Source organism: Prevotella melaninogenica (genome assembly GCF_003609775.1).
GTDB classification, from domain to species: Bacteria; Bacteroidota; Bacteroidia; order Bacteroidales; family Bacteroidaceae; genus Prevotella; species Prevotella melaninogenica_A.
On the sequence record NZ_AP018049.1, the window covers coordinates 1,557,128 to 1,614,798 of the forward strand.

At 42.1% G+C, this 57,671-nt stretch carries 44 protein-coding genes and 3 tRNA genes (1 of these 47 cut by a window edge); 11 read left to right on the forward strand and 36 right to left on the reverse strand.

Features of this window, described 5'->3' with window-relative positions; translation table 11 throughout:
* From PMEL_RS06295 to prmC, 13 genes are all read right to left on the reverse strand, one after another.
* Positions 1 to 676, reverse strand: the 5' portion of a protein-coding gene (locus PMEL_RS06295) for a SusF/SusE family outer membrane protein (protein WP_120174459.1). It extends 563 nt beyond the left edge of the window; only the first 676 of its 1,239 coding nucleotides appear in the window; it begins with the start codon at positions 674 to 676; the stop codon falls past the left edge of the window.
* Between the two features lie 28 nt (positions 677 to 704).
* Positions 705 to 2,444, reverse strand: coding sequence for a RagB/SusD family nutrient uptake outer membrane protein (locus tag PMEL_RS06300; RefSeq protein ID WP_120174460.1), 1,740 nt, complete (start codon positions 2,442 to 2,444; stop codon positions 705 to 707).
* A gap of 34 nt (positions 2,445 to 2,478) precedes the next feature.
* Positions 2,479 to 5,466, reverse strand: coding sequence for a SusC/RagA family TonB-linked outer membrane protein (locus PMEL_RS06305; RefSeq protein WP_120174461.1), 2,988 nt, complete (start codon positions 5,464 to 5,466; stop codon positions 2,479 to 2,481).
* Between the two features lie 955 nt (positions 5,467 to 6,421).
* Positions 6,422 to 7,135 carry a DUF4919 domain-containing protein gene (locus tag PMEL_RS06310; protein WP_120174462.1) on the reverse strand — a complete coding sequence of 238 codons (714 nt, stop codon included), beginning with the start codon at positions 7,133 to 7,135 and terminating at the stop codon, positions 6,422 to 6,424.
* Between the two features lie 56 nt (positions 7,136 to 7,191).
* A complete protein-coding gene (locus PMEL_RS06315; protein WP_120174463.1) occupies positions 7,192 to 8,733 on the reverse strand; it encodes a YifB family Mg chelatase-like AAA ATPase in 1,542 nt (513 codons plus the stop codon).
* An 11-nt stretch (positions 8,734 to 8,744) separates the two neighbouring features.
* A complete protein-coding gene (locus PMEL_RS06320) occupies positions 8,745 to 9,740 on the reverse strand; it encodes a TlpA disulfide reductase family protein (RefSeq protein WP_120174464.1) in 996 nt (331 codons plus the stop codon).
* Positions 9,741 to 9,756: 16 nt separating this feature from the next.
* Positions 9,757 to 9,842, reverse strand: a tRNA-Leu gene (locus PMEL_RS06325).
* A 115-nt stretch (positions 9,843 to 9,957) separates the two neighbouring features.
* Positions 9,958 to 10,542 (reverse strand): hypothetical protein, encoded by a 585-nt coding sequence (locus PMEL_RS06330; protein WP_120174465.1) that lies wholly within the window; start codon positions 10,540 to 10,542, stop codon positions 9,958 to 9,960.
* A gap of 64 nt (positions 10,543 to 10,606) precedes the next feature.
* Positions 10,607 to 11,056, reverse strand: coding sequence for an SRPBCC family protein (locus PMEL_RS06335; protein WP_120174466.1), 450 nt, complete (start codon positions 11,054 to 11,056; stop codon positions 10,607 to 10,609).
* Positions 11,057 to 11,231: 175 nt separating this feature from the next.
* Positions 11,232 to 11,864: an orotate phosphoribosyltransferase gene (gene pyrE, locus PMEL_RS06340; protein ID WP_120174467.1), complete on the reverse strand. Its 633-nt coding sequence runs from the start codon at positions 11,862 to 11,864 to the stop codon at positions 11,232 to 11,234.
* A gap of 384 nt (positions 11,865 to 12,248) precedes the next feature.
* Positions 12,249 to 12,956, reverse strand: coding sequence for a ComF family protein (locus PMEL_RS06345; RefSeq protein ID WP_120174468.1), 708 nt, complete (start codon positions 12,954 to 12,956; stop codon positions 12,249 to 12,251).
* The gene (locus PMEL_RS06350; RefSeq protein ID WP_120174469.1) at positions 12,940 to 13,458 is read right to left on the reverse strand and encodes a regulatory protein RecX; all 519 of its coding nucleotides are present in this window, start codon (positions 13,456 to 13,458) and stop codon (positions 12,940 to 12,942) included. Before PMEL_RS06350 ends, PMEL_RS06345 begins: the two co-directional genes overlap by 17 nt.
* On the reverse strand, positions 13,455 to 14,318 hold the full coding sequence (prmC, locus tag PMEL_RS06355; protein ID WP_120174470.1) for a peptide chain release factor N(5)-glutamine methyltransferase: 864 nt from the start codon (positions 14,316 to 14,318) through the stop codon (positions 13,455 to 13,457). Before prmC ends, PMEL_RS06350 begins: the two co-directional genes overlap by 4 nt.
* Positions 14,319 to 14,345: 27 nt before the next feature.
* Between prmC and ribD the strand changes: the two genes are divergently transcribed.
* The gene (ribD, locus tag PMEL_RS06360) at positions 14,346 to 15,464 is read left to right on the forward strand and encodes a bifunctional diaminohydroxyphosphoribosylaminopyrimidine deaminase/5-amino-6-(5-phosphoribosylamino)uracil reductase RibD (RefSeq protein WP_120174471.1); all 1,119 of its coding nucleotides are present in this window, start codon (positions 14,346 to 14,348) and stop codon (positions 15,462 to 15,464) included.
* Positions 15,465 to 15,630: 166 nt separating this feature from the next.
* Here the strand turns inward: ribD and PMEL_RS06365 are convergent, their stop codons facing one another.
* The 4 genes from PMEL_RS06365 to PMEL_RS06380 form a co-directional block, all read right to left on the reverse strand.
* A complete protein-coding gene (locus tag PMEL_RS06365; RefSeq protein ID WP_120174472.1) occupies positions 15,631 to 16,920 on the reverse strand; it encodes a serine dehydratase subunit alpha family protein in 1,290 nt (429 codons plus the stop codon).
* 75 nt (positions 16,921 to 16,995) lie between these two features.
* On the reverse strand, positions 16,996 to 17,409 hold the full coding sequence (locus PMEL_RS06370; RefSeq protein WP_120174473.1) for a hypothetical protein: 414 nt from the start codon (positions 17,407 to 17,409) through the stop codon (positions 16,996 to 16,998).
* Between the two features lie 155 nt (positions 17,410 to 17,564).
* Entirely contained in the window at positions 17,565 to 19,535 is a 1,971-nt protein-coding gene (locus PMEL_RS06375) for an AAA domain-containing protein (protein ID WP_120174474.1), read from the reverse strand.
* 174 nt (positions 19,536 to 19,709) lie between these two features.
* Positions 19,710 to 20,465, reverse strand: a complete 756-nt coding sequence (locus PMEL_RS06380) for an FG-GAP repeat protein (RefSeq protein ID WP_172586759.1) — start codon at positions 20,463 to 20,465, stop codon at positions 19,710 to 19,712.
* Positions 20,466 to 20,713: 248 nt separating this feature from the next.
* On the opposite strand from PMEL_RS06380, the gene PMEL_RS06385 reads away from it, so the two are divergent.
* From PMEL_RS06385 to PMEL_RS06395, 3 genes are all read left to right on the forward strand, one after another.
* Positions 20,714 to 22,156 (forward strand): C69 family dipeptidase, encoded by a 1,443-nt coding sequence (locus PMEL_RS06385; protein ID WP_120174476.1) that lies wholly within the window; start codon positions 20,714 to 20,716, stop codon positions 22,154 to 22,156.
* Positions 22,157 to 22,380: 224 nt separating this feature from the next.
* A tRNA-Arg gene (locus PMEL_RS06390) sits at positions 22,381 to 22,452 on the forward strand.
* A 154-nt stretch (positions 22,453 to 22,606) separates the two neighbouring features.
* Positions 22,607 to 23,410, forward strand: a complete 804-nt coding sequence (locus tag PMEL_RS06395) for an ADP-ribosylglycohydrolase family protein (protein ID WP_120174477.1) — start codon at positions 22,607 to 22,609, stop codon at positions 23,408 to 23,410.
* Between the two features lie 162 nt (positions 23,411 to 23,572).
* On the opposite strand, the gene PMEL_RS06400 is transcribed toward PMEL_RS06395, so the two are convergent.
* A complete protein-coding gene (locus PMEL_RS06400) occupies positions 23,573 to 24,562 on the reverse strand; it encodes a patatin-like phospholipase family protein (protein WP_120174478.1) in 990 nt (329 codons plus the stop codon).
* A 246-nt stretch (positions 24,563 to 24,808) separates the two neighbouring features.
* On the opposite strand from PMEL_RS06400, the gene PMEL_RS06405 reads away from it, so the two are divergent.
* Positions 24,809 to 26,524, forward strand: a complete 1,716-nt coding sequence (locus PMEL_RS06405; protein WP_120174479.1) for a pseudouridine synthase — start codon at positions 24,809 to 24,811, stop codon at positions 26,522 to 26,524.
* 228 nt (positions 26,525 to 26,752) lie between these two features.
* The gene (gene metG / locus PMEL_RS06410) at positions 26,753 to 28,816 is read left to right on the forward strand and encodes a methionine--tRNA ligase (RefSeq protein WP_120174480.1); all 2,064 of its coding nucleotides are present in this window, start codon (positions 26,753 to 26,755) and stop codon (positions 28,814 to 28,816) included.
* Between the two features lie 657 nt (positions 28,817 to 29,473).
* Here the strand turns inward: metG and PMEL_RS06415 are convergent.
* The 9 genes from PMEL_RS06415 to PMEL_RS06455 all read right to left on the reverse strand — a co-directional run bounded on the left by PMEL_RS06415 (position 29,474) and on the right by PMEL_RS06455 (position 42,627).
* The gene (locus tag PMEL_RS06415; protein WP_120174481.1) at positions 29,474 to 30,274 is read right to left on the reverse strand and encodes a hypothetical protein; all 801 of its coding nucleotides are present in this window, start codon (positions 30,272 to 30,274) and stop codon (positions 29,474 to 29,476) included.
* Positions 30,275 to 30,642: 368 nt separating this feature from the next.
* Positions 30,643 to 32,637, reverse strand: a complete 1,995-nt coding sequence (locus PMEL_RS06420; RefSeq protein ID WP_120174482.1) for a helix-hairpin-helix domain-containing protein — start codon at positions 32,635 to 32,637, stop codon at positions 30,643 to 30,645.
* 195 nt (positions 32,638 to 32,832) lie between these two features.
* On the reverse strand, positions 32,833 to 33,378 hold the full coding sequence (locus PMEL_RS06425; protein ID WP_120174483.1) for a hypothetical protein: 546 nt from the start codon (positions 33,376 to 33,378) through the stop codon (positions 32,833 to 32,835).
* Positions 33,379 to 33,459: 81 nt separating this feature from the next.
* A complete protein-coding gene (locus PMEL_RS06430) occupies positions 33,460 to 34,170 on the reverse strand; it encodes an ABC transporter ATP-binding protein (protein ID WP_120174484.1) in 711 nt (236 codons plus the stop codon).
* A 15-nt stretch (positions 34,171 to 34,185) separates the two neighbouring features.
* The gene (locus tag PMEL_RS06435) at positions 34,186 to 35,850 is read right to left on the reverse strand and encodes a putative transporter (protein WP_120174485.1); all 1,665 of its coding nucleotides are present in this window, start codon (positions 35,848 to 35,850) and stop codon (positions 34,186 to 34,188) included.
* 9 nt (positions 35,851 to 35,859) lie between these two features.
* A complete protein-coding gene (locus PMEL_RS06440) occupies positions 35,860 to 36,678 on the reverse strand; it encodes a pyridoxamine kinase (RefSeq protein ID WP_120174486.1) in 819 nt (272 codons plus the stop codon).
* Positions 36,679 to 37,239: 561 nt separating this feature from the next.
* Positions 37,240 to 40,260 (reverse strand): protein translocase subunit SecDF, encoded by a 3,021-nt coding sequence (secDF, locus tag PMEL_RS06445; RefSeq protein ID WP_120174487.1) that lies wholly within the window; start codon positions 40,258 to 40,260, stop codon positions 37,240 to 37,242.
* A 105-nt stretch (positions 40,261 to 40,365) separates the two neighbouring features.
* On the reverse strand, positions 40,366 to 41,466 hold the full coding sequence (locus PMEL_RS06450; protein WP_120174488.1) for an endonuclease/exonuclease/phosphatase family protein: 1,101 nt from the start codon (positions 41,464 to 41,466) through the stop codon (positions 40,366 to 40,368).
* Positions 41,467 to 41,670: 204 nt separating this feature from the next.
* Positions 41,671 to 42,627 carry a rhomboid family intramembrane serine protease gene (locus PMEL_RS06455; RefSeq protein WP_120174489.1) on the reverse strand — a complete coding sequence of 319 codons (957 nt, stop codon included), beginning with the start codon at positions 42,625 to 42,627 and terminating at the stop codon, positions 41,671 to 41,673.
* Between the two features lie 217 nt (positions 42,628 to 42,844).
* Here PMEL_RS06455 and PMEL_RS06465 point away from each other — a divergent pair, with 217 nt between their 5' ends.
* A complete protein-coding gene (locus PMEL_RS06465) occupies positions 42,845 to 43,120 on the forward strand; it encodes an HU family DNA-binding protein (RefSeq protein WP_036921216.1) in 276 nt (91 codons plus the stop codon).
* A 478-nt stretch (positions 43,121 to 43,598) separates the two neighbouring features.
* Here PMEL_RS06465 and PMEL_RS06470 read toward each other — a convergent pair whose 3' ends face one another.
* Positions 43,599 to 45,662, reverse strand: a complete 2,064-nt coding sequence (locus tag PMEL_RS06470) for a hypothetical protein (RefSeq protein ID WP_120174490.1) — start codon at positions 45,660 to 45,662, stop codon at positions 43,599 to 43,601.
* Between the two features lie 188 nt (positions 45,663 to 45,850).
* Positions 45,851 to 46,627, reverse strand: coding sequence for a helix-turn-helix domain-containing protein (locus PMEL_RS06475; RefSeq protein WP_120174491.1), 777 nt, complete (start codon positions 46,625 to 46,627; stop codon positions 45,851 to 45,853).
* Between the two features lie 212 nt (positions 46,628 to 46,839).
* Between PMEL_RS06475 and PMEL_RS06480 the strand changes: the two genes are divergently transcribed.
* The 4 genes from PMEL_RS06480 (at position 46,840) to PMEL_RS06495 (ending at position 50,695) form a co-directional block, all read left to right on the forward strand.
* Positions 46,840 to 46,910, forward strand: a tRNA-Gln gene (locus PMEL_RS06480).
* Positions 46,911 to 46,983: 73 nt separating this feature from the next.
* Positions 46,984 to 48,213: a glycoside hydrolase family 27 protein gene (locus PMEL_RS06485; protein WP_120174492.1), complete on the forward strand. Its 1,230-nt coding sequence runs from the start codon at positions 46,984 to 46,986 to the stop codon at positions 48,211 to 48,213.
* 496 nt (positions 48,214 to 48,709) lie between these two features.
* Positions 48,710 to 49,645, forward strand: a complete 936-nt coding sequence (locus PMEL_RS06490) for an AEC family transporter (RefSeq protein ID WP_120174493.1) — start codon at positions 48,710 to 48,712, stop codon at positions 49,643 to 49,645.
* Between the two features lie 99 nt (positions 49,646 to 49,744).
* Positions 49,745 to 50,695: an alpha-hydroxy-acid oxidizing protein gene (locus tag PMEL_RS06495; RefSeq protein WP_120174494.1), complete on the forward strand. Its 951-nt coding sequence runs from the start codon at positions 49,745 to 49,747 to the stop codon at positions 50,693 to 50,695.
* A 64-nt stretch (positions 50,696 to 50,759) separates the two neighbouring features.
* Here the strand turns inward: PMEL_RS06495 and PMEL_RS06500 are convergent, their stop codons facing one another.
* From PMEL_RS06500 to metK, 7 genes are all read right to left on the reverse strand, one after another.
* Complete coding sequence (locus PMEL_RS06500) at positions 50,760 to 52,010, reverse strand: clostripain-related cysteine peptidase (RefSeq protein ID WP_120174495.1); 1,251 nt, start codon at positions 52,008 to 52,010, stop codon at positions 50,760 to 50,762.
* A gap of 128 nt (positions 52,011 to 52,138) precedes the next feature.
* Positions 52,139 to 53,437 (reverse strand): tyrosine--tRNA ligase, encoded by a 1,299-nt coding sequence (tyrS, locus tag PMEL_RS06505; RefSeq protein ID WP_120174496.1) that lies wholly within the window; start codon positions 53,435 to 53,437, stop codon positions 52,139 to 52,141.
* Positions 53,438 to 53,533: 96 nt separating this feature from the next.
* Positions 53,534 to 53,833 (reverse strand): membrane protein insertion efficiency factor YidD, encoded by a 300-nt coding sequence (yidD, locus tag PMEL_RS06510; RefSeq protein ID WP_120174658.1) that lies wholly within the window; start codon positions 53,831 to 53,833, stop codon positions 53,534 to 53,536.
* Positions 53,833 to 54,258 (reverse strand): ribonuclease P protein component, encoded by a 426-nt coding sequence (gene rnpA, locus PMEL_RS06515; protein WP_120174497.1) that lies wholly within the window; start codon positions 54,256 to 54,258, stop codon positions 53,833 to 53,835. The genes yidD and rnpA overlap by 1 nt, the downstream gene beginning before the upstream one ends.
* 84 nt (positions 54,259 to 54,342) lie before the next feature.
* A complete protein-coding gene (locus PMEL_RS06520) occupies positions 54,343 to 55,098 on the reverse strand; it encodes a uroporphyrinogen-III synthase (RefSeq protein ID WP_120174498.1) in 756 nt (251 codons plus the stop codon).
* Between the two features lie 6 nt (positions 55,099 to 55,104).
* Positions 55,105 to 56,037, reverse strand: coding sequence for a DUF4271 domain-containing protein (locus tag PMEL_RS06525; protein ID WP_120174499.1), 933 nt, complete (start codon positions 56,035 to 56,037; stop codon positions 55,105 to 55,107).
* A gap of 6 nt (positions 56,038 to 56,043) precedes the next feature.
* On the reverse strand, positions 56,044 to 57,336 hold the full coding sequence (gene metK / locus PMEL_RS06530; RefSeq protein WP_120174500.1) for a methionine adenosyltransferase: 1,293 nt from the start codon (positions 57,334 to 57,336) through the stop codon (positions 56,044 to 56,046).
* Positions 57,337 to 57,671: the final 335 nt, after the last annotated feature.

Sequence of the window (57,671 nt, forward strand, 5' to 3'; positions counted from 1 at the left end):
ATCCATCTGATTTATCAAATGACAACTTGAACTCACCTAAGTTTAAATGCCCCTCATAAGTAAACTGTAATGGATTAGAAGAGGTCTTAGCAAACTTAGCAGAACCGTCCTGTACCTTTGCTTTCAAGCCATCAATATCCCAACCGTATGGCGTTGCATTACCGATGAATGACAACCATTCAGATTCGATTGGAACGATTGGACCTGCTGGTTCTTCACCTTCATAAATAACAGTAAGCTTACGTGTGCGGAGGTCGACAGCGAAGGTATAGATACCTGCCTTTGTTACCTTCCACTTATTATCAGCACCACCTTTACGAATATCAATCGCATCACTGGCTACACCTTTATCGTTGATTTCAGTATTAGCAGCAGGAGCATAAACGAATGTAGCACCCCAATCACCCTTAGAAAGAGGTAACTTAATCTCTCCAGTCTTTAGTTTACCATGATAAGTAAAGAGATATTTATTCTCTGTATCACGTGTCATCTCGTATGGCTCACCGATGTTCCATCCAGCAGGAGTAGCATCGCCCACCATATAAAGATGATCAACCTTCAATGGAAGTTCTTCTGTTATGACCACAATATCCTTATCATCGTTGCATGATTGGAATGAGGCTGGCGCAAGAAGCGCCAACATCAGATACATTCCATATTTCATTAACTTTTTCATTTCTATAATAGCTTTTAGTCGTTAAACATCATTCGTAACCTAAGTTCTGCCTCATTCCTTTGTGGGCACCAATGATTTCTGGGTGGAATGGAAATATCTCGGTGTGCTTATCAGCATCTGTTTCCTTGTCCCACCATGCATCTTGGAACTTGCCAAAGCGAATCAAGTCAACACGACGGCGACCTTCTGCGAAGAACTCACGGCCCCATTCTGCCAACATCTCTTTCATATCGAGACTTGCAGAACCCTCTGGAGCATAGAGAACTGTTGACCAGTCAGATGATGGATAGTTCCGCTTACGAACCGTATTCAGCAGTTTTGCTGCCGTTGTGACATCACCACTACGGAGCTTACACTCGGCAAGGCTATAGATAATCTCTGGCAAACGAATCTCGCAATAGTCTGCTTCAAGCTGCTGAGCCTTCTCGTTATCAGAATAGAGTGGATATTTAGCAAACATCCAACCAGAGTTGTCATCACCATGCTTGATACTGCTCTCGCTTGTTGACAACCACTTACTACCATCTGTTGCGCCAAAGACACCTACTGCATCGCGGATATCAAGTGCATAAGTTCCGTGGTGATCCTTTAGATACTGCTGGTTACCATCAGCATCAGTGTACTTAATTTTACCATAGATGAACATACCTTCACGACGACCATTACCAAGATTGGTATACATCTTCAAGCGAACATCAGAAGGATACTTCTTGAACTGTGCGATAGGCATACCCAACTCGAAAGTATATTTCTCACCCTTAGGGTTATAACTTGGTGAAGCAGAGTACTTAATATTATGTGAACCCTCCTTGCTCTTTGTATCATTAAGCCACTCATTTGCCTTAGAAGGAACTGACCACCAGTACAAATCGCCCGTATAGTGCCAGTGAGTTTCGCCCGAAGAACCTGGGAATGCGAAGATAACTTCATCACAAGTCTCATTATCCCAGTCGAAGGCAGCATCCCAACGATCGGCAACAGCGTATGTTCCATACATACCATCAACGATTGCCTGAGCATACTTCTCGGCATCAGCAAAGCGGTCTTCACCTACATAAACCTTAGCATTCATATACAGACGAACCAACAATGCAGCTGCACCAGCCTGTGTCCACTGTCCTTGCAGCTTCTGATTACCACCCAAAGAAGTCTTCTTTGTCAACAGAGGAAGCGCTTCTTTTAAGTCTTTCTCTATGAAATCAAAGATTTCCTTAGGCTGAACCTGCCCTGTAGAGTTCTTTGATTGATCGTAGAAACTTGTAGATAAATAAACGTTACGGAAAGCATCTAAGAGGCGAAGATAGAACCAAGCACGCAATACATGATTCTGTGCTTTCAAGTTATTAAACTCTTCCTCTGAGAAGCCAAACTTTGAAGCTGTGAGGTTATTAAGGTCTTCAATTACCTTATTAGCCTGCCCAATGCCCTGATAACAGCCATTGAACTCAGACTGTGCTTCACCAGTCTTATTGTCCCACTTGTGCTGATGAAGCTTAGCCCAGCGTCCACCATCATCCCACCAGTCTTCACGAGTAGGGGTAATCAGCTGATCGGCTGTCTCTTCATTCAGTACCTGACGGCTCTGAATACTCCAGAATCCATGCTCAAACGGACGAAGTACCGCACGAATAACATCATCCTTAGTATTGTAATAGTTATTTGAAGCAACCTGATCGTACAGTGTTTCTGTTAAGTCTGTACAGCTGGAAGTTGTCATCAATGCTGCTGGCATCATTAGCAAAGCAGCATATTTATATATCTTATTCATTGTTCTTTCAATGTCTAAAAAGTTTTCTTATTATTTAGAAGTCAACCTGCAGACCCAGCATAAACTGTCGAGTTGATGGGTAGTAAGAGCGAGAACCTGTTGCACCTGGCTCAAGACCATTCACCTGATAGGTTGATGGGTCAATTCCAGAGAACTTAGTAATCGTGAAGAGGTTGGTTGCTGTCAAGTTGATACGAATCGCATCAATGTACTTCTTGTTCAGATTCAGTGTGTAACCGAGGCTGAAAGAAGACAGTTTCAGATAGTCACCAGGCTCAAGGAAGTAGTCGCTAACAATTGGATTCTGTGTTACTGCGAGGTTCTTGCTATATGCCTTATCCATTACATTGCCTTGGAAGTTCTTGATTCCATAGTAGAAGTCATGAATATTAAAGATATCGAAGCCAAGTGCTGTTTGGAAAAACAGTGTTGCATCAAAGTTCTTATAACGGAAACTGTGAGTCATTGAACCCGTGAACTTTGGCAAGCCATTACCCACATACTGACGATCTTCATCGGTTGCGTTATCTGCCAAGATTTTATCACCATCCTTATCGTAAACAATCCAACGGCCCTGTGGGTCAATACCAGCATACTTCCACATATAGAAGTTACCAACACGCTTACCCTCTTCAAGGCGCTGCAAATAATGGAATGGATAAGGATCCTGCGTACCTACACGATCTTCATAGCTTCTTCCTTCATACTGATCGTTGCTGAAGCTCACGAACTTATTACCCATCGTTGAGCCAACCACATTCACAGTATAAGAGAAGTCCTTTGTCTTGATAGCATTCCATGTAATATCAAACTCAAAACCATAGTTACGCATTGTACCTACGTTTACGAATGTTGTTGTAAACAAGTAAGGAGGAACTGGTACTGCATAATCACCCAAAAGGTCTTGCTGCTTACGGCTGTAATAGTTAAATGAACCATAGAGATTACCATTAAACAATGCCCAGTCAAGTCCGATATTCCAGTTCTTACCCTTCTCCCAGTGGAGTTTACTATTAGGATTCTTTCCAGGACCCCATACCTGATAAGACTTACCATTATACATATAGTAGCCAAAGCCCTGCATTGTGTCAAGCGATCTATAGCTATCGAAGTTCTGGTTACCAGTAACACCATAGTCTGCACGAAGTTTCAAGTCGGTCAACCAACTCTTTGTTCCTGCCATGAATGCCTCGTCAGAGATACGCCAACCTGCTGATACAGCAGGGAAGTTACCCCACTTATAATCCTCACCAAACTTTGTTGAACCCTCATGACGCAAAGAAGCAGTAACCATATAACGGCTCTTCCAGTCGTAGCTTATACGACCGAAGAAAGCTATCAGCTTATTACCATTCTTATAGGAACCCATACCTAACTCGTCCTTATCCTTCATGTAAGCACCCGTACCAAGGTTGTTGTCCTCTAAGGCATCATTAGGGAAGTCCTTATTATTAGCATTGAAGCCTGAATAAAGGGACTCCTGATAAGAGTAACCCAACATTGCTTTAATGTTATGACTACCAAAAGAGTTAGTATAGTTGTTAATCCATTCTAAACTCTGGAGAGACTCCTTGCCATAACTCTGGCTTGCCTCACCTGTACGACCAGCATTAATAGTTTGCGTATTCGTTGATGGACGGAACCATTGATTGTAATTAGAATACTGGTGGTCAGCATAGGTCAACTGGCTGGTCAATGTCTGATTGCCTGGATTCTTCAACAAGAGTGGGAAGAGGTTCAGCTTCACTGTACCATCCCAATCAATCAACTGGGTTGTTCCAGTATCCTTCTGTCGTTTCACTTGTTCTGCTGGGTTCCATGCTGCTGGCTGTCCCTTGAAATTATAATACAATGCTGAATTCTGCGGATCCCATACAGGTGTCGTTGGATTCGCCTCCATAGCATTACGGAATACATCCCAAGTTGCATTCTTACGATAAGCAATACGAGGTGCTACATTCAATCCAAAAGTAACAAGACCACTCTTATTTGTATGATTCAAAGAGACACGTGCACCATACTCACGACGTCCAGAATACTTATCAATACCCTTTGCATCACGATAGTCTACCGATGCACGGTAATTAGACTTGATATTACCACCACTAAGCGTCAATGTATGAACAGTGCGAACACCTACTCGACCTACTTCTTTCATCCAATCAGTTGAACCGCCAAGGTCATAACCAGTACCCGATGCCAAGCGATTAGCGCGATACTCTGCAGCATCAAGCATATCAAGGTCTTTCTTGATTACATCGAAAGCTACAGTACCATTATAAGTTGTATGGAGATTACCATCGCGCGCTCCCTTCTTAGTTGTCACAAGGATGACACCATTAGAACCACGTGTACCATAGATTGCTGACGCTGCACCATCCTTGAGGACGTCGTAACTCTCAATATCATTTGGGTTGATATTAGTAAGATTACCACCTGGTACACCATCAATAACAATCAATGGACCTAAGCCTGCAGCACGGGATGACACACCACGAATCTGAATACTTGCCTGATTATTAGGGTCACCAGAGCCAGTATTAGTAATACTAACACCAGCAACCTTACCCTGAATCATCATTGAAGGGTCTACGCTTGCTACTTGTGTAAAGTTACGTGCCGATACGTGAGAGACTGCTGAGGTCAACTCCTTCTTATCCATCGTACCATAACCAACGACAACGACCTCATCAAGATTGGCAGCATCTTCCTGCAACTTGATTTTGAAATCGGTCTGATTATTCACAGGCAACTCCTGTGTCTTGTAACCAATATAAGTCACACGGAGTCGTGATTTTGGACTTGCAACAGACAGTACGAAGTTTCCATCGATATCTGTCACCACACCATTCTTGGTTCCCTGCTCCATAATGGTTGCGCCGATGACGGGCTCACCATGCTGGTCAGTTACCGAACCTTTGACATTGATTTGTTGAGCTGCTACGTTCAATGTGCAAATAAGTCCCACCAAGACGGCAAGAACTTTGTGCCATGAACTGTTCTCAGTTTGCAATGGTTTCATGATTGTTGATTTGATTTATGTTTTTAAAATTATTTCCTGTCTTTGTAACGGAAACTCCTTTTTCTAAAAGGTGTATGCAAAGATACACGAAAATAAGCCTTTATAATAGATAATAAAAGGAAGTGAGAAGAAATTACAAATACTCTCTACTGATTATCAGTAAGTTAGAGTTAGTAATATACAAATAAATACCACAACCATTATAAGCTTCAACAACAAGTGTTGACATCTAAAAAGACTTTAAGTGTGTACGAAAAGAATCCTAATCACGCTTTTCTACGGCAGTTTATTCCTTGCATTAATCTGTTTAGAAATAAGCAGAAAATCCTTTGCTCTATATTGAAGTAAGACTACAATAACCCTTAAAACTATCGATGAAATGGGCAAAAATTGAAGTTTTCTTGCTATATATAATATTGAACAGAGAAAACTTATTTGACGAAACAAACTTTAAAAAGCAATACATCATATCTCGTTTATCCTTAGAATATTCTCAAAAAGCCTTATTTGTGTAATAAAAGATTGTTGCTGCCTCCCAAGAGTCAATCTTCTGCAGATATAAAAGACACGTATTAGTTAGTAGAAAAACTATCGAGTATTACTGAAATTTATTTACAAAACAAAGGGTGTTTTTATCTAAAAAAGGGGCCAAAAGGGGTCATAAAAACCACACTCGTAACTAACAAATAATCAAAGACTTACAAAACAGTAAAACAAAAGGTGCTTAATTGGCTTTCAAAAGGGCGTTAGTTAGCGTCCAAAAGGGCATCTTTTCGAAGCCAACTGGGTGTCTTTTCAAAGCTAAAAGAGCATCAATTAAAAATCAAGATGTGAAAAATTATTACAATACAAAACCAAATCAACAAAAAAGCCCTCCCCGAATGGGAAGGGACTTAAACATTATGATACTTCTATAAGAGATAAAGGAAAAGATTACCTTATACATTTTACTTCTTTACTTCCCATCCCCTCCTTGCGAATTGAACATGGACTTTTCTATTTCAAAGACACGTTTTACATCAAAATAAATATCAGGAGATGAATAATTCTTATTGGTTTCACCCAAAACGAGACGGTCGCAAGTACCCACAACCGACTGCCCATTAACTTTAAAAATACCAAAGAAGAATTGTAAAAGATTATATTCATCACCTACTGTAGTTACAGAGAAAGGATATTCCTTACTACCATCGCCAGTCATAAAGATAGTATCAAGGATGCGCGATAAACGAACACTATAAACCTTAAGACTATCGTTCAACATCCATGATTTATCGGGTTCTTTATTGACAAGTATCCTAAAATTATAAATCTTAGATACTATCGCATTTGTATTAAGGGGATTGCTGGCAAGAACTTTGTCTGCAATTGCAGCTGCTTTATCAAACTTACCTTCATTTCTGGCCTTCGACATATCAAATTCCATCAACAAATCTCTACCATTATTAAGGTAAGTCCGTCCATAAACAGCCAAAATTTTGTCTTCAGCAGTCAATGTGGTATCAGCATCTACATTGATAAAAATGTCGACTAACTGCTGCACACGCTGCGGGTTAGCTTCTACCTCTGCCTTTATCTTCCCCCAGTCGACAGTCATAAATGCCTTGTCTGTCTGTGCTGATACAGCGATAGCTAACAGCAAAAATGTGAAAACACATAATTTTCTCATATTCTTTTGTATTTAGTTATTGTATTGTTGTTAAGTCTTTGGGCTTTAGAGCAAGCTCATCTCTCAGCCCAGTCGCTCCTATCCAAGTTTCTATATCCTATCGCCTCAGCGATATGCTGCACTTGTACAGCCTCTGACTCTTCCAAGTCAGCTATCGAACGCGCTACCTTTAGAATCCTATTATAAGCACGAGCAGATAGTTTCAAACGTTCCATAGCATCACGGAGCAACTTGATAGAAGCTTCATCAGGTTCCGCAAACTCATGAATCATACGCTCATTCATCTGTGCGTTACAATGAATATTACGATAACTGCTGAAGCGATCGGTCTGAATAGCACGCGCTCGGATGACTCGCTCACGAATAGCAGTACTCGGTTCGCCTGGTGTTGCCTGCGAAATGTCTTTGAAGGGGAGAGGGGCAATCTCGCATTGAATGTCGATTCTATCCATTAGCGGACCAGATATCTTGGCAAGATACTTCTGAATCTGCCCCGGTGAACAAACGCAATGATGCGTAGGATCGGCAAAATAGCCACACGGACAAGGATTCATACTCGCCACAAACATAAAGCTACAAGGATAAGTGACCGTATACTTGGCACGTGAAATCGTTATATGACGGTCTTCCAAAGGCTGTCGAAGCACCTCTAAAGTATGCTTATTAAACTCTGGTAACTCATCACAGAAGAGCACTCCATTGTGTGCAAGGGTTATCTCACCCGGCATTGGATTAGCTCCACCACCCACAAGTGCAACCTCAGAGATAGTATGGTGAGGGCTACGGAAAGGACGTTGTGTAATCAAGCCTGTGTCACGACGTAACTTACCAGCTATCGAGTGAATCTGAGTTGTTTCTAAACTCTCTGAAAGAGACAAAGGAGGAAGAATGGAAGGAAGGCGTTTTGCCATCATACTCTTACCACTTCCGGGCGGTCCAACCATGATAAGATTATGTCCGCCAGCCGCTGCAACCTCTAATGCTCGCTTCACATTCTCTTGTCCACGGACGTCAGCAAAGTCGAGGTCAAAAGCATATTGATGCTCATAAAACTCCTTCCGAGTATCTACAAAACAAGGTTCTGGATTTGATGTACCATTAAGAAAGTCTATTACTTGTAGGATATTATCCATTCCATAGACCTCTAACGTGTCAACCACAGCCGCTTCGTGCTCATTAGCTTTCGGTACAATAATACCTTTAAACTTCTCGGCACGAGCCTTAATAGCTATGGGTAGTATGCCTTTAACAGGCTGTAAAGTACCATCAAGGCTCAACTCTCCCACAAGCATAAACTCTCGCAAACGGTCACAACTCATCTTCTCATTGGCAGCCAAGATGGCTATTGCCAATGGGAGATCAAAACTGGAGCCTTCCTTCTTGAGGTCGGCTGGAGCAAGATTGGCGGTGATATCGGCTACAGGAAATTTGTAACCAGTATTAAGAAGTGCTGCAGCAATACGGTCATGGCTCTCCTTTACCGCTCCGTCTGCAAGACCGGTAAGGTGGAACAATACGCCCCGCGTAATACTAACTTCAACTATCACGGTGGTGACTTCCATTCCGTTAACAGCTGCACAAAATGTCTTTACAAGCACGATATTGGTTTTTAGTCTGCGCCATAACGCTGACGGATGGTATTAGCAGTGATGTTCTTTTCTACCACTTTCCCGTTACGAATGACGATATTATCAGGTATAGTATTAAGACCAAAGGTTTTGAGCAGTGGTGTATTAAGTAGTTTTCCGTCACAAACATTGGAAAACTCAACCCCATCACGCTCTAATACTTGTCTAACCTCCTTAGGGTTAGCATCTACACAGATACCCAAAGCAGCCATCTTTCCCGCTTTCACAGCATCACTCAGTGCTCGCTGGATATCAAGACTCTCGTAACTCCAAGCCGCCCAAGTATTGATAATAACTACATCCTTTCCTTGGAAAGTCGCATTATTAACCGTCTTTCCATTGACATCTTTAGCTGTAAACTTAGGTATCTTACTACCGATTGGCAGTGAGCCAAGCTCAGACAGATGTCGTTGAAGACGACCCAAAGAAGCATTATCAGGCTGCTCTTTTATTAATAAGGGTAAAAGTTTTGCAGACTGCTTATAATCAGGAGACTCTGTTTGAACAAGATAACGATTAAGTAGATACGCACTCACAGCAGACTCCGGATGATCATTGATGAATGCAATAGCATACTTCAACTCCTCTGGAGGAGAAACACTTGCTATCTGTTTACGGAACTTAGTCATGAGTTCATTATCCTTCGTACCCTCTACTTCCATCTCTTTCAAATGGGAAGCATCCGCTTTCACCTCAACCGCTTCACCCGATTCGGCAAAGATTGGTTGCGTGGAATAATTAGGGAAGATGATAATTAGTGTAGAAGGTTTGCTACAAGGCTTCTCGTAAGAAAAGCGTCCTGCTTCAATCTTGATGGTATCCAAACCTGCTATACCACCATCAGGACTATATACATAAAGTTCGCCTTGATTCATGTGCAAGAAGCGTCCCTCCATCTTGAAGTAACCGCTACGGGTACCACAAGAAACTAACAGCAGGGAGAACAAAAGTATGTATGCTATTCGCTTCATGCGCATAGGATTTAAGAAGAAGTGCCGCGAGCGGGACTCGAACCCGCACAGCCATTACTGGCCAAGGGATTTTAAGTCCCTCGTGTCTACCAATTCCACCATTGCGGCAAACCGTTTGCAAAGATAAGGCTAAATCTTCGAACTGGCAAAGGTTTTGCAAGTTTTTTTATTTATTAGCCTTATTAAGCCTATTGGACCAATTAGTCCAATCAGGTTAATTACCTTAATTTACCCCCAACACGCCATAAGGGCCTGTACTGCTTGCACGATAGCGCATCAGTTTCTTACCGCTATCGCCAGAGACAACATTTCCGCCAGTGTTAAGGTTATACCTACGATGACAATTACTACAAGTAGCAAAGCCATCACTGCTTATCTTCAACTCATAAGAACGCAGCGGAAGCGCATTGGTATTGAAGCAATTAGGACACTGTAAGTCGTAAGCATAGAAAGGAGAAGGGTTGTCCAAGTTGCCATAACCAACGATGAGTCCATTATTCAAACCCACATGTTTCCAGCTCTCCAACCTAAGATCAATACCATCAAACCACACAGGAGCACTTGATTTCAGTCCTTGATTGTTCTCAAAAGAGAAACTATAACGACCGCTAACAAAGTTAGTTCTTATCGTACAATACACACCTGGCGACAAAGGATTCATCGCTGTTGCAAGGATTGGGTCTTGATGTGTCTCGTTGTGAAAGGTAAAGAAGTTACGATGACTACTATACTCATAGTCAACTACATCACCACAAGATGACAATAGCACTATAAGCATTAACAAAACAGACTGAACAAGCTTCTTCATACCTTACTTCTTTATCTATATAAAAAACATCAAGTCCTCCTCCCTTAGGAAGGAGGTGAACGTCTTATTCGAATGGAATCATTGCCAAAGCATCGGCAATCTTCTCAATACCCTCCTGTAAAGGCTTTGACACCATACCCTTTGCAAAGAAAGGAATATCGGCATCTATCGTGAGTTTCATCTTTGAAGAAGACTCTGTTACAGGCAGTATCTGAATCCAGAAATTAAATGATAAGGGTGAGTTATCACTCTCAAACTTAATCGTCTTAGGTTCTTCGCGCTCAATAATACGCATAGAAATCTGACCAACTGGGTCAACTGTCATAGACAATGAGTCCTGATCAAAGGTGATATTCTGTAATCTTTCTTTGACCTTATCCATGTCATCATTACCAGTAGAACCTTCTGGAAGACGCTCCTTCAGACGCTGTACATTATTTAAATCGCTCAGCGTGTTGTAAACACTCTGCTGAGAATGGGGAATCTGCTTTACGCTACTTTCAAACTTTGTCATTGAATATTTTTATTGGGAAGTTAAGGAGGAAAGGACTGGAAGTAAGCGGAAATAATTGTTATAGAAGCACATATCTAAATGTAGGGACGCACGAATAATGCGCCCACTACACAATATCATACACCAACAATCCCTTTGAAAGAAAGGACTTCCCTTCCAGTGGAATGCTTAGATATTACTTTTTCCAGTTTGCTGGGTCCTTACGCCAATCATGCAACATAGAAACCTCAGACTCCTTGATATAACCTGTCTCAAGTGCTTTCTCTACAACATGCTCATAATCGGTGAGCGTTACAAGCTTTACATTAGCCTCACGGAACGCCTCCTCAGCTACTGGGAAACCATAGGTATAAGATGCAACCATACCCACAACCTCAAAACCTGCTTCACGAAGTGCAGCAACAGCTTTCAAAGAAGAGCCACCAGTTGAGATAAGGTCTTCTACAACGACAACCTTAGAGCCTGCAGGGAGTTCACCTTCAATCTGATTCTTCATACCGTGGTCCTTTGGTTTCGGACGAACGTATGCGTATGGCAATGCCAATTCATCAGCAACGAGCATACCCTGTGCGATAGCACCCGTAGCAACACCTGCCACTGCCGTAGCCTCAGGGAAGTTCTCAAGGATAGCATGAACTAACTCGAGCTTCACAAACGAACGTACATCGTGGAACGATAACGTCTTGCGGTTATCACAATAGAATGGTGACTTCCAACCACTTGCCCATGTAAATGGGTCGTTAGGTTGCAACTTAATAGCTTTAATTCCGAGCAGTTTGCCTGCAAAGACTTTCTTTAAATCTTCCATCTTGATAGTTTATGGTTATATACTAACTGCAAACTTACACATTTTTTCTGAGATTAAAGGATAAAAAGACTATAAAAGAAGATAACAAGAACAGATGATACTCCTATCAAATACAAGAACAGTTTTATTTGCTTTGAGTAGTATAACTCTTCCTAACAACCATCTAACGTTACTTTTCCGACTCCATATTGCAGTGGTGTTAAGCCTCCGCACTATTCGTGCTAAGCCTTCGCACCAATGGTGTTGAGCCTCCGCACATCAATAGAAAACAAACCGAAAAAACCTTATCTACTATCAGGACAGATACAATTAACTACTAATTACTTACAAAGACGAGTACTACTCATAGACTAACTATAATGGTACGAAGCGTAATGATACTGATTAATCATTATTCGCAAAGCCCAATGAGAGGACACTGACTTTGACATTCTCTCCTTTAAGAACTTCTTTGGCAGCAGCAACAAGGGTGGCACCAGAAGTAATAACATCATCAACCAACAAGATGTGTTGATTATTTAGGGCGGAAGAATCAAGGAGATGGAAGGCTTTTTCTACGTTTTCATTTCGTTCCCAACGTCCTTTTTGCGTCTGACTACCATGAAAACTAACACGTTCTAAGACCTTATCTAAGACTGGCAAACCAGTTGCTGCACTGATACCACGCGCTATCTCCACACTTTGATTATACCCTCTTTCTCGCTCACGCTGGCGAGCAAGCGGCACTGGAACCACAGCTGTGATCCCATCGAAGAAGCCATCTTGTGCAAACTCTGCTGCAACAATACGCCCAAGTCGCTCACCTATCTCAGGATGTCCGCCATACTTCAATTGATAAAGCAAACGACTGGTGTCAGAATGGGCTTTATAAAAGAAGAAAGCAGCACCTTTCTCTATGGGAATCCTACCCCAAAAGAGACGCACAAGCTTATTGTCATAACCTGATTTTGCATAGCCCGTGCGAGGAAGAGAGTGATTACAACAAGCACACATCACCTCCTCCGTAACGGTCAGACGCCTACCACAAACCGTACAAGGACGAGGGGCAAGGGTGTCTATCAGGCGAGCCAATAAACTAATCGTCTGTTTCATCGTCTACGAAGTCTACATCATCGTCCGCAGCAACGACTCCTTCATCTATACACCTACGGATTAAATCCATCGTAAAACCACGCCCCATGGCAAACTTTATCAACTTCATTGAACGCTCATAGTCGCTCTCTGCTTTGATAGTACGATACTTACTCGCTAACAATGGGCGCAAGACTTCAAGATATTCTTCGTCATCTACCGCATCAAGGATGGGCGATGAGACGGCATTATCAACCTTTTTCATCCACAGAGCCTGCTCAATCTTTCGTCTACCCCACTTGTTATAGCGAATTTTATCATGCACAAAAGACTCCGTATAACGGCTATCATCAACGTAATGCAGCGTTATCAACTTCTCCATAATACGTGCTTGCGCATCTTCTGATAGTCCCCATTTACGCATCTTCTCTAACATCTCACCAGAGCAATGCTCACCTTTCGCACATAAATCGGCAAGTTTCTTCAGGGCTTGCGGCTCTAATATCGGCCGTTTCTGTATCATGGTCGGATGGCTTTAGTGAAGCGAAGCTTACCAAACTGGTCTTCTCTCAGTTCTACCCGCTTATAACCTAACGCGTTTAACATCTCCTTCACGTCATTAATATACAATGGGTTGGTCTCAAAATAAAGCACACCATCAGCCGACAAAGCCTGCACGCCATATTCAGCTATTGCACGATAGAAACGTAGTGGGTCATCATCAGGAACAAAGAGTGCCGTTTCTGGTTCATACGCAAGCACATTCTCCTTCATCTCTGTCCGTTCTTTGTCGCAGATGTAAGGTGGATTACTCACTATAATATCAAATTGCTGCTGCATAGCCGATGCTGAAGGATGAAGCGTATCCTCCATTTTTAGTTCAACACGAACCTGCCATTGGTGTACATTCTCACGTGCAATAAGCAGTGCGTCACCCGATATATCCCACGCTGTAACCGCCGAGTTGCGTAGGTCAGCAGCCAACGTAACAGCAATACAACCACTGCCTGTTCCTACATCTAACACCTGCAGGGGTACAGGAGGTTGCAAAGCGCAATAACATTGGTTGTTATCCTCTTCTATCCAACGGCACAGCACCTCAGTCTCTGGACGTGGAATCAATACGCCCGGAGCCACATGAAATGTGCGCCCACAAAAGGTTTCACGTCCTAAAACATACTGTACAGGTTCCGAACGCTCCAAGCGAGAGATGATTTTCTCTAATTCCTCCTCCGCTTCTCGAGATAATTCATTAACTTTGCCCGTATATATATCGGTCAGCTTGATGCCAAACTGAACCTCTAATACAAGCCGAACGATAGATTGCGCTTCACCTTCATCATACAAAGGAGTGAGTCTGCGCCATAAATCTTGATATGTCATAGCTGCAAAGATAGGAATTTTAATGAAATGAAACAAGAAGAAACTGACAAAAAATACATGCGTCGCTGCTTACAATTAGCACGCAATGGGCAGCTACTTGCTAAGCCTAACCCAATGGTCGGGGCGGTTATTGTGAGCAAGGAGGGTAGGATTATTGGTGAGGGCTACCACGTACGTTGTGGCAAAGGGCACGCGGAGGTGAACGCTTTTGCATCTGTAAGGAAGGAAGACGAGACTTTGCTACGTGAAGCAACGGTGTACGTCAGTCTTGAGCCTTGCTCTCATTATGGGAAAACACCTCCTTGTGCCGACTTGATTATCAGTAAGGGTGTGCACCGTGTGGTATGCGGTTGCATCGATCCTTTTGCTGAAGTGCAAGGACGTGGGGTGAAGAAGATTCGCGAAGCAGGGATAGAAGTGACCGTGGGTGTATTGGAGAAAGAGTGTTTAGAACTGAATAAACGGTTTATTACTTATAATACACATAAACGACCTTATGTGATATTGAAGTGGGCGGAAACAGAAAGTAGACTAACCAACACGCCATTCAACACACCAGCCAGCCCCTCCCCCTTACCCCTCCCCCATAGGGAGGGGAGTAATCACCGAGATACCCCTGATGATGCGAGTATTATAAATGGTAGTAAAGATGGTGTAACTACTTGTACTAATAACTCTGGCGTGGCTTATATTGGCAACTTGCCGGGTAAAGACTATCAGCCATTGATTATCTCTACGCCTTTCACTAAAATGTTGGTGCATAAGATGAGGGCTGAGAATGATGCGATTCTCGTTGGGAAAACAACGGAAGAATTAGAACAACCACAGCTGACGGTGAGGGAATGGAGCGGTCCAAATCCAGAGAAGTTAGTGCTGACAAGTCGGCCGACAAAGGAGGGAGAATACGCAACACCTGCTGAAGTGCTGTCGCATCTCTATGCTGAAAAGAAGCAAAGTCTCATCGTGGAAGGTGGTGCAAAAACCTTACAGAGTTTTTTAGATGCTGGACTATGGGACGAGATACGCATAGAATCGGCTCCTTTCACGGTTAACGAAGGTGTAGAAGCACCAAAACTCCCAGAGAATATACGTGTTGTAAAGGTAGAGAAGTATGTTAATACGATTGTAACATACGAACGAGCGTAGGATGAAATGGCATCCATTCAGTACTACAAAACGGCTAAAAACAATTTATCTTCATGAAAAAAAGAATTTCTTTTCATGAAGATAAATATTTATTTTCACGACAAAAAATATTTCTTTTCATGAAAATAATTCGACAATAAGACTGAGTTGGGGTGCAATAGTCTTTTTAATTGCACTTATGCGTCATAATATTCAACACCATATCATCGGTAATACACATCGCTTCCTTACCAATGCTTGTAAGGTTTCGGATAGACTTATCAACATCTTCGTCAATGATTCCCTCTGCAGACGTTACGTGTTTGCCCTCCATGGAAAGTGTTGCTGAAAGGATAGCTGTTGACACACCCGATGAAATCTTTAGTGAACAACTTGGCTTCGCACCATCGCAAATCATACCAGTAAGGTTGGCTATCATGTTCTTTACCGAATGACAAACATTGGTATAATTGCCTCCCATCAGATAAGTAATACCACAACTGGAACCAATACTTGCTACGACACAACCACAAAGGGCTGAGAGTGCACCAAGACTCTGCTTGATGTAGATGGCTGTGAGATGACTCAAGGTGAGTGCGCGGATAAGTTCCTCACGTGTATTCTCATTCTCCTTCGCAAAAACAGCCACTGGATTGGTTGCACAGATACCCTGATTTCCAGAACCGCTATTACTCATCACTGGAATCAAAGCACCACCCATACGGGCATCGCAGGCTGAAGCGGTCTTCGCAATAACGTGTGAGAAAATGCTGTTACCAAAGATTCCACGACTCAAAGGACGGTCCATTATCTTTCCCAAACAATGTCCGTAATTTCCCTTCAAAGCCTCAGCAGCAGCACGAAGATTATAACGCTTTGCTTCAAGGATAAACTCAATCTCATCGATAGGAGTAGTTGTTGCAAACTCCCATACCTTATTGAGGTTCAGACAGAGGGGTGCTGTTTCAACAGCAGCAGCACTGGGTTGCATCTTATCATGCAAAACAGTACCATCCTTCTCCTCAAAAACAATATTCGTATGGGTACCCATGATGATGGCTGTGGCACGATGTCCCTCAGCCTCACAAGTGATTTCTATGTATAGTTTCTCGGTGATACCGTCCTTCAGTTTGACATCAATTCGATTCTCACTGATAAATGTCTTGCCAGCCTCCAAAGTAACAGGTGTGAGGTCCTTGATAACCTCCAACTGATATTCTGACTTACCCACCAAAGCACCGAGGGCAATAGCAATAGGCAATCCAATCATTCCCGTGCCAGGAATACCGACTCCCATCGCATTCTTCAGAATATTAGCAGAGAGCAACACGCTAATATGTTCTGGTTTCTGACCTAACAACTCTGTAGCGTGTGCAGTACACAACGCCACAGCCATTGGCTCTGTACAACCAACAGCAGGTACTACCTGCTGGTGTATCAACTCGATAATCTGTTCTCTAATGTTCTTCTCAAGCATAATGATGTGATTTAGGTTTAGCTTGATATTATTATGATATTAAATAATTCTCCTTCGTATCTACCCGCTCAAACATCAATCTATTTGAGAGAGCTTATTACCTAACTCTTGTCGCATAGCCTCCATCTTTTGATGTCGGTCGATAGAGAATGTTGAGCCATTCGCCTCAACATAATAAAATAAAGCGTATGCTTTTTCCAACAGTATTTGGCGCAAAGGTTGCCCTTTATAGCTTGCCTCAGCATGTAGCAACTCTGCAACCATATTTATTTTATCTATTCGCTCAGCCTCATCCCACTGCTCCTTAGCGTATTTCAACAGCTCGTCAACGGAGAGATTACGTAAATCATCATACTCTCCAACATACTGTCTATAAAGGTCTTTCAAGTCCTTATCCAGCTTTAAGTCATCATCTTTCTTCGAAAGAAAGCGCGAAATAGCAGCATTGAATTCCTCTATCAAGCGAATAAAATAATCTCGTTGTAACATAGTAGATTTCCTTTTATGACACAAAAGTAAATAAAAAATTGATATAAATCCACTTTTCAGTGTGTAATTAAATAAAAAATATTTTAGGATTGGGGGTATAAAGAATTAGCCCAATTAGCCTAATAAGGCCAATTGGGCTAATAGAATAGACACTTTTAGGACTGCGGAAGACTTTCCCACAGCTTCTTATAGAATTCGTGTTGGGTCATTGTTTGGACATTACCAAGGATTATCAACTTCATTCTGGCACGTGTTATAGCCACGTTCATACGACGTAAATCACGTAAAAAACCTATCTGACCATCATCATTGGAACGCACAAGAGAAATGAGTATCACGTCACGTTCCTGTCCTTGAAAGCCGTCAACAGTGTTCACACTGATAAGACTTCGATAGGGCTTGAAGAACTCTCGCTTCTTAATCAAGCTACGGAGATACTGCACTTGAGCACGATAAGGAGAGATTACTCCCACATCTATCCGCTCTTCCAACACTCTATGCTTGCCAATCTTAGTGAAATAATCCTTTAAAGTCTTGAGTGTTAGCTCTGCTTCTCCTTTATTAATACGTCCAAAAGAAGAACCAACAAACTGCTCATGGAAGGCGTTTTCCTTTTCGTTATTTGACTGAGAAGGACCTGAATTAGCTTCACTTTCCGTCAAATCATACGATGAAACGACCGCTTCATTTGACGTATCAATCCATACCATTGGATTGTCATAATCAAGGATGCCACGGTATTTAATCTGCGGAGCGGTTTCCACCTGTCCGCCATAGAACCAATCGGATGAGAAGCGCATAATCTCTTCATTCATTCGATACTGCACCTTCAACAGCGTTACAACCTCTGGTTTATTCTCTACGATGCGTTCCATCAGTGTCTTACCCAATCCTCCACGCAAGGCTGCTATGCTTTTTACCGTCGGTGGAAGTTGGCAATGATCACCCGCAAAGACAACTCTCGATGCCCTGCGAATAGCTATCCAGCAGGCCGCTTCAAGGGCTTGTGCAGCCTCATCGATAAACAAAGTCGTGAACTTCTGACCTTCCATTATCCTGCTGTTTGCACCAACGAGGGTAGAAGCAACGACACGTGCCTCTCCAAACAACTCGGCATTGATACGTATCTCAAGCTCAGTAGCACGGCTCTTCAGCCTATCCATCTTCTGATGATAGCTTTCAGAACCTTTCTTTCTATTGTTTCTCAATTCACGAATAGCCTTCCGAATCGACCACAACTGAGGGTAGTCAGGATGCGCTTCAAACTTTCTTTCGTATGTAAAACCTAACATCTTATCATTCACTCGGGTAGGATTACCAATGCGAAGAACATTGATACCACGGTCAACAAGCTTCTCACAAATCCAGTCAACAGCCATATTACTCTGCGCACAAACCATCACCTGACTCTCTCGCATCAGTGTTTCGTTGATAGCTTCGACCAATGTTGTTGTCTTACCCGTTCCCGGTGGACCATGAACTATCGCCACATCCTTTGCCCATAACACCTCATTAACAGCCTTTTCTTGTGTTGGATTCAGCCATGGTAATCGAATAGGAGCAAAGGAGAACTTCTCTACCTTTTGTCGTGAATAGAACAAGTCACGAAGATGAGCCAGCCTATTTCCTTTTGCTTTCATGGTACGGTCTAACGCATCGAACATCATCTGATAGCTCGTTTCATCAAAACCTAATTGACATCCAATCTGCTCTGAAGCTGATTGAAGGTCTAATAAGGGTGCAGAGTCAGGGACTGCAACAACCATTCTGTCGCCCTCTACATACGATACTGTACCTGTAAAGCCATAGTATTTCAGCTGAACAGACTTATTGGGAGTCCCCTTCTCCGTCTCAATGAACTTAAAGAAAAGAAGCGGACGACCACATTCAAAGTTATGCTCGATATCCCCATCCTGTGTACGAAATACCTCAATGCATAGTTGGTTGAGTCCATTATAAAACCGTTTGCCCACTCTTAACGGAAACCAAGCGTCACCTCGCTTCACTTTCCGCTGCATACCAGCAGCCTCAGTCTGCTTTCTAAAGGCTTCTTTCTCGGCATAATACTCCATTTGGAGCAGTAAACGCTGACGTTGTAAGAGTTGTATTGGACTTTCCTGAAGCATATCTTTTTATAGTTGACAAGTTAACGAGTTGACGAGTTAACAAGTTATATCTTTTTATAGTTGACGAGTTAACAAGTTGACAAGTTAATCGCTTTATCTCTGTTTCAAACACTTTACAAATATAATACTTTTTATCTAATATCCATTATACAACGAATAAAAAACAAGAAGGGCTTAACAACTGAAGTCATCCTCTATCTCTGCGACTTTACCCATTTGCAAACCAGGGGGCGCACAAGATGATAAGAACAAGGCAACACGGAGTTCCTCATAATCTGTAGGTAAGGAAAGAACAAGATCTAACTTCCCATCTCCATCCAAGTCACCTGCAAACAGAAGCGCAAAACTTGCTGCATCAACCCTTGCCTCTCTAACAATTCGTTCTCCATTCAGCAATACTGTATAGTTCTTTAATTGGCTTTCTCCCTGCGCCTTTGCCTCTAACTTGTAATGTTTCCCAGCAAAAGTAAAATTCCTTACAGAGCCTGGTTCCAAGTAAGTACTATCTGAAAACGCAACATCAGCAATCTTAACTTTTCCCTTCTTTATTGGCAACTGATTGACAAACAATATCGTGTTTCGTTTTTCTGATAGGTATGTTGGAATGGTACTTGAACACTCATCCTCTCTCATATCAATACTATACCGAGCTTTACCAACATAATATTCATTCCCTTCTTTATATAATTCAACCCAATTGTGGTTGATTATCGTATCTGGATTACATAAACGATAATTAAAAGGAACAAGAATCTTATACATTATTGATGTCTTCTTCGCAACCTTAACACTATCAACCTTCTTTACAGACACACTATCTTCCTGCTGTACAGACGACTCCTGCGCCTGACTAACAGGCTTCTTATCGGTACAAGAGAGAAGTATCATGCAAAGACTCAACAAAAAGAAAAGAGACTTAACTTTCTTCATAATCACGTTTTTATTGCCTATCAGCAAACAGTATTATTATATATCACACACTGCAAAAATAACACTTTTCTCTCTATATTCCAACCTTGAACTCTATAAAAGACTCCATAGTAATAACTATATATGGGTATTTTGCAGCTTTACTCCACTTATTTACCTTTTTTATCCTAACTTCTTACGCCACTTCCACGAATATTTACTATTTTTGTCATCAATAATTAACAATAAGAACTAAGACTTTTAAGCTTATGAAAACAAACAATGTGCAAATAGAGCACAAACTCCCATCAGAGTGTACAACCATCATCGTTGGTCAAGAACAGACTGCTGATGGTTCTATGATAGTAGCGCGTTCAGAAGACTGGGACGCAATGGAAGCTAAGAATTACGAGATTTTTGAAGATACGGACAATGGTCCACGCGAGTTCGTTGCCAAAGATAGTCCTTTCCGTTGCGAACTTCCAGAGAAGGCTTTGGGCTATTCTGCCCTTTCTCCGTATAATCTTCACGGCCATTGGGGTAGTGCTGGTTTCAACACGGCAGGTGTCGGCATGAGTGCCACGGAGAGTATCTTCAGCAATGACGAGGTATTGAAACACGACCCATTGGTAGAGAATGGTGTGGCAGAAAACTCTGTCTTCAACATTACCCTACCTTATATCCACACCGCCCGTGAAGGTGTTGAGCGATTGGGTATGATCATCGAGAAATATGGTATTGCTGAAGGCTTCGGTATCGGCTTTGTAGATAGCAAGGAGATATGGTACTTGGAAACAGCTTGCGGCCATCGCTGGTTGGCTTGCCGTATGCCAAAAGATCAGTATTTCGTAACTGGTAACCAGAGCCGCTTCCGCACCTACGATCCGAATGATAAGGAGAATTACCTCGCATCAGCCGACTTGATTGAGTTTGCAGAGAAGCATGGACTCTACAATCCAGCACAGGGTGCCTTCGATTTCCATGAGGCTTACGCACGTGATATCAAACTCGACACTACTTATAACTACCCACGTGTATGGGGATTGCAGCAGTTATTCTCTCCAGAGATAAAGAATGACGTAGCAAAAAACACCTTCCCTATCTTTGCTAAGGCTGCGCACAAGGTCACACTGACCGAACTCCGCACTGCATTCCGCTTCCACTATGACAATACGGAGCACGACCCATATCTCAATAGCAATCCAAAGGAGCCTTATCGCCCAGTTTCTATCTTCCGTACCACTCAGACCCACCTCTTGCAGGTACGCCCAGAACTGCCACAGGCTATCGGTTGTATCAACTATGTTGCAATGGGAATGGCAGACCTCGGTGTGTTCCTCCCACTCTACCAGGGCATCACTTCTTATCCAGAGGCTTACACAAAGGGTAATGGTGAGTCAAGTGACGACTCTGCTTATTGGAAGTTCCGCAAGATAATGGTTTTGGGTATGACCAACTATAACAAGTATGCTCCTATCATCAAGGAGGCGTATGCTAAGTTTGAAGCTGAGACCGACCAACGTCAACGTGAGATGGAAGAAGAGTATCTACGCATCTATAAGACACAACCTCTCCATGCACAAGACATGTTACAGGCGTTCTCTGACAAGATTCTTAACAGTGCACTCGACCTTGCCGACCGTCTACAAGAGAAACTCTTTACGCTGATGACACAAGACATTCAGAAGGAGTATCTCTTCCACGGGGCATAAACATAAGTAGCATCCTACTTTTACAACAATAAGACTGGCTGTATCAAGTAGCACACAATGCCTCTTGATACAGCCTTATTTAGGTAAAAAACACCAGCAAGAACGATAAGGGAAAGGTAAAAAATCTATTGTTTCACACTATATATAACTTTTTTTTCCTAACTTTGCAGACAAGAGCTATTGCACAGCTATCCTACGGTAGCAAAGTAAAGTTTGAAAAACTCGCTCTGATAGTTCAATGGATAGAACGTAGGTTTCCTAAACCTTTGATCCGGGTTCGATTCCCGGTCGGAGTACTATATATCATTTCTTATCCTCTCCCTTGTAAGAGAGAAGAGTCTGATTATCATTTTTTATATAGATTTACTACTAACAACCAAAAGGAAACATATACCCCCATAGTATTTTTCAATCCCCTCTCAAGCAACGGAGAGACTAAAAAGAAACTTCATGATTGGTGCTATTATAGGAGATATCGTTGGCTCACGCTTCGAATTCGGAGCAACTCCACAACAAGGGTTTGAGCTTTTTACACCCGATTGTTCTTACACAGATGATACAATCTGCACCATCGCTATTGCCGATGCGGTGCTGAATGAACGTGACTATCAGGAGAGTCTGCTCGATTGGTGTCGTCGTTATCCAGACCCAATGGGCGGATATGGCAAGCGATTTTATCAATGGATTAACTCCGATAATCCACAGCCTACGGATTCATGTGGCAATGGATCTGCCATGCGTGTCAGCCCTATTGGCTGGCTCTTCGATGAATGGGAGGACGTAATAGAGGAAGCCAAGAAGAGTGCTATCATAAGTCATAACCACCCCGAAGGTATTAAGGGCGCACAATGTATTGCTGAAGCGATTTATTGGCTGCGCTTGATGCGCTTCTCTAAGTCGGATTTGGAGCGAAAAGTTAAGAAGTTCTTTGGATATAAACTGCCACCTATGCGGGATATTAAGAAGATTGGTTCTGAAGGACATTTTGATGGAACCTGTCAGGAAACCGTACCGATGGCACTGCGCTGTTTCATGGATGCCAATAGTTTCGAGGAGACCATCCGCCTCGCTGTACTATGTGATGACGATACAGACACGAAGGCTTGCATTGCTGGTGCGGTTGCTGAAGCCTATTATCAGGTACCAGAATGGATGATTGAAAAGGCTATCAGCTATTTGCCCGATGATATGCTCAACATCCTCGGACAGTTTTATGAGCGCATACAAGATAGCTGTGGAACGAAGAAAAGGTAACTTTAAGCCTTTTAAAAAGATGATTTTTCAAGTCTAACAATGCTGTTTTGAAAGCCCTAAAACAGCATTGTTGCAAGTTATTTTCATGAACAAAAAGATTTATTTACGTGAAAAGAAATATTTACTTTCATGAAGAAAAATATTTCTTTTCATGAAAATAATTCATCGTTGGTGGTCTTTCATGAACGTTTCCATCTGCGTTCGATACTGCAATCCAGTCTCCTCGCCTATTTGAAGAATAGCTTTTATAGCCTTTGTACTGAAATTAGTAAGACCATAAGGACCTAAATCAGGATTAATGTAAAGGTCTGCTTGCGTTCGATTGACATTATATTTCTTAATATCAGGACGTTCTGCCATCCATTTCAAAATACCTCCCATACCCTTCAGAAAGCCAAAAGGCGAACGATAATCATCATGTTTCTGCTGATGAAGGTCGATTGCAATAACAATATCTGCCCCCATATTTCGCACAACATCTACCGGAAGATTATTTCCCATACCGCCATCTACCAGCATCAACGTGTCTATCCGTACTGGTTTGAACGCACCGGGGATAGCCATACTGGCACGCATATTACGCACCAAAGAACCTGTATCGAGTACTACTTCTTGTTGACGACGAATGTCAAAAGCTACACACGAGAAGGGAATAGCCTTCTCAACGGTACCACGTTGTACTGGAGAATGACGAACAAGAGAGTCAAGAAAATTATAGATGTGGTCGCCATGTAACATTCCAAAGCCTTTCTTCACTTTCGCATCAGCCTTTCTCCGTACAGGAAAACCGAAGATATAAACCACGCCATCTGCTTCCTTATAGACCTTTCCGACAAGTGTTGTATCTCTATCTGACAAGAGTGCCAGCCAATTCTGCGAACAAAAGAGTGTTTCGAGGTCGTCTGCACGATAGCCCTGAGAATATAATCCGCCTATAATCGCTCCTATACTTGTTCCTGCAATATAATCGACTGGTATCTGTGCCCGCTCCAATTCCTTCAGTATTCCTATGGCTGCAGCACCTTTCGCACCACCGCCACCAATCACAAGACCTACCTTTGGGCGGTCTTTTCCGTCTTTATTCTCCTGCTGTGCCATCACAGATAAACCACAGCATATCAGCATTAGAAATACAAGTAAGTATTTTTTCATAGCGACAAAAGTAATGTTTTTCTCAGAGATAAACGTGTTTTTTCCTTTTATTGTTGCTTTTCATTTCTCCAATAATCTCATGTGTCTCAAAAGCAAGTAACTTGTTCACTCGTGAACTTGTCTACTTGTCAACTCCAAAACAAGCAACTTGTACACCCGTGAACTTGTCTACTTGTCAACTCCAAAACAAGCAACTTGTTCACACGTAAACTTGTTTACTCGTCAACTATTCCTTACCTTTGCATTATGAAGTTTCACCCTATACAATCAAAACAGGCCCTACCCGCTCGGTTTAATAATCCTTTTGATTACGAACCGGACGCTCTTTGCCGTGCAGCAGTCAAGCAGTTGCAGACAAACCTTCCTATTGAACCTACCGAAGGAAAGATGTATGGCGTTCTGATTGTTGAGCGAAACGGAGAGATTGGCTATCTGCAAGCCTACTCAGGACAGATAGATGATGAAGGAGAAGACTTTGTTCCAGCTGTTTTCGACTACCTTCAGCCCGATGGTTACTTCAAGATTCATGAGGCTGAGATTAGTCAATTTAATCAACAGATAGCTCAACTAAAAGCCTCAACAGCCTATCGACAAGCAAAGGAAAACCTAAAAACGATTCAACAGAAGGCTGAAAAGGCTATCGAAGAAGCTCGAAAGGTGATGCAAGGAGCTAAGTTCTTGCGTGATAAACGTCGTAAGGAGGCTTTTATTTCAGAGGCAGAACGAAACGAAATGACACGCCAGAGCCAGTTTCTTAAAGCGGAATTGCACCGTAAGAAACAAACTTACGCAGAGCAGATTACCGCTGCACAAACTATCGTAAACGCCTATCAGGAACAGATAACAGCATGGAAACGAGAGCGCAAAATGAAGTCTGACCGCCTACAACGTTGGCTTTTCTCCCAGTTCTCACTGCTCAATGCACGCGGAGAACATAAAAACTTGCTTGATATTTTCCGTGATTACTATCTGAAGAACAGTCCTGCACGTACGAAGGCTGCTCATATAACAAGTGCAAACACTGCTGAGCGTGCTGCAAAAGAGTGTCTTGCAGCTTCGCTACTTCCGCCCTCTGGCGCAGGTGAATGCTGTGAACCAAAACTCTTACAATATGCCTTTTTGCATGGTTTTAAGCCTATTAGCATGGCTATGTTTTGGTGGGGACCATCGCCAAAGACCGAGATAAGACAGCATGGAAACTATTATCCTGCCTGCAATGGAAAGTGTAAACCTATCTTGGAGTGGATGTTGGAAGGGATAGACGTTGACAATAAGGATTGCGATAGGACAAATAATGAAACAGAAACAATGCCTTCTGAAGGACTACAAACACTCTATGAAGACGATTATCTTGCAGTCATTGCCAAGCCATCAGGCTTACTTTCTGTACCCGGGAAGAGCTGTCAGCCATCTGTTTATAGTATTCTAAAGGAGCGATGGAAGGGTAAGAGCGATGCATTCATGGTACATCGATTAGACATGGCGACAAGTGGTTTGCTTGTTGTTGCTCGTACCTCTGAGGTTCATAAGGCTTTGCAAGCACAGTTTATTGGGCGAATTGTAAAGAAGAAGTATGTTGCTTTGCTTCCTCTCTCTATTCTCGACAAGCAGTTACCAGCAGAGGGACGAATAGAACTTCCGCTTTCTCCAGACCCAGACGACCGCCCTCGACAGCGTGTTGATAGAACTAATGGGAAGCCTGCTATCACCGAATATCGTATTATCGGTAAGACAACATACGGCAAAGAAGCATTGGAAGCGGTAAAGATTGGACTCTATCCGCTGACTGGTCGTACCCATCAACTGCGCATTCATTGTGCTCATCCAGACGGATTGGGAACTCCTATCATTGGCGATAACCTCTATGGGCAGCGAGCAGAACGCCTATGGCTGCATGCAACACACCTTGAATTTACTCATCCTATTACACAAGAACAGATGAGTTTTGACCTTCCTTTGTAACAAAAAGCCATCACAAAGAGAAGTATTATCAGTAAATGCCAACGTTTTAAGCATCAAACTCTTCGCTTAATAGCAGCCTATAATAACTTTCTAAATGCTTATCGGACGGTCATATAAACCCCATCCGTCAGAGTAACAAAAGTTTATTATCACGTTACACACCCATTTCCTTTGTCATTTACCTTATTTACTGTAACTTTGCAGTAGAAAATAAATAATCAAACAGATATGGAAGAAAAGAAATTTAAGCGCACCACTGTCACCGCAGCATTGCCATACGCGAATGGTGGTGTACATATAGGACACCTTGCTGGTGTGTATGTTCCTGCCGATATCTACGTTCGTTACCTCCGATTGAAGAAGCGTGAAGTAGCTTTCATCGGTGGTAGTGACGAGCATGGTGTGCCTATCACCATCCGTGCAAAGAAGGAAGGAATCACCCCACAAGACGTATGTGACCGTTATCATAAGTTGATTAAGGACTCTTTCGAGGAGTTCGGTATCTCATTCGATGTGTATAGTCGTACGACAAGTGAGACCCACCACAAGTTTGCTTCTGACTTCTTCCGTAAGCTATATGATGATGGTAAGCTCGTTGAACAGGAGAGTGAGCAGTACTATGATGAGGAAGCTCACCAGTTCCTTGCCGATCGTTACATCATGGGGGAGTGTCCTCACTGCGGCAATCCAAATGCCTACGGCGACCAATGCGAGAAGTGTGGTAGCGATCTTAGCCCTATGGAGTTGAAGAATCCACACTCAACAATCTCTGGCTCACAGCCAATCATCAAGAGTACTAAGAACTGGTACCTGCCTTTGAATGACTATCAAGAGTGGCTGAAGCAGTGGATTTTGGAGGATCATAAGGAGTGGCGACCAAACGTTTATGGTCAGTGTAAGAGTTGGTTGGATATGGATCTCCAGCCACGTGCTATGACCCGCGACCTTGATTGGGGTATTCCTGTTCCTGTAGAAGGCGCTGAAGGCAAGGTTCTCTACGTATGGTTCGATGCACCTATCGGCTATATTTCAAACACAAAGGAGCTTTGTGAGAAGGATCCAGAGCACTTTGGCAACTGGCAGAAGTGGTGGCAGGACCCAGAGACACGCATCGTTCACTTCATTGGAAAGGACAACATCGTGTTCCATTGTCTTATCTTCCCAACCATGTTGAAGGCGCATGGCGATTATATTTTGCCTGATAACGTACCATCAAATGAGTTCCTTAACCTTGAAGACGATAAGATTTCTACAAGTAAGAACTGGGCAGTTTGGCTCCACGAGTACCTCCGTGACTTTGAAGGAAAGCAGGATGTGCTACGCTATGTACTGACAGCTAACGCACCAGAAACCAAAGATAACAACTTCACTTGGAAAGACTTCCAGGAGCGTAACAACTCTGAACTCGTTGCTGTTTATGGTAACTTCGTTAACCGTGCATTGCAATTGACAAAGAAGTATTGGAATGGTGTGGTTCCTGCTTGTGGTGAATTGGAAGAGATTGACCGTCAGACTATCCAAGAGTTCAAGGACGTAAAGGCAAAGGTGGAGGCTTATCTCGATATATTTAAGTTCCGTGAGGCACAGAAGGAGGCGATGAACCTTGCTCGCATCGGTAACAAATACATTGCTGAAACAGAACCTTGGAAGCTCTGGAAGACCGATCCTAAGCGCGTAGAGACCATTCTCAACATCTCGCTTCAGCTCGTTGCCAACCTCAGTATTGCCTTCGAACCATTCTTGCCATTCAGCAGTAAGAAGCTTCGTGAACTGATTAACATGACAGAGTATGACTGGAGTGAACTCGGTTCTACCGACCTTCTCCCAGCTGGTAAGCAGTTGGCAGAGCCAGAGTTGCTCTTCGAGAAGATTGAGGATGAGGCTATCGAGGCTCAGTTGCGTAAGTTGGAAGAGACTAAGAAGGCTAATGAAGCGGCTTCCTACAAGGCTGAACCAATCAAGAAGGATATTCCTTTCGAAGACTTCGAGAAACTCGACATCCGTGTTGGACATATCATCAAGTGCGAGAAGGTGAAGAAGAGTAAGAAGCTCTTGCAGTTTACTATCGACGATGGTTCAGGTGTTGAGCGCACTATCCTTAGCGGTATTGCAGCCTACTACGAGCCAGAGCAGCTCACAGGTAAGGATGTTCTCTTCGTTGCTAACTTTGCTCCTCGCAAGATGATGGGCATCGAGAGCCAAGGAATGATTCTCTCAGCTGTCAACTTCGATGGCTCCCTCACCGTTACTACAACCATGGGTGAGGTGAAACCGGGTAGTCAGGTGGGATAAAATAAGCCCAAGCGGCTTTTTCTAATAACCTAAAAAGGCAATTATAATGTGTGAATCTCCACGCTTTATAATTGCCTTTTTCCCGTATTGTTTCGTAAAAGTAAGTCTTCTTTTATTAAAGTAAAGCATGTTCACTTATGGTGGCATGACTCTTTCTTAACAACAAGTTGCTTCCATACTGTGGACCTTTTGCAAGCTTTTTAGTGTTTAACACCATTGGTGTTTACCATCAGCACCACATGTGCGAAGCATCAGCACCATACGTGCGGAGCACCAACACATCTACTAAAAGAGCAAAAGAGAGGGCTTTATAATCATTATAATAAATGTAGTAAGACGTAATAACGAACTAATAGAGGGCAAAGTTTTGTCCAAATGCTAATAATTCTCAAACCTTAATCAGTGCAAATATAACAACAAAAAGCTAATTATCGGCTCATCGAGAGCCTAAAAACAAGTAATATGAATGGTATATTGAGCCGATTCTTGCACTCTATACGTTTAAAGGCAAGCACTCAATAACTCTACACAACCCTTAAAAGCTACATATTCAACTCGTTTTATTTACCAAAAGCGATAAAAGGAACCTTCTCTAAAACTAAGAACACAACAACAACATATAAACTCTTTTATTCATAATCCCTTTGTTTAAGATAACTATTCAAACCTTAGTTCGTCAAAATCTTCTATTTCCGAAAGCTTCATTAACGGCTTCTTCTTCAGTTTAACGACGGTCCTCTTGAATACCTCATCATCCACTGGATCATCATCAGAATCTGCATCAAACTTGTCAGCATTGATATTCTCATCATCATATTCAACACCTGTAAGAAAGTTAATACTTGTTTTTCCTAAGACTAATGGACCACGATTATAAGTTGCTTCATAACCTATAAGCATAAAATCTGAGCCTTGATAACGAAAACAATACTCCCAATAACCATACCGACCATGACAATAACGCAAATAAAGATTTCCCTTTCTCTCCTCTACCCATAACTCTGGAGCAAAATAAACACCACCATCTTCATTCTCTGACGAGAAGCAATTGTAATTCTTCGATGCAAGTTTATAACCATCTTTCTCGGTAAACAGTATGATAATCCCCCTGCGGTTTCGGTCAACCACCTCGTCTTTAAAATCTTTTACGAAGCCATCCTTACGAGTTGCCTTGATAATTAACACGCAGTCGTCAAGCCCATCTTTGTTCAAGTCACCCGATACCTTCTCAAAAATCTTATAACCTTTGGGAATGAAATCAGTTATTCGCTTCTGGTCAGCAACATCATACTGACGCATATCTTCTTTCTTTTTCGACTTTGATATACGACTCACCCTCTGCCCTACTGCAGCCAAAGAGTCTGCAGTTTCAGCTTTTGACTGTACTTTATCACGGCAGCCAGTTAGCACTATTGCCACACAGAACAAATAAAGAATTAACTTACAGACTTGTTTCATATCATATATAGAATTAATTTCACTTGCAAATATAAATAAAAAGAAGGATAACAAGCGACAGAATACAGCTTTTATTATCACTAAATTGTATGTGTTTACTAACCAAAAAGAAGGTAGCGCAATAGCACAACAGGCTTCTCCTGCGAATTATTTTCATGTAAAAAAGAATTTATTTTCATGAAGATAAATATTTATTTTCACGACAAAAAATATTTATTTTCATGAAAATAATTCGGAAAGCATGGTCTTTACTTGTTTATATCGTTACTTTTAATTACTTTTACAGCCATAGGAAAGGATAGAATCGATAGTTAATAATAAAACGAAAGAGGCTCTCCATAAATCGTAATCACATAAAGTATCAGCACTTAAAACCGCCAACGCAATTGAATATCAAGTCCACTTAGCGTTGAGGAGTTAACCTGTTGTAGCCCTGAGGATATGTGGTCACGATCGAAATAATGCGTGGTTGAACTGCGAAGAATTATCATAAGATGGCTCGATAGGTCTGCCCGAGCAAACAGACTGTAGTGCATTCCCTTACCAAAGAAGGCTGGAAAGCTAAAAGAATAGAGTGGACCACGTTCGTAAACATAGATACGTGAGGCGAAATCTGTCGTTTGGAAATAACCAATCATACCATTCAGCGTGAGCCACGGGAGCGGTTTCCAAGCCCCTGACTCACTCACCATATAACCGAAACTACGCTTGAGATAATTGCTTGCAGCGATGTCCAGCTGGGTTTTACAGCTCCAAGACTCTGCCGAATAAGCCAAAGAAAGGCGACCACGCTGCGTTACTTCGTTTATAAGAGCAGTCTTACCAGCATTATCTTTCTCACGTAATCTAAGCCGATAGCGGGCCAAGAGCGACCAACTTTGACAACTATAAGTTAGTATCAGTAGGTTATCCCATGCCTTACTGGATGTATGTGCGCCAAAACGAGGGTGTGAGAAATAGGCGAAATCAGTGTAAGCCATGAGCGACAAACCACGTTTTACATTCCAATTCGCACCAATGAGTAATCCACTTTCATTCTGAACCGTCCCGTTATCACCGAAACTACGTGCAAAGAGTGCTGTGTATTGGTAGCCATAATAACGCTGAACAGCAAGTAAAGAGAGTTTAGAAGTTGGCTGATAGGAAAGATTATTCACCATTGCAAGGCTCCCCTTGCTATCCATTGCTGTCTCACCTGCCAACGACCAGCGCGGATGTTGATAGCTATAATCTGCACTTACGTTCCAAAAGTGATTACCTGCAGGCGCATAATGACGATAATATAAAGAAGTATTGGGCGTTAAGTCCTTGTTGAAACAAGAATAAACGCCCGATAATCCCATGCGAAAAGCACCCGACGACCAAGCTAAATGCATTCCTGCAGCAAACTGTGAGGCTGCATCTTTACTGTTCATCTCACGCACAGTACGATGATAACCAGTCTTGAGGATTGTTTTAATGGTTCCACTGTCCGTAAGTGTAGCATCTATACTGCGATAAGAAAGAAAGGTGGTTAGATCAAGATGCTTTGCTATTTCCACCGTTGCAGCTGCTCCTTGTAGATAGTTAGCAGCCGAACGAGAGGAATGTGTGCGAATACCTGTTGATTGTCTGCCTAACGTTGAGAGCATAGCAAGCTTTCCAAAGCCAAAGGAATTGTTGATTATAAGTCCTTGACCAAAGTTCACTTTATATCTTCCTACCGCCAAAGTCTTTAATCGTCCCATCTTTCTTAACAACAAGTAAAAACTATAATGATCGTAACCCAGACTATTACCATGGGCAAAGAAGGGTTCGCCAGCATCCTGTGCGCCAACCAATCCAGCCTGAGCATAATCGCCATAACGGAAGGTATAACGCAAAGAATGGGTATATGGATAGCCAAGATAGCCATTGCGGTCGCCCGCTCGTTGATAGAAAGGAAGATGAGAGGTCAATAAGAAGTTGTGCTTTCCACCCTTTATAATCGATTTAAGTGTGGGAAACTGGCGTTGTTCTTCTGCTGTAGAGACGTAGACAAAATAAGGAAGAAGCTGGCGACGGAGGGCATCTAAGGATTCAATCATAGCCAATTCGCCCAACGATTGCATACCATGATATTGATAAACGTATGCTTGTATATCCTCAACTTGCTCTGCTGTAAGGAAAGGGATACGCTCAAGTTCTTCCCGACTTGCCGTATTGAGGTTGAGTGGATGTTCTGAAAGGTCAGCTAATAGTTCAAAGCTTTCCTCCTTAGCATCCGTATTCTCGCCATTATTTGCATAGAGTTCTTCAAACAACTCTTCCCATTCATAGGTCTGTTGTGCCGTAGAGGTGAGGCTAATAAGCCCTAAAAGGCAGGTCAGTAGTAGATTTTTCATTTAGTTAGACTTTCAAAGTATTAAGACAACAAATATAGTCTTTACAACTGAGAAAAGCAAACAAAACGACAAGAAAGGTATAAAGAAAAACCCTCTCATCCTTCTCTAAGACCATGGTTTATGGTAAAAGAGAGGCAATGAGAGGGTTGTATTTTATGCTTTTAAGCAGGAATAGCGATAAAAGCAGAGAACTCTTTACTGAATTCTCACGCTCTTTCCATCCTTATAACAAGCGATAGTGCGGCTACCATTGGTGTAGATATCCTCGCTACCTGGCATATCCAAGGTGAAACCAGCAGCCTTTACCTGAGCCACAAGGTTATCGTATGCTGGCTGATTAAACACTGCAATGATGATTGCACCATCCTTAAAGGCAACGTAACTTGACACACCTTTGCGCATTGGCTTTGGATAATCCTCATACTTGTCAGCGGTAAGAAGCTTTGCAAGCACACAATTCTTATAATACATCTTATTGAACTTATCGAGTCGATAAACCTCATAATTTGTCTTCAACTTGTAGCCATACTTCTTTGTAATAGCATCAACCTTGTCTGGATTCTGATACATATCCAAAGCTTCTGCAATGCTGATAACCTCCGCTAAAGGCTCAACTGCGACAACTGGTTCTTGAACAACAGGTGTCGCAACAGTCGCTGTTGCCTTCTGTTGTGTACCACAGCTATTCAAGATTAAAGCAAGTACAAGGACGATAGGAACTATCCATACATTCTTTTTCATAAGTTTGTTCTATTTATTTTAATGTTTTATTTATTACATATAGGATTAAAGAAGCTATTAAAACAACGGCAAAAGCAAGTCTTAACCGCCTATGATTGCACTTATAGAAGCCTTCACTTCCGTTGCTGATACAGCCTTTAACGTACCCGCTTTCACCTCCAACAAGCTATCGGAAAAGCGTACAGCAAGTTCTAAGTCATGGGTTGAAAGAAGGATAAGTTTATCCCTTTCATGTGCCATTCGTTGTAAAGACTGAAAGGTCTCAGCCTTAGAAGGGAAATCGAGGAAGGCTGTTGGCTCATCAAGTAAGATGACTGGCGTCTCTTGAGCAAGTGCTTTTGCAATCATCACCTTCTGCCTTTCGCCATCAGAAAGGGTCTGAATCATTCTCCCTCTTAGCTTTTCAATTCCCATCGTAGCGATTGCATCATCAACAACCTTGCGGTCTTCCGCACGCAATCGACCAAAGAAACCAGTATAAGGAGACCTTCCTAAGCCTATTATCTCCTCTATCGTGAGGTTCTGTACATCAGGTTTTTGCGTCAAAACAATACTCACCTGCCGTGCTATTTCTCGTTGAGAAAAGGACTCAATATCACGATTATCCAACAGAAGGCTACCTTTCAGTTTTGGAAGAAAGCCTGTAAGCGTTTTCAAAAGAGTTGACTTACCTATTCCGTTCTCCCCTATCAAGCACGCCAATTGCCCACTCTTTAACTCTAAATTGATGTCAGAGATAACGGGGTGGGAAGACGAATAGCCTACTGATAACTGAGATAAACTGATAACCATTACGACACTAAGGACCTATCTAACAAAGAACATCACTAATATCTGTGCAATGATAACTCTGGCAAACATACCCAAAGGATATACCGAAGCATAACTAATGTTGCTGGTTTCACCCTTTATCGTATCATTTGCATAGCCCAACGCCATTGGATTAGCCATCGAACCGCAAAGGATACCACAGATAGTTCCAAAGTCAAACTTCTTCAATCGTAGAGCTATCAACCCTACTATGACAATAGGAACGACCGTAAGTACAAAGCCTAAACCTATCCAAAGCAAGCCTTCTGGGCGTACAACGATATCGAGGAAGTCCTTACCCGCATCCAAACCTAAGCACGCAAGATAAAGCGATAAGCCCAACTTACGAAGCATGAGGGAGGCACTACGCGTTGTATAAGCAATGAAATGCAAACGAGGACCAAAGGCTCCAGCCAATATTCCCATAATGATTGGACCACCAGCGATACCCAATCGGATTGGTGAATCCATACCTGGAAGTGTGATTGGGATAGTTCCTAATGCCAAACCAAGCAACATTCCGAGGAAGATAACAGCCAGATTAGGCTCGTTAAGGGTCTTAACAGAGTTGCCCAAGAAGTGTTCTGCCTGATCAATTGCTTCTGGTTGACCAACCAAGGTAAGGCGGTCGCCATAACGAACAACGAGGTCTTGCGTTGCCAACAGCTTGATATCAGCACGAATAATACGACTCACGTTGACATTATAAGCCTCACGCAAATGAAGTTGTCCGAGCTTTTTACCGTTTAACATACTCTTTGATAAGACGATAACACGGCTCTCTACCTTTGCATCAAGGTGATTCCAATCCACCTGCTCTTTATTCAAATCGCAATTAACCTGCTTTCCGAAAAGAATCTCCATGGCTGGAACTTCATCGCGTTTTGACGCTACAAGCAGATTATCATTGGTTTTCAAAACCGTTGTACTCATCGGAACGATTACGTCATCACCACGCCAAATACGCGAGATAATAAACTTTCGATGCGTTCCCTGTGCTATCTCTGCAATTGTTTTTCCATTAACGGCTGGATTAAGAACAACAAACTGTCCGATATAAGTATGGTCGTCTTCTGCTCCCGAATGTACTACTAAGTCGGAAGGCTTCACAAAGAACTTACGAAGAAATATCATGGCAAAGATAACACCGACAACACCTAATGGATAAGTAACGGCTGTTGCCAATGCTGCCGGCCCCCCACTATGCCCCGCATGTTGCAATGCTTGCTGTGCAGCACCAAGTGCTGGCGTATTCGTTGTAGCACCACAAAGGACACCAACCATGCTTGACATCGGTACATTCATTGCATATGAGAGCACGACAGACATAATGGTTCCCAAGAAGATAACGCCTAAACTCCACAGATTAAACAAGGTTCCTTCATGTCGGAAGGAGCCAAAGAAGGTTGGTCCTACACTCAGTCCGAGTGTATAGACGAAGATAACCAATCCGAAAGTCTCACAGTAGTTAAGCATCTGCTCATCTACCTGCAAGCCGAAACTACCCGCAGCGATACCAAAAAAGAATACAAAGGCAATACCAAGTGATATGCCTGCTATTCTAATCTTACCTAAGCCCAATCCCACCGTACAAACAAGCGAGAGGACCACGACTGCCTGTAGGGCAGAAGGAATGGCAAATAGTCCGTTAATCCAGTCCATAATATATTGTTACAAGACACCAAGATATTTCTCTAAAGGTATTCCCCTGTTTTTGTCTTTGTTGTCTTTATTGAGATCTATCAGTTTATAAACGCCATCAATAGCCTTCTGTGTACTTGGAATCAACTCTTCACCATCCAGCAGATGACCTATGAGGATTGCCGAGAAGATATCACCCGTACCTGGGAAGTGTACAGGAATCTCAGTGTAAGGCAGTGTGAAATGCTCATCTGTTACGTGGTTATAACCTACAACAGACGGTGTACCATCAACGAGAATAGAAGTAATCATTGCCGATTTCGTACCTATCAATCGTAAACCATCAAGTAATCTTTTAGCCTCCTCAAAGCTTACTCCCTTCTCATCATACTTACTTGACGTTAGATAGCAAGCCTCAGTATAATTAGGGAAAGTAAGGTCGGCAACGCTAATCATCTCTCGCATAGAGTTGATTGTTGCAGCTGTCACACCATTATAGAGCTTTCCTTCATCTCCCATAATCGGGTCTACAAAGATAGTCGTACCACGTTCAGCCTGCTCACGACAATAGTCTGCTACCAGTTTTGCCTGTCGCTCTGAAGCGATAAAGCCTGTCGCAATGGCATCGAAGCTAAAGCCAAGTTCCTTCCACACTGGGAATACGCCTTTGATATAGTCGGTTGTCTCAAGGATATTGAACTTACCATAATCGAGCGTATTAGATACCAACGCTGTAGGGAGGTTATAAACGGGATGTCCCAAGTAGGACAATATAGGAAGCATGGCTGCTGTTGCAACCTTTCCGTATCCTGCTATGTCATTAACGAGGAGTATATGTTTCTTACTCATTATATCTTTCTTCAATTGGACTACAAAGGTAGTGCAAACCACATGAACGGCAAAATAAAAACCAATAAATCACCATAATAAGGCTTGCTTTCCCTTTTCTATCGTCGTGTTGATGCTGCGCACGAGTGGTGCGAACGCCCAACACATATCGTGCGGATGGTAAACACCAATAAGAATAATGGTTATATCTATAGAAGATTATTAACAGTGGAAGGCGAAAATAACCATTAAGAGCATAAATAGCAAAGCCACTTAACACCACCTCTCATGGCTTTTACGACTATTATACCCTATCTCCTGCGAATTATTCTCATGAAGAAAAGAAATTATTTACATGAAAAGAAATATTTATCTTCACGAAAAAAAATATTTATTTTCATGTAAATAATTTGTAAACTAACAACCATAACAAGTAAAGAAACAATCTTGTCAGCCATCATTTACATCCAACTGCCCCGCAATTCAGTACCATTAGAAATACGATAACAGCCCGCTACCATTGCTGATAACGGGCTGTTATATATAATAAGGTGTAAAACCTTAGTTTTGACTTTCTATTGATTAAGCCTCAACTGGTGCCTCTGCAAGTTCGTGTGAACGCTTCTCAATCTTCTTACCCAATACGAGGTAAGCAACAGGAGATGCGATGAAGATAGAACTCAAAGTACCAATAACAATACCGATAATCATTGCGAAGGCAAAGCTACGGATACTTTCACCACCGAGGATGAAGATAGACACGAGCACTATCAATGTTGATACAGATGTATTGATAGTACGTGAAAGGGTCTGGTTGATAGAGTCATTAAAGATCTTCTGGATATCAGCCTTAGCAAGATTGTGCTTGTGCTTACCCAAGTTCTCACGGATACGGTCGTAAACAACCACGGTATCGTTGATATCATAACCAATTACAGTCAAGATAGCACCGATGAAGGTCTGGTCAATCTCAAGTGAGAAGCCAATCCAACCATAGCACAACGAGAAGCAACCGATAACGATTGTGGTATCGAGAGCCAAACCAACGATTGAACCAACAGAGAAACCAATGTTGCGGAAACGCAAGAGGATATACAAGAAGATGAAGAAGATAGCCAACAATACGCTCATGATAGCATTGTAAGTAATGTTCTTAGCGATTGAAGGACCAACCTTCGCACTCTGAATAATAGAGCCACCCTCACGGATATCTGGGTTCTTAAAGTTCTCAACACTTGCCTGACTAACAAAGCCACCCTTCTTCAATGTGTTGTAAAGGATTGTCTCAGCCTTGTCATCCTCTGCAGGATTGTTAGACTCGATATTGTAGTTAGTTGAAACACGAACGGTCTTACCATCAGTACCCAGCGCAATAACGGTTGTTGTAGCAGGCTTACCAGCATTCTCACCAACAGTATTTACGAAAGCACCTTCCATCACCTTGCGGACATCCTCAACGTGAGTTGGCTTATTCAATGTGATAACATAGTTACGACCACCAGTAAAGTCGATACTGCGACTCAAGCCACGAACAGCGAAGCTGACAATACAAATCAAGACAATAACACCCCAAACGGTGAAAGAAGTCTTATACATGCTAAGGAAGTTAAAGTTCTTACCCTGCATGAAGTTCTTTGATAAACCTGTTGTAAAGGTCAAATTCATCCACTTATCCTTACCAACACGGTTCTCGAATATGAGACGTGTGAGGAATACTGCTGTGAAGAATGAGATAACGATACCAATAATCCAAGTTGTAGCGAAACCACGGATAGGACCTGTACCAGTTACAAGAAGAATCACACCAGTGATGAGTGATGTCAAGTTAGAGTCGAAAATAGCTGAGAAGGCATTTCCATAACCTTCCTTCAACGCCTGCTTCATACCCTTACCGAGCTTCAACTCCTCCTTAATACGCTCGTAGATAAGCACGTTAGCATCCACAGCTGTACCCAAGGTCAATACGATACCGGCAATACCTGGCATAGTCAATGCTGACTGGAAAGACGCCAATACACCCAATGTAAAGAAGAGGTTGGCAATCAAAGCGAGGTTAGCCATCATACCAGGAATGAAGTTGTACATGACAATCATGTAAAGCATCAAGAGTACGAAAGCAATAGCAAATGAGATAAGACCCTGCTCAATAGACTGTGCACCAAGTGTAGGACCTACGACTTCCTCCTGTACAATCTTCGCAGGAGCAGGCATACGACCTGACTTCAATGTGTTAGCCAAGTCCTTAGTATCCTCAATAGTGAAGTTACCAGAGATAGATGACTGACCACCAGAGATCTCACCGTTAACGCGTGGAGCTGAGTAAACAACGCCATCGAGTACGATTGCGATTGCTTTACCTACATTTGCCTTTGTCAAAGCAGCCCACTCACGAGCACCCTCAGAGTTCATTGTCATGCTAACCTCAGGACGACCATGCTGGTCAAACTGGTCCTTAGCATCTGTAACAACGTCACCCTCAAGTGGAGCACGACCATCAGAGGTAGTAATCTTCAAAGCATAAAGACCATATACGTTCTTCTTATTGAGTCCGTCTTCTGGCTTAGCACCCCAAAGAAGCTTCAAGTCGCTTGGCAAAATCTGCTTAGCAAGCTGACCGTAGATAAGCTTATTGATCTCAGCAGTATCACGTACGTTTGCATAACCTACGAGACTAAGAGCGTCACCAGGGATAGTCTGCAACATAGAGAGCAATGGGTGCATCTTCTTCAACGCTGCCATCTGAGCATCTTCACCCTTAGCTGCATTATTCTTGTTGAGTGCAAACTTAGAAGGAGCAGCTGCAGGAGCCTGTACCTTCTTAGTTGAATCAGTAGCAGTTGTGTCTACCTTTGTATCACCATTAGCCAAACGCTGGTCGAGCTGAGCGAGATAAGGGGTTACTTCTTGGTTGTTATAAGTCTCCCAGAACTCAAGGTTAGCAGAACCCTGAAGGAGCTTACGCATACGCTCTGGCTCACGAATACCAGGCATTTCAACCATGAGTCGACCTTCCTGACCTTCCAGCTTCTGGATGTTTGGCTGTACAACACCATACTGGTCGATACGGTTTGTTACGACATTGTATGAGTTGTCGATCGCTGCAGCAACCTCTTCACGAAGTGCTTTTACAACCTCTTCGTCTGTACTCTGTGTACTAACCTTGCCTTTGAGCTGCTGTGTAGCGAAGATCTCAGCAAGCTTGTGACCCGGAGCTTCCTTGTGGAAAGCATCTACGAAGAGAGAGATAAAGTCCTTCTGACTGGTCATCTCTTCCTGCTTTGCCATTTCTAAAGCCTTCTGATAAGCAGCATCCTGCTTGTGATCTGCCAAGAAATCAACAACATCAGGTACTGAAATCTCGAGTACAACGTTCATACCGCCCTTCAAGTCAAGACCAAGACCGATCTGTGTTTCAAGGCATTTCTGGTAAGAGTAGAGGCCCAAATACTTTACAGAATCCTTATAATCCTGTTGCGCAATAGGGTCTTTAATCGTTGCTGCCTGACCATCATAGAAGCTTGTCGCTACTGAAAATGACAGGTAGAAGATACTTGCGAGCGTCAAGAGAACAGCTACGCAAATTACTAATCCTTTGTTTTGCATTTTATTTGATTGTTTTTAATTATTGTTTCGCTACACTTGATAGACGTGCAAAGATAAGCAAATTTTCACACTTTGGGAAATTTATACCTTATAAATGTGTGTTTTTTAAGGTTTTGGGCGGTATTTAAGCCAACAATAGATGGGATAATGGTCGGAAGTAGTCACACTATTGTCGACCTTAGCTCCATAAGACTCGAAATCGTCGGAACAAAAGATATGGTCTATACGGAAGTACATTCCACTTTTATGATAGCTTATTCCTGGTCCGTTTCCACTCCCAACAAAGCAATCATTCAGCTCTTTTGCCATTACTCGATGGGTATAACTCAATGGGTTGTCATTGAAGTCTCCGCAGAGAATAACAGGCACCTTCTTATCAAGATATTTCCTGACATAACGTGCAACAGCCTCCGCTTGCGGTGCTCGACGTGCCGAAACCTCGCCTAACTTAGTGATTAAATGAACTGATTGTCTTTTTGCTTCGCCAGTCTTCAGTTCGCCTTTTACGAGTGTCTTAAACCCTTCTTTGTCGCCAGAGCTCAGTCCATTACTCTCAAAATGATTATTGACAACGAGAGTATTATTCCCTCTGATATTAAGCATATAAGCCACACTCTGATTACTACTTGAGCCGTATGGGATAGTATCTTGCCAAAGAACAGGATATTTACTAAGCAATACCATGTAGTCTGCACCAGGGGCTTTTTTAATCATCAACTTGAAGTATGGGTAATGTTCTTTCAGTGTTGAATAGATATGATCTTTGTCATCTAAGGTCGCTTGTGCCTCTTGCAAACAGACAATATCCGCCTTACTCTTAACGATATAATCCACAATTGGATTCTTCTTTGCATCAGGCTCACTCCATGAAGAGAACATATAAACATTATACGACAGCACTTTTATAGAGCCATGTGGCTTATCTTCAGGGAGATTAAAGGGTGAATACGTACGGATAGGACCATAACAAAGCAGGAAACCCAACAATGGCAACCAGATAGTACGCAACCGGAGAAAGCTCCAAACTACAAGGAAAACCAGATTAAACACAAGAAGTATTGGAAAGCCCAACCCTAAATTAGCCAACAAGGGATAATCAACAGGATTAAACCTATCTATATTTCCGACAAACAACATCAGCAGAATCACAATGATATTGCCTGTCAATAACATCCTATATGTAAGCGTCTTAAATTTACTAAACATCTTAAATCCAAATAATCAAGTAGTCTCTACACCTGTTATTTCTCTGTTTTACGAATAAAACAAATAGTTACTAAATGGCTATAAAGTAAGCGGACAAACATCAAGTATTGATAAGTAGTCATCCCCTCACATTCTAATAAGTTGCTGATTGATAACGTATCCGTTATTAACCAACAACTCATTTATTTGTCACCAACCACCCTCTTAATTCTTACTGTTATCAAAGAGCTTTTGTTTCTCGTCTTTTGTCAGACTGTCGTAACCACTCTTACGAATCTTATCGAGGATGCGGTCTACCTCTTCTTGCTGTTGTTTCTTGTGAGCATTGTAATCCCAATCACTCCTATTATTAGCATCACTGCTCTGAGAAGTATTCGTCCATGACCCACTATTACCATTCGTAGCATTACGAGTGTCACGCCCTCCGCGTTGTTCCCATGAATTCTTCATGCGATCAAAGAACTGATGCCCTCTGTTCATACCAAAGTCACCATAGCCAGAATACGGATGCTTCTTCCAATAACGGATAAGAATAAAACCAAAGAGCATACCACCTAAGTGTGCCAAATGCGCCACTCCGTCATTGCTTGTGCCTATCGCAGAGAACAATTCTACCACGATTGAACCCATAATAATCCACTTAGCTTTTATCGGGACAGGGATTGGAATGATGAACATACGCTCTTCTGGGAATAGCATTCCGAAAGCAAGTAGCACACCATAGATGGCTCCAGAGGCACCAACAGTGTTCATCATATTCAGATAAACATCCATAGGAAGAACTGTTGTACCAATTTTCACGGATTCAAAATTAGCCAATCCCTCTACGAGATACGTACCATATTGCGCCAACTCCTGACAGAGTCCTGCTCCAACACCACAGACAATGTAATAAAAAAGGAACTTTCTTGGACCCCATACATTCTCAACAACCATACCAAACATCCACAGCATAAACATGTTCATCAAGATGTGTGTAAACCCACCATGCATGAACATATAAGTGAAAAACTGCCAAATACGGAAGTCAGAGGCTAAAAAGAAATGTAAGCCAAGAATATCATTCAAATCAATATTCATTCCTCTTACAACATACGTGGCTATAAACACCAGAATGTTGATAATGAGAAGATTCTTTGTTACAACAGGTATATTTCGCATTTACGTTATGTCTTATTCTTTACAATATATCATTTAAACAATGCAAAATTACAAAAATCTCTCGTTATTAAGCAGAAAATAAGCGAGATAAAGACTTTTTTTTATAAATTTCTACACTTTTCCTTTGAATTTATTTGTTTTATAAAAGGAAACAACTATATTTGCAACATAATCTTGTATATCACTCATAAAATTAATCAATAAATAAATCAAAATTATGAACAAAACAGAATTGATCGAGAAGATTGCAGCTAATGCTGAGGTAAGCAAGGCTGCTGCCAAGAAGGCTTTGGATGCTACTACAGAGGCTATTAAGGAAGCACTTGCTGCTGGTGATAAGGTACAGCTCGTTGGCTTTGGTACTTTCTCTACAACTGAGCGTCCAGCTCACGAGGGTATTAACCCAAGAACAAAGAAGAAGATTAAGATTGCTGCTAAGAAGGTTGCTAAGTTCAAGGCTGGTGCTGAGTTGGCAGACGCAGTAAACAAATAATATGTAAAGATATTACATAATATATTAAGGCAAGCCATTGGCTTGCCTTTTTGTTTTATAATAGCCTTTAACGACCTCAAAACATAGTCTAATCCTGCTCCTCCAAGCCTTATCTACTACCCCAACAAATCTTCTGCTCCAAATTACTTTCATGAAAAGAAATAATTATTTTCACGAACAGAAATATTTATTTTCATGAAGAAAAATATTTTTCTTCATGAAAAGAATTCGGAGGCATCAGGCTTTTTACGCACTAATAACAATATAAAAAGTAGAGAGAAACCTTCTTTTCTGCTCTTTGTGATGCTATATCTAAGGATAGAAAAGAAGGTTTTCCCTACCATAATACATAAATAATAAAGTTATTAAGTCACACCATGAGACGATAGATAAGGACAATAACAAAACATTTTTCTTTATACTTTATCGTAGACCTTATCCCATAAATGACTAAGATTAATTGCAGTATAGCTATCCGCTACATGATTCCCGTCTGTTTATTCCCTTCATGCTGCACTTTCTTATCAATCTCTTTATAGCTTTTACCCTTTGACAACTTCCAACTAAACCTAAGAGTTATCATATTTCCCAAGTCTCTGCTGCGATAAATATACTCTTTATGGAGGTTTTCATTCAGCACCTTACCACGCTGTATAGCGGGATGTTGCTGGAAAGGATGCTGTAAAAAGAGCGATACATTACACTTCTTCCATCTGTAACTGGCTCCTAAATAGACCGCTGGACCATTCCTTCCCTCATGCTCTCCTTCAACAAACCGCCAACCATTATCAGCATATCCCGTCAATGTCCACCGTCCGAGATAAGCCTGAACATTACCACCATAGTTGTAACTTGTAAGATGATGACGGTACAGACTGCTGATATTAAAGAAACGATTGATACCTCCGAAAAGTGTTACAGACAGACGCTCTGGCACTACATCATACCTCACATAATTCTGTACAACAAACATCATGATATTACCAATGTTCTGCTGCGAATAAAGGAACTCATCTGTTGCCGTACGTTCATACACGCTCATATTGCTCCCAAGGTCACGTCGGTACTCCATATTCATACCACCGCTCACACGCCTACCATTATAACTGACATCAATAATATTCTTAATGACTCTTGAAGGTTGCAAATTAGGATTTCCAACCTTCCATTCCCGGCTGTTTTCCCTGATTCTTGCATCGCTCACCATAGCGTATGAGGACACACGACGATAGGTCTCAAAGGTGTAACGTGCATTTAATCCTGTCAAAATCTCGTAACTTAACGTCAACTTTGGGCGAAAAGTCCAATAATCAAAGTTGTAATCTTCCTGAGAATAGGTTTTGTTAGCCATACCAACGCCAGCCGAATAGCCTAATCGCTTCCACCGTCCTTTCACCTCAGAGAATAGATAAAGTTCTCCTCTTCGCATCTTGTTAAGAGCAGATACATCACCAGTATATTCATTATTGGTAAACGACATTGAGTGCTCCAAACCTGCAGAAAGGGTAAAAGGCTTGAGTTTATTCTCATAAATAGCTTCACTCTCCAGCGACCAAGTACGACCATCAACATCATAGGCATAACTTCTTCCTTCTCCATTATATCCCCGCTTGTCCGTATAAATACCCGAACCAACAACGTTAGCCGTAATACTCTGATGTTTACCAAGCTGATGAAAGAAGTAAAGATCAAGAGTTGGAGAGAAATCACTTGATACATCAATCGTCCGATAAGTCTGTTCTATCGTTCCATCTCGATACACAAAATCAGCATAATTACCGGGCGTATTGTTTCCTCCCACTGACAGATTCGCTTGGAAAACATACGTAGCCGAGTCAGCAAGACTATACTTTACCTCAAACTGATTACCAAAACGACGACTCCTTCCATCGGTCTGATTGCGTGAAACCAGATAATGACTACCATTGTTCAAAGTATAGTCAGCCGTTTCTGAAGACCGAAAACCATGCTGGTCTTGATAAAGAGAAGTAAAGGTAAAAGCCAGTTCTGAATTCTTATGATTGTACTTTGCATAGAGCGTATTACCGCCGTTCACAGTCGTAACAGAGTTCGATAAATCTGCTCCGAGCACGTAACCAGTGGTGTTACGCTTTGTCCGAATATCAATGACATAGCCTATTCCGTCACCATATCTGACTCCTGGATTATCGATAAAATCGATGTTTTTTACAAGTTTTGGGTCCAGTGAAAGCAGGTCTTCTTTACTTGCCAAAGTGCCATTCAGCCTAAGTTGAACAGTTCCATTGTTCGTTAAAGGCACAATGGTACGCATCACCTCGTCTACTCTGATACGTGGAAGAGACAGCTTTCCAAGCAAACTATATCCATCCGTTGCCGCTTCTCGCTGTGCTTCAGACGGTATAATCAGCAGACCATCAAGCTTTTTCGTCACACGTGCAGCCTCAACTGTCACCTCTTTCATCTCTACACTCTTTGCCGACTTGTCGCTTTCTTTCTCATTCTGTGCACCAACAGGAAGTGCAAGAAAGCATAACAACAGCATCCATAAACCTTTTTCCATAGTCTTTGTTTTTTGCTACAAAGATAGAATTCACCATCTATCAGGGCAAAAATAGACACTGACAACTAACTGACAATAGCTAATTGGAGTGTGTTAAGACAAGAAAAAGCACGAGAAAACTACCTGACAATCTCTTAGCAGGCATAATATTTCTATAAAGATAAGGTTAAAGTTTATATTTCAAAGGTTTACTCTTCTCCTTTAAGAAAGCTGTTCAATACCTTCTTTGATGACGATTCAGAAGTAAGTCGATACCCATCACCCCTATCAGCTACAATCCTTAATCCGCAACGCTCACTGACAATTGGTTTCAGGCGACGGATAAGTGTATAGAGTGTTTCGCTTGCATCGGGTTTCTTTGGCCAAAGTGTTTCACAGATAACAGCCTTCGACAACTTTCTATCAGTTGCATTTATAAATAGCTCCATGAGCTGTTGTTGCATCGGTGTAAAGGCTATCTTCTCCCCATGCCAGTCACGAAAGCTATGATCAGAAGCGGCATATACCATCCTTCCCAACACTAATCTATCGGAACGATGACGACGAAAATACACAATAGATGTTACCATCCAAACCAATGATAACAATAGGAATGAAAGCGGTAGACGCTGGTCGGACAATCCCCATACCGTAGCAAAGGAACAATCAGCATAGCTCTGGAATAGAAGCGAATGGCCACCTGACTGCCATTTCATCTGTCTACTGCGCAGCGAATGACTATCATCATCCAATGCGTATGACACAAACGAACGACTTTTGAGGTCATCTATCTGTAAATATTGTCGATAGCTTTGTATTGTATCAGGCGTAATCCACGCCTCACGTTTCCCTGCAAGAGTCTTCGATAAAGCCTGATTCATATCCTGTACAATAGATGTTTCCGCACAGTGATAGCTGTCAACACTTGCCCAAACTGATGAGCAGACGAGTAGTAAAAATATGATAACTGACGATATAGGTTTCATAGACTTGTATAATACAAAGTGATAGAATGTTCCGAGCTATAGTATGCTACAAAGATAATCTTTTATCTTATAAACACCAAACAGCATAGAAGAAATATCAGATAAAATGGGAATAATTTGCGTATATTTGCTGCACAAACACAGTAGATACGCAAAATTATACAGCAAAATTTGGGCATTAAACTAAAAAACACTATCTTTGCACCCACGATTGTCCTATGGTGTAATGGTAGCACTACAGTTTTTGGTTCTGTCAGTGGTGGTTCGAGTCCGCCTGGGACAACACAGATAATCCGCGGATTCTTTATGATTCTGCGGATTTTTCAGTATTAGCTAATTCCTAAACTATAATAATAATGATTCTGAATCTCTCTAAACTCCGTAAATCACTATTGCTTTTTGCTGCCCTTCTGCTTGCCTCACTGAGCACAATGGCAACCAATCGTGACTCATTAGCACTGACTCCTCCAATGGGTTTTATGACCTGGAACAAATATAAGGAGGACATCAACGAACAGCTTATCCGACAAATTGCTGATAAGATGGCAGCTGATGGCTATGCTGAAGCTGGATATAAATACATCTTCATCGATGATGCATGGCAGGGAGGACGCGACAAACGCAATAACATCATCCCTGACCCTAAGAAGTTCCCAAGCGGAATCAAAGCACTCGCAGACTATGTTCACTCAAAGGGTTTACTACTCGGTATCTACTCTGATGCCGCCCAGCTCACTTGTGCAGGCTACACTGCCAGCTACGGTTTTGAGGAACAAGATGCCAAGACCTTTGCACAATGGGGTATTGACTATCTGAAATACGACTACTGCCACGCACCTTCTGACAGTGCCGTTGCCCACGAACGCTATAAGAAGATGGCAGATGCGCTACAGAATTCAGGTCGTAAGATTGCCTTGGGTGTCTGTGAATGGGGACAGCTGAACCCAGAGATGTGGGCTCGTCAGGCTGGTGGTTCACTTTGGCGTGTAAGCTATGACGTGCGTGATATGTGGAAAGACATCGTGAAGCAGGGAGGTATGGGTATCATTGATATCATCAATATTACCGAACCACTTTATAAATACGCAGGTCGAGGCTATTGGCTCGATATGGATATGCTCGTCGTTGGACTTGACGGAAAGGGTGGTCCATCAAGCGATTTAGGTGGTGTAGGCTGTACTTATACAGAATATCAGACACAGATGTCTATGTGGTGTATGTTTGCTTCGCCATTAGCAGTGAGCCATGACATTCTGAACGAGAACGCAGAAACACGTCGCATCCTCCTCAATAAGGAGATTATTGCCATCAACCAAGACGCCCTTGGCGAGGCAGCCCATAGAGTTGACTTCCCTGGTGCATGCCGTGTCTATCTCAGAAACCTAAGCGGAAACCGTCAGGCAATTGCCATCATGAATCCTTCAGACGCTCCTCAGCGCGTTCAGCTGCCACTTTCTATCCTCGGCAATGCAAAGGAATACAATTTCAGAGACGTATGGGAGCACAAGACAACACGTCAACGTAAGGCTTGGCAAGGAACCTTACAACCTCATGAAACAAAGGTCTTTACGGTTACAACACGATAATCCGCATATTATTTTGTAAAGAAAAGAATTAAAAGATAACATCTTTTTATCCCCAACAACTGGCACAGCATGTTCCTGCTGTGCCAGTTTTGCATTCCAATAACACCCTCTTATTATCATTGTAAGCTATTATTTCACATCGTGTTATTGGTCCGCACCAATGGTGCGAACGGCAAACACCAATGGTGCGGATGCTCAGCACCAATAGTGTGGAGAATATAACACCTTACAATTTGTTGTTAGTATTAAAACAACTCACGCCTGAATCGAGTTACAATTACCCTTTTCGGTAATCACTCCCCTCTCCTTTCGGAGAGGGGTCGGGGGTGAGGCTATCTCTCTTTTGGTAGGGGTTGGGGGTGAGGCTATCTCTCTTTTGGTAGGGGTTGGGGGTGAGGCTGCCTATTTAATTTCCCCTATCCATTTGCTAATATCATGCTTTTTATCTATATTTGTACGTTGTAACAAATACAAATTAGATAAATTCAGCAAATAAATGAAAGCAATAGAAATTCTCTTTCCTGTCTTCTTTATGATGTTCCTCGGTTGGTTGAGCCATAGAAGAGGTTGGGTAACAGCAGGACAGAACGAAGGAGCAAAGTCATTAGTATTTAATATTCTTTTCCCGCTACTCGTCTTTCACGTACTTGTGAAAGCAGAATTGTCGACGAATTTCATTTACGAGATTCTCTTTTTAGATGCCGCTTGGATTCTTGTCTATCTGATAGGTAAGAGCATAGCAAAGCCCATCAGCGGTCGTTATGCCCGTTTGGCACCCTTCCTACTGATGACATGTGAGGGAGGTAGCGTTGCCCTACCCCTTTACATCGCACTTGTAGGAGCAGAACACGCTGTGAATATCATTACCTTTGACGTTGCTGGTATCCCTATCAACTTTGGACTTGTGCCAGCACTCGTCACCCGCCAGACATCAAAGGATGTGGCTTTCTTGCCTATGGCAAAACGAATTATTACAGCCCCTTTCATCGTTGCCGTTATCGTGGGTATTCTCGTTAATATGTCGGGCTTGTACCAATGGCTGATGGAAAATGAATTTCACAGAATCTATGACGGTACGATGGATATGGCAATGACACCTATTGCGAGTATTATCCTCTTCACCCTCGGCTATGGTTTCCACCTGCGTGCAGCACAGATTAAGCCACTTTTGGCATTGACAGTGGTGCGCCTTGTGCTGTGTGGAGCTATCGTAGGAGCTTTCTTCTTACTGTTCCCTGAATTAATGGCAGTGAAGATATTCCTTATTGGCGTACTACTTTACTTTGCTTGTCCGACGGGATTCCCCGTACCGCTACAGATAGAAAGCCTATGCAAGGATGAGGATGACGAAAGCTTTATGTCGGCTTTTATCTCCATCTTCATTGTGATAGCAATGATTGTTTACACATTAATTACATTGCTATTGATATAACTTTAAGGAGTTAAGGAGTGAAAGGGAGTTGAAAGGAGGTAAGACAATAGTTTTAATAGTAATATAAAATAATGGAGTTAAGGAGTGAATTTAAAGAACATGAACGATAACGTAAAGAGTCCATGGCCAGGACCAGCGGGAATGATTCCCGTAACAAGCGGCAAAGCAGATGATGCAAATGTTTTTAACCGTAACTACTTGGATTCTATCCATGTTGAGATGCGTGTTATTGATGCCATTGAACCATCGTTGAAGACAGTTATCTTCGGCGAAGAGTTCGATTCACCAATTATGATGCCTGCCTTCTCGCATCTGAATAAGGTGCTGAAAGATGGCAAGAAACCAATGTTAGAGTATGCTCGTGCTGCCAAAAAGCTGAATACAGTCAACTGGGTAGGTATGGAACCTAACGAGGAATATGCTGAAATTGCAGCTGAAGGAGCACGAACAGTGAGAATCATTAAGCCATTTGCTGACCATAGTATCATCCTTGATGAGATTCAGTTTGCTATCAAACATGGTGCAATAGCTGTCGGTGTAGACATTGACCACGTTCCTGGTACAGATGGGCGGTATGATGTTGTAGATGGTATTCCACTCGGTCCTGTCATGCTTTCAGACCTCAAAGAATACGTGAAGGCTGCTGGCTCAGTTCCATTCGTTGCCAAAGGTGTACTCTCTGTGCAGGATGCTTTGAAGTGTAAGGAGGCAGGCTGTGCTGCTATCGTTATCTCTCATCACCACGGACGTATTCCTTTCGGCATTGCTCCGCTGATGGTTCTACCTAAGATTAAGGCAGCATTAGAGGGAAGCGGTATCGCAATCTTCGTTGACTGCGGTATTGATACAGGCTACGATGCTTACAAAGCACTTGCATTAGGGGCTGATGCCGTAGCTGTGGGTAGAGGTATCCTCAAGCCATTGCTGCAACAAGGAGCAGAAGGAGTTGAAGAGAAGGTACAAAAAATGAACGAACAACTTTCAGAGCTGATGATGTACACCTGCGTGAAAGATACTCGTTCATTCGATGCGTCTGTGCTTTATATCTAAAGAAATAGCATCTATAGAAGCTTACTTTTTCTATAGATGCTATTTTTATATTTGCCTTTTAATCCTAATGGGTAGCCTTATAATAAAGGTTCTTGTTTAAAGAACGGGTTACCTCTGGATTTGAAGAAGGGTCGGAGATGGTTATACCTGAATAAGTTCGGATAGGCAGTACATCTCCACTACGACTGCGAACAGCGGTATAATATGATGGTGTATTGCCCTTCTCAGGAACAAGGAGGTTAAGTTGCTGATTGAATCTTGACAATAAAAGTGGCTTATTATGTAATATAGTACGCCCATAATCTCCCATATCATAGAACATTGAAGGAATATAACCATCCATACTCTGGAGGTTACTTTCCACAAATGGAGAGAGAGAAGCAGATGTATTCACCTCCTTCATGATGTTTACCATACCCTCAACCTGTGAACAATCAATTACACTGATTGTACCATAAGGATAAGGAGAACCGTTATACGTGTAGTTGCTATAGAAGTTGATAAAGGTGTTACAGATATTTCTATAGTTTGGATTCACCTTTGAGAGTTCATTCCACAGAAGTTTATAAGGCATACCGTATGCCATAATCTCTGTAGGACTACCAATAATATGGTCTGTTACATTACGAAGTTCGTAAGCAACTTCAATACCTGTCATATTACAATCGTCAAAGAGGATGTACTGGAACTTACCAATACCCGAGTCTTTTATACCCTTATCAAAGGCTGAGATATCTGTCTGATAAGCATCACCACCCAACCAACGCGTTGGAGGTCCTGCCATACCTGCATCTCTATCAAGTCCAAAAGGAGAAGCTGCTAAGCGAGCACGGCGTGTACTTGGCTTACCAGGAATCCATCCCATACCATGACATCCGACTATCATTGAGTAATGCTTAGCTGGTGCTTCCTGCTTAACACGCTTCAAGAGAGTTGTTATCCACTCTGCAGAATTCAGTTTTAAGCCTGACAATGTGTTATTATAGATGGCAACGGTATCGTCTACACAGCGTCCATTCTGATACTTAACATTAATCAAAGCACCCTTATTCACCTTCGTAGAGATAAATATCATAAGTCTCTTGTTGCCAAGTCCACCTTGACTAACAATTGCACTCTTTATATCCTCTATGTTAGTTAAAAAGAATCCGTAAAGTCCTGAATCAGTCTCACTAACACCCGACCATGGCATATAAACAAAGATAGTATTCTCTACCTCGGTACCTGGTTGAGGTGTTGGGTCTGGGTCTTCACGACTACAAGAGGTAAAAACAACAAGCATTGCCAGTTGTAAGAGAAGGAAGATTTTCTTCATAATCAATCTTTTTAGGCCCATGAGTATTTTGAAAGAAATCTATGGGAGTGGTTAATCAAAAAGCCTTGCAACGCCACAATGGGCGTAGTAAGGCTTTTCATAGTTATGTATTTATAGTCTGTAAATACTTACTTTACAATAATCAAAGAGTAATTCTTCTTACCCTTCTGTACGAGGAGATACTTACCATCGATAAGATCCTCGGCTGTTACTGGCTGATCAAAGGCTGCGAGTTTTTCCTTGTTGAGTGCTACGCCACCGCCCTTAACGAGCTTACGCATCTCACTCTTACTTGGGAATATCTGCATACCTTCCTGATTGAAGACATCAACAGCAGGCTGACCAAGGACATCCTTTGACACCTCGTAATGTGGTACATCCTTGAAGACATCGGTAAAGGTCTGCTCGTCTAACTGCAACAAGTTCTCCTTTGTACTCTTACCAAAGAGGATGTTAGAGGCTGCAATAGCCATATCAAGGTCTTCCTGAGAGTGAACCATACGAGTAACCTCCTCTGCAAGACGATATTGAAGTGTACGACGACCTGGGTCCTGACGGTGCTCTTCAACGAGACTATCGATAACATCCTTCTCCAAAGAGGTGAAGATCTTGATATACTTCTCGGCATCATCATCACTGACATTCAACCAGAACTGATAGAATGCGTATGGTGTAGTACGGTTACGATCAAGCCAGATGTTACCGCTTTCAGTCTTACCAAACTTCTTACCATCCGCCTTTGTTATCAGTGGACAAGTAAGGCAATATGTCTCAGTTTCGTTACCTAAAGTACGACGGATAAGCTCTGTACCAGTAGTCATATTACCCCACTGGTCATTACCACCTAACTGCAACTTTACACCAAACTTCTCATAGAGATAGAGGAAGTCGTAACCTTGCAGAAGCTGATAGGTGAACTCAGTAAAGCTAAGTCCATCGCGACTCTCGCCACTCAAGCGCTTCTTCACACTATCCTTAGCCATCATATAGTTGACAGTGATGTGCTTACCAACCAATCGAGCGAAGTCAAGGAAGGTAAAGTCCTTCATCCAGTCATAGTTATTAACCATCTCAGCCTTGTTAGGCTCGTTGCCATCAAAGTCGAGGAACTTACTAACCTGCTTCTTGATAGCCTCCTGGTTATGGTAAAGTGTTTCAGTATCAAGAAGGTTACGCTCCTGACTCTTACCAGAAGGGTCACCAATCATACCAGTAGCACCACCTACAAGGAGGTAAGGTTTGTGTCCACAACGCTGCAAATGACGCAACATCATGATACCACAAAGGTGTCCAATATGCAATGAGTCAGCAGTTGGGTCAGTACCCAAGTAAGCTGAAACCATTTCTTTCTGAAGCATTTCCTCAGTACCTGGCATCATCTGAGCCAGCATACCACGCCAACGGAGTTCTTCTACAAAGTTCTTCATCTATGTCTTTATACTTTAAGGAGTCAAGAGCTTGAAGTCATTTTACTCATTCTTCATAAGCCTCAACTCTGTATTAATATTCTATTATGAGCATCGTTAGGGCACTGGGTCATAACCACTACCGCCCCATGGGTTGCATCTTAATATACGCCAAATTGTAAGTGCCAATCCCTTAAAAGGTCCATGCTTTAGGATAGCTTGTCTACCATACTCCGAACAACTGGGAGTGAAGCGACAAGAAGGTGGCGTAAAAGGAGAGATGAACTGGCGATAAAAGAGTATAGGGAGTATCAATAGCCATGATAAACCACGAGTAAAAAGTTGCCATAGTTTGGCTAAAACGTTTTGAGATTGCTGCTCATTTGACGCCCTCTCATTTCTCTCCTTCTCATCCATCATATCCGTTCTCCTATTCTTTGAAGCAGGTTAGAAACCCGCTGTTCAATTGTAACAGAATCTATCAATTCGTTTGAAAGCCATATAAAAGCTATTAACAACTGCTTGTCAGCATGCTCGTTCACACGAAGCGTCACAAAACTCTTGTGCTTTCGATAAGCCTCGCGCACCTGACGTTTAACCCTATTGCGCTTTACTGCGCGTTTGAAATGCTTTTTCGGAACACTAACTAACACCTGTACATTCGACTCCATGACCGTTTCTTCTGGTGCTGAAGTCTCCGCCTTACAGTCAATTAGTCTGTAAACAGCCTTCAAAGGGAATGCTGTCATCGCATGACTTCCACCAGTTCCAAAGAGCGTATCTATGAGTTTCTTGCTACATAGACGTTCTTCTTTTCTCAGTCTTTCATCATGCTTTTCCATTCCTTATCAGCTTATATTTACCGTATGTCCAGTACTGATGTCGGCTCCTCCCCCATCCATTTAGATGAAGCAGAAGCCGTTATGTTATTTATTCTTCTTCTCTTTCTCTAAGAAAGCACGCAATGCACCAGTCATAGAAGGATACTCCTGAGATGGTGCTTGTAGGTCAAGTCTCAGACCCTGTGCCTCAACTTCCTTTGCTGTAGCAGGACCAAAGGCTGCTATCTTGATATCCCCTTGTTCAAAGTTAGGGATATTCTCTTTCAGAGCCTTTACTCCTGTTGGGCTAAAGAAGACAAGCATATCATAATCAAAGTTCTTAACTTCTTCCTCAGTTAAGCCATTGCTCACTGTGCGATACATCACACATTCCTTATGCTTGAGCTTATTTGCATCCAATAACTCCGTCAAAGCGTCTGTATGAACAGAACTCTGTGGAACAAGGTACTTCTCTGTCTTATGCTTAGTCATTGTAGGGATAAGACTATCAATCTTTCCCGTATTACCAAAGAACACCTTACGTTTGCGGTACTGCACGTATTTCTGAATATAAAGAGCAATCGTTTCAATCACACAGAAATACTTCATATCCTCTGGGATAGTAACACGCATTTCCTTAGCGAGATTAAAATAATTGTCTACAGCATGACGAGAAGTAAACACCACTGCTGTATAATCCAACAGGTTTATCTTCTGCTGACGGAACTCTTTCGCTGAGAGTCCTTCGACCTTAAAGAAAGGTCTGAAAACCAGTTCCACTCCTAAGTCTTCTGCTATGTCGTAATATGGCGACTTTTCGCTTGACGGCTTTGGCTGTGAAACCAAGATCTTTTTTATCATCGTGTCCTAAAAGTTTATTATCAAATAGTTATCTGTAATGAACAAAACGCCCCACAATACCATCAACGGCATCAATTCGAGCGCACAAAAGTACAAAATTATTTGCAGACTGGCCCCCATTCTCTTAAAAAAGATACTGTAACTCTTATAAAAAGCAAGCATTTTGACGATTAACATAACAATTAGTGTATAAATCAATGCTGCTTGGAGTGACAAAGAGAAGTAAACCAGCAAGAGTACTATCGGGAACAACAAGACTCCTTCCAGAGAAGAAAGGAAGACCTGCGTACGCTGCCATTGTCCATTATTTTTCCTATCAAAGAACACCCAGTTTACGAATCCATAGACCAGATACTTAAATAGGAAGTAAGCGACAAAAACGCCAAAAAAACATCCTATCGCTCCAAGTTGTGTTTCATTCGAGAGCTTACCGCCTCCCAAATTACGTACGAAGAAATAATAGAGAATACTACCTAACAAAGAGGTCTGTGCTATCAGGATTGTTTGAAAGCGCATCTCTTCATTTGTTTCAACTACCGACTCCTTACTACGGCTAACTCTAAAGAAACTCTTTATCTGTCGTTCTATGAAATTCCTCGAAAGTGAAAAAGCCACCATCGCCATCACAAAACACCCTAAGAGTATTGCAGCAATAACATTATCATTGCTTACAGCATAAGGAGCAAGGACGCCAGACACACCATCAGCATGAATATATTCACGTCCCAGTTTGAAATACTTATTCCCTTTAAAGTAGCCTTCTTCTGCAAATTTGAAATCCGTCAGCTGAAACGTCTTCTGCTTTTTAGGGCGCAACAAGATAGACGAATCAGTTTTCTGACTCGCCTTTGCCACAGAATCGACATTCGCCTTCTTCCCTGCTGCCAATGTTGACTTTAACAGCAGGGACGGGCGAACAATGGAATCAGTTGTCGGCATCGTCTATTATAGTCCGAATGTCTTTTTGATATCCTCTACACGGTCGAGCTTTTCCCAAGTGAAAAGTTCAATATCAACCGTCTTTTTCTCATGATAACGGCTCTCGAAAGTCTTCTGAACAACCTCGTTCTGACGTCCCATGTGACCATAAGCAGCAGTCTCCAAATACATTGGTTGACGGAGTTTCAGCGTCTTCTCAATCGCCTTTGGACGAAGATCAAAGAGTTTCTTCACCATCTCTGCAATCTCACCATCAGTAGCCTTCACGTGTGAACGACCATAGGTATTCACATAAACACTAACTGGCTCAGCAACACCAATGGCGTATGCTAACTGTACGAGAATCTCATCACTCACACCAGCTGCCACCATATTCTTGGCGATATAGCGTGCTGCATAGGCTGCAGAACGGTCTACCTTACTTGAATCCTTACCAGAGAAGGCACCACCACCATGACCGCCTTTACCACCGTAAGTATCAACAATAATCTTACGACCAGTCAAACCAGTATCACCATGAGGACCACCAATCACAAACTTACCCGTTGGATTGACAAGATACTTGATATTGTCGTTGAACAAGGCAAGTACTTTCTCCGATGTAATCTGCGCCTTTACGCGTGGCATCAGAATCTCAAGAACGTCCTTATGAATCTGTTCAACCATCTCCTTATCCGCCTTTAGCTGTGCTTCACGTGAGTCGTCAGCAGGCTTGATAAAGTCGTCGTGCTGTGTTGAAACAACAATTGTGTCTATACGCTGTGGAATATTGTCATCGCTGTACTCCACTGTCACCTGACTTTTAGAGTCTGGACGGAGATAAGTCATCTGCTTACCTTCCTTGCGGATGTCAGCCAATGTGGTCATAAGGAGGTGTGCTAAATCGAGTGTCACAGGCATATAATTGTCTGTTTCGTTACAAGCATAACCAAACATCATACCCTGATCGCCAGCTCCTTGGTTCTCAGTATCACCATTGTCAACACCACGGTTGATATCATCACTCTGCTCATGAATAGCAGAGAGAATACCGCAGCTATTACCATCAAACTGATACTCAGCCTTTGTATAACCGATTTTGTTAATTGTCCTACGAGCAATTGTCTGAAGGTCAACATATTCCTTAGACCTTACCTCACCCATAATCACTACCTGTCCCGTAGTGTTAAAGGTTTCTATAGCGCAACGTGCATCCTCGTCGTATGCCAAGAATTGGTCGAGCAATGCGTCGCTTATCTGATCGGCAACCTTATCTGGGTGTCCCTCAGATACTGATTCCGATGAAAACAAATATGCCATATATTTATCTACTTTTTATGTTTGTATTTATTACTAACTCTCTGTTTAAGAATGCAAAGTTACTGCAACTTAGCGGGATAACAAAATAAATAAGTAAGATTTATACATTATTGGGTGATAGATAGTGGGTGATGAATGATGGGTGATGGGTGATAATGAACAATAGATATTAGGTGTTAAATGATGAATGATGATAAAAATACAATCTAAGGTTACCCTTCAAAATTTGCTTTATTTGAGAAGTTAATAGGTATTTCAGAGCTATTTTAGTTTTATTGTCGCATAATTTGCGACGATATAAGCCATAATCGTCGCACAGATATACATTAGCATCA

Bases quoted from the DNA above. Each gene is read 5' to 3' on its own strand.
- PMEL_RS06485 (WP_120174492.1), top strand. From the start codon at position 46,984: ATGATTCTGAATCTCTCTAAACTCCGTAAATCACTATTGCTTTTTGCT.
- yidD (WP_120174658.1), bottom strand. From the start codon at position 53,833: ATGGATGAGAAGGAGAGAAATGAGAGGGCGTCAAATGAGCAGCAATCT.
- PMEL_RS06415 (WP_120174481.1), bottom strand. From the start codon at position 30,274: ATGAAACAAGTCTGTAAGTTAATTCTTTATTTGTTCTGTGTGGCAATA.
- PMEL_RS06425 (WP_120174483.1), bottom strand. From the start codon at position 33,378: ATGAAAAAGAATGTATGGATAGTTCCTATCGTCCTTGTACTTGCTTTA.
- PMEL_RS06400 (WP_120174478.1), bottom strand. From the start codon at position 24,562: ATGAAAAAATACTTACTTGTATTTCTAATGCTGATATGCTGTGGTTTA.
- PMEL_RS06300 (WP_120174460.1), bottom strand. From the start codon at position 2,444: ATGAATAAGATATATAAATATGCTGCTTTGCTAATGATGCCAGCAGCA.
- PMEL_RS06320 (WP_120174464.1), bottom strand. From the start codon at position 9,740: ATGCGCATGAAGCGAATAGCATACATACTTTTGTTCTCCCTGCTGTTA.
- PMEL_RS06430 (WP_120174484.1), bottom strand. From the start codon at position 34,170: ATGGTTATCAGTTTATCTCAGTTATCAGTAGGCTATTCGTCTTCCCAC.
- secDF (WP_120174487.1), bottom strand. From the start codon at position 40,260: ATGCAAAACAAAGGATTAGTAATTTGCGTAGCTGTTCTCTTGACGCTC.
- PMEL_RS06395 (WP_120174477.1), top strand. From the start codon at position 22,607: ATGATTGGTGCTATTATAGGAGATATCGTTGGCTCACGCTTCGAATTC.
- PMEL_RS06375 (WP_120174474.1), bottom strand. From the start codon at position 19,535: ATGCTTCAGGAAAGTCCAATACAACTCTTACAACGTCAGCGTTTACTG.
- rnpA (WP_120174497.1), bottom strand. From the start codon at position 54,258: ATGGAAAAGCATGATGAAAGACTGAGAAAAGAAGAACGTCTATGTAGC.
- PMEL_RS06420 (WP_120174482.1), bottom strand. From the start codon at position 32,637: ATGAAAAATCTACTACTGACCTGCCTTTTAGGGCTTATTAGCCTCACC.
- PMEL_RS06455 (WP_120174489.1), bottom strand. From the start codon at position 42,627: ATGCGAAATATACCTGTTGTAACAAAGAATCTTCTCATTATCAACATT.
- PMEL_RS06345 (WP_120174468.1), bottom strand. From the start codon at position 12,956: ATGAAACAGACGATTAGTTTATTGGCTCGCCTGATAGACACCCTTGCC.
- PMEL_RS06365 (WP_120174472.1), bottom strand. From the start codon at position 16,920: ATGCTTGAGAAGAACATTAGAGAACAGATTATCGAGTTGATACACCAG.
- pyrE (WP_120174467.1), bottom strand. From the start codon at position 11,864: ATGGAAGATTTAAAGAAAGTCTTTGCAGGCAAACTGCTCGGAATTAAA.
- PMEL_RS06495 (WP_120174494.1), top strand. From the start codon at position 49,745: ATGAACGATAACGTAAAGAGTCCATGGCCAGGACCAGCGGGAATGATT.
- PMEL_RS06465 (WP_036921216.1), top strand. From the start codon at position 42,845: ATGAACAAAACAGAATTGATCGAGAAGATTGCAGCTAATGCTGAGGTA.
- PMEL_RS06435 (WP_120174485.1), bottom strand. From the start codon at position 35,850: ATGGACTGGATTAACGGACTATTTGCCATTCCTTCTGCCCTACAGGCA.
- PMEL_RS06370 (WP_120174473.1), bottom strand. From the start codon at position 17,409: ATGTTACAACGAGATTATTTTATTCGCTTGATAGAGGAATTCAATGCT.
- PMEL_RS06475 (WP_120174491.1), bottom strand. From the start codon at position 46,627: ATGAAACCTATATCGTCAGTTATCATATTTTTACTACTCGTCTGCTCA.
- PMEL_RS06470 (WP_120174490.1), bottom strand. From the start codon at position 45,662: ATGGAAAAAGGTTTATGGATGCTGTTGTTATGCTTTCTTGCACTTCCT.
- metK (WP_120174500.1), bottom strand. From the start codon at position 57,336: ATGGCATATTTGTTTTCATCGGAATCAGTATCTGAGGGACACCCAGAT.
- PMEL_RS06440 (WP_120174486.1), bottom strand. From the start codon at position 36,678: ATGAGTAAGAAACATATACTCCTCGTTAATGACATAGCAGGATACGGA.
- tyrS (WP_120174496.1), bottom strand. From the start codon at position 53,437: ATGAAGAACTTTGTAGAAGAACTCCGTTGGCGTGGTATGCTGGCTCAG.
- PMEL_RS06350 (WP_120174469.1), bottom strand. From the start codon at position 13,458: ATGATACAGAAACGGCCGATATTAGAGCCGCAAGCCCTGAAGAAACTT.
- PMEL_RS06380 (WP_172586759.1), bottom strand. From the start codon at position 20,465: ATGAAGAAAGTTAAGTCTCTTTTCTTTTTGTTGAGTCTTTGCATGATA.
- PMEL_RS06520 (WP_120174498.1), bottom strand. From the start codon at position 55,098: ATGATAAAAAAGATCTTGGTTTCACAGCCAAAGCCGTCAAGCGAAAAG.
- ribD (WP_120174471.1), top strand. From the start codon at position 14,346: ATGAAACAAGAAGAAACTGACAAAAAATACATGCGTCGCTGCTTACAA.
- PMEL_RS06305 (WP_120174461.1), bottom strand. From the start codon at position 5,466: ATGAAACCATTGCAAACTGAGAACAGTTCATGGCACAAAGTTCTTGCC.
- PMEL_RS06335 (WP_120174466.1), bottom strand. From the start codon at position 11,056: ATGACAAAGTTTGAAAGTAGCGTAAAGCAGATTCCCCATTCTCAGCAG.
- metG (WP_120174480.1), top strand. From the start codon at position 26,753: ATGGAAGAAAAGAAATTTAAGCGCACCACTGTCACCGCAGCATTGCCA.
- PMEL_RS06490 (WP_120174493.1), top strand. From the start codon at position 48,710: ATGAAAGCAATAGAAATTCTCTTTCCTGTCTTCTTTATGATGTTCCTC.
- PMEL_RS06450 (WP_120174488.1), bottom strand. From the start codon at position 41,466: ATGTTTAGTAAATTTAAGACGCTTACATATAGGATGTTATTGACAGGC.
- PMEL_RS06310 (WP_120174462.1), bottom strand. From the start codon at position 7,135: ATGAGAAAATTATGTGTTTTCACATTTTTGCTGTTAGCTATCGCTGTA.
- PMEL_RS06385 (WP_120174476.1), top strand. From the start codon at position 20,714: ATGAAAACAAACAATGTGCAAATAGAGCACAAACTCCCATCAGAGTGT.
- PMEL_RS06500 (WP_120174495.1), bottom strand. From the start codon at position 52,010: ATGAAGAAAATCTTCCTTCTCTTACAACTGGCAATGCTTGTTGTTTTT.
- PMEL_RS06330 (WP_120174465.1), bottom strand. From the start codon at position 10,542: ATGAAGAAGCTTGTTCAGTCTGTTTTGTTAATGCTTATAGTGCTATTG.
- prmC (WP_120174470.1), bottom strand. From the start codon at position 14,318: ATGACATATCAAGATTTATGGCGCAGACTCACTCCTTTGTATGATGAA.
- PMEL_RS06525 (WP_120174499.1), bottom strand. From the start codon at position 56,037: ATGCCGACAACTGATTCCATTGTTCGCCCGTCCCTGCTGTTAAAGTCA.
- PMEL_RS06405 (WP_120174479.1), top strand. From the start codon at position 24,809: ATGAAGTTTCACCCTATACAATCAAAACAGGCCCTACCCGCTCGGTTT.